This is a genomic window from Larkinella sp. C7, from assembly GCF_006149005.1.
GTDB lineage: Bacteria > Bacteroidota > Bacteroidia > Cytophagales > Spirosomataceae > Larkinella.
Genome location: NZ_VBSL01000019.1, coordinates 57672 through 102559 on the forward strand (window position 1 = coordinate 57672; position 44888 = coordinate 102559).

Sequence of the window (44888 nt, forward strand, 5' to 3'; positions counted from 1 at the left end):
TCATCTCTGTTAATCGGGTCTGTTTACTAATTTTATTGCTAGGAACACACACCATCGTAACGGCATCCTTTATCTGATTAGTATCACATGCCACAGTCGGCCAAGTTATTGCATTCTCCTTCCTTACAGCGAAAAATCTATGTCATTATCGTCGATGATGATGAAGATGATCGCCATTTTATTCATCGGGCGTTTCAAAATGTGGGGGCAAAACACCAGATTCTGCAATTTGAAGACGGGGAACAGTTGATGCACAGTTTGCTGGAAAGCGACGGTGCTGAAGAGAAAATTGCCCGATGCGGACTCATCATTCTGGATGTTAATATGCACCGGATGAGCGGAATCGAAGTATTGGAAGCGATCAAAACCAACGATTCGTTAAAGCATATTCCGACTGTGATGTTATCGACCTCCATCGAGGAAGATCTGGTGCAAAAAGCCTACAGTCTGGGCGCCAATGGGTATTTGCAAAAGCCCAATCTGATGGACGATTACAACCACCTGGTCATTAGCATGCAGGCCTGTTTTCTGGAAGTGCCCAGTGTTCGCTGGTCCAAGCTGCTCTGAGCTTCCGGTTATTGCAATTCGGTTGTCGGGTCCCAAAGCACTTTTCTGAATTCCACGACACGGTCGTCCTGTACCAGAACCCCTTCGGCCGCCAACAGATCCTGCATGGCGGTTGGGCTGCCAAAAAAATGTTTGCCGGACAAAACGCCGATGCGGTTGACAACGCGGTGGGCTGGCACATCGCGCCCGTGGGCCGCATTCATGGCCCAGCCCACCATGCGGGCTCCCGCGCGCAGGCTCAGGTATTGGGCAATGGCGCCGTAGGTCGTCACCCGCCCCGCCGGAACGAGCCGAACCACGTCGTAGACATCTTCAAAATAATCGCGGTGTTCCATACGCACCCGAATCAGGGCTACTTCTCTTCGATTTCCTTCACCAACTCGCCATACCAGGCCGGGCCGTACATGCGGATCAGGGGTTCTTTCAGAAACTTGTAGACCTCGACGCCCAGTTGTTCGCCAAAGTCACAGGCCGGGCTGCAAATGGGCCAGCGGTCGTAATTGAGGGCGTGAAAACTGTCGTATTTGGTAATCCGGATCGGGTACAGATGGCACGAAATGGGTTTCTTAAAATCCACTTTCCCGTCATTATACGCTTCCTCGATGCCGCATTTCAGAATACCGCGTTGGTCGTAATTAGCAAAAACACATTCGCGCCCTTCGATGGTGGTGGTAACAAAACCGCCATCCTCGTCGGATTCGTACAAACCGTGCTTTTCGATGGCGGCAACGCCTTCGGGCATCAGGTACGGTTTGACCAGCGGATAGATTTCGTCCAATACCGCCAGTTCCGATGTCTCCAGCGGTGCGCCCAGATCGCCTTCGACGCAGCAGGCACCCTTGCATTTGTCCAGGTTACAAACGAAAAACTTCTCGGCCACATCATCGCTGATGCAGGTATTGTCAATGAGTATCATGGATTTATCGGACGAGTCTTATTTCTTGATTATTTTCAACTGTTGCCCCACGTTGACTCCGCCACCCGATAGCTGGTTCCAGGTCTGGATTTGCTCAACCGTAACGCCGTATTGTTTCGAAATGCGGAACATGGTTTCCCCTTTCTGCACTGTGTGGTACACGATTTCTTCCGACACCTTCGCGTCGACCGTCGAACTGCCGGAGGCTGCGGGCTGGCTTTTGGATACGGCTCCGTCGCCTTTGATCAACAGCGATTGACCCACCGCCAGTTTGTCGTTCTGGGTCAGGTGGTTCCAGGCCAGGAGGTCATTGACCGAGATGTTGTAGAGCCGCGAAATGCTGTAATACGTTTGTCCCGGTTCTACCCGGTGCGCCATCGATCCGGCAGACCGCGTCGTCGTTGCGGGGGCCGAACTGGTGCGGGTCACTTTGGGCGATGATTCTTCCATCGGTTCGGTCGCGGGGCGTCTGGCACTGGCGGTTACGGGAGCGGATGTACTCGGTTTCCGCTCGGCCGGACGGCTAACCGGTGCTGACGTCGTGGTGCGGCTGGGAGCGGGTTCGCTGTCGAAGTCGGTCGAGCGTTCCGGGCGAACGATAACAACCCGTTGCGTCGAACCGGAATTCTGCGTGGTCACCGTCGGCGTGCTGGCGACTGTTGGCTCTGAAACCGGTGGTTTTACCACGGTATTTACAGCGTTCTCCTGATTTTCAACGGGTCGGCTGGTGGGTGCGTTGCTGGGCGTGGTGGTCGTTACGCGCGTATCCGGGACTGGCGAAGGGGTGGTTGCCGGAGCGTCCTTCGATTCGACCAGTTTTGGTGAATACAGTTTGCGTTCGGAGGCATTTCTGGGAATGGAATTCGCCGGGCGATCGGAAGGCGTCGACTGGCTCATCCGGTTTTCGCTCGGGCTGGATTGACTCGCGATTGGTCGGGAAGCGGGGGCTGGCGTGGTCGGTGTTTTGATGATTTCGACGGGTTTATTACCCGGACGGCGTTCGCGCAGCCACATGACCCGGCCCACCTGCAAACGGTCGGAGCGGTCGATGCGGTTGTAGCGCAGAAGTTTTTTCAGCCGGAGTCCGTACATCTGCGAAATGCTCCGCACGGTTTCGCCCACCTGCACCGTGTGGTGCGGAACAACCGCCTTCCGCATTTTCTTCGCCAGGTAATAGACTTCATTTTCAGTCACCGGGTCGCGGTCACTCATGTCGTTGTAACGCAGAAAACTCGATACGCTGACCCGGGCTTTGCGGGCCAGTGTCGAGGCATTGTCACCCGCCAGCGCCTGAATCCCCGGCAAGCCGTTGATTTCATACAACACCACATCCGGTTTGCCTTTCGAATAATTGACCTTGCGCAAAACCGGAAAACCGGTGTCGTATTTTGCTCTCGTCACTACTTCCGGGGCTTTGGTTTGCGCGACCAGCTTGGCTTGCTGGGCCTGACGCCGGAGTGCAGCCGCCTGATCGCCCGTGGCCGGAATGGCCAGAACGTATTCTTTATCGGACGGAATCTGGTCGCCCAGAATCCAGCGGTTGTATTTCCGGATTTCCGGTTCGCTGATGTTCAGATCTTGCGAAACCCGGGCCACGCTTTTTCCACTGCCATACGGATATTCGATCAGCGCCACGGAATTCGCCGTCTGAAAAGAAGGCAGAACGCTTTCGAAAGCCAGTTTGTGGGCGAAAAAACGAAGAATATAGCGGTCGGTTTTGCTGTCCAGCGTAACTTCCTGGGCGTAAGACCATTCCGCCGGCACGAGTTTGCTGATGCCGGTGGTGCCGAGGTAATACGAAAACAGGGACGATACCCAGTTGTTGTAAACCGTGTTGTTTCGTTTGAAATACCGGGCGGCTCCGCGCGTGGAGGCAACGATGCTTTTGCGCTCGTCTACTTCGTCATCGACGCGCATGCCGTGGTCGGTAGCGGTTTCTTTTTTGAATTGCCAGTAGCCAACGGCCGTCGAGGACGAAACCGCGTCGGGAACCAGCGAGCTTTCCTGAACGGCCAAATATTTCAGATCGACCGGTACTTCTTCTTCCGCCAGAATGGATTCGATCAGCGGAAAGTAGAGGACGACGCGGTCGAGTTTGGCATCCCAGTATTTTTTGTTGGATTGAACCAGAGAAGTAATGTCCTGTCGGATAATTCGGCGGGCACCGTCGTCAAAACGAACCGTCAGATCGGCGAAGCGGATGGATTCGGGAACGTCGGCAGGAACCTGAGCGATGCCGGAAAGAATAAGAAAAGGGGTAAAGAAAAGAAAAAAGGGGAGAGTCAAAAGTCTCTTTTTCATACGCTGTTATCGTTTGTAAATCATCATTAATCCGTCCCGTACGGGCAGCAAGACCTGCTCGACGCGCGAATCCTCACTCACTTTTCGGTTAAAATCAAGCACCGCCTGCGTGTCTTTGTCGGCCCGGCGTTCGGCAGCCGTGCGTCCCTTGCCGACGGGCCGGACGACCTTGCCACTCCACAGGACATTATCAGCTAAAATGATGCCACCCGGTCGCACCTTGTCGAAAACCAGGTCGTAATACAAACTATAATTTTCTTTGTCGGCATCGATAAAGACCAGATCGAACGGTCCTTCGAGGGCCGGGATCAGTTCGGGGGCGTGGCCCAGGCGGAGGTCGATCCGCGACCCCACCGGCGACTGATTCCAGTAGGCGCGCGCGAAGGATTCCAGTTCGTCGTCTTTTTCGATGGTCGTCAGCACGCCATCGTCGGCCAGCCCTTCGGCCAGACACAGGGCAGAATACCCCGTAAAGGTGCCAATTTCGAGAATTCGGCGGGGACGGAGCATCCGGGAAATCATGGCTAGAAACCGCCCCTGCAAGTGGCCGGAAAGCATCCGCGGATAGAGCATCCGGGCGCGGGTATTTCGATTTAGCTGGCGCAGTAACTCGCTTTCGGGCGAGGTGTGCGCTTCGGAATACGCTGAAATTTCAGGTGGCAAAAAATCCATGCCGGTTGACTGTGAGCCTGTTCGGCCCGGTTTACTTTAGGCGGTTGAAAACGAAACCCGGTGATCGTGTAAAAATACGACTATTCTGTTAACGGGAATGAGCCGTTCCTATTTTATCATGGCATCTTTATAGGAGCGAACGGGAAGTGCGGTCGTTACTCGTTTTCATCCGGCTCCGGCACAAAGGTGAGGTGGCTCAATTGGCTTTCGTCGAACATCTCGTTGGCCAGATCCTGCATCAAACCGGCATCGACTTCCCGGATTTCCTTGAAAATCTCCTCCAGCGAGTCCAGTTTGCCCGTGTCCAGAATGCTTTTTCCCATCGTGAGCATAAAACTCTGGTTGCTTTCTTCCGACATCGCCAACTGGCCCATCAACTGCTCTTTCGTGTTGTGCAATTGCAGTTTGGTGAGCGGTTTTTCGCGCAGGGCTTTCAGTTCGCGGGTGATAAGCGCGCTGCTGCGGTCGAGGTGTTTCTGGTCGGTTCCGAAGTAAATTCCCAGGAAACCGGTATCCAGAAAGGGCGTGTAGCTGGCTTCGATGGAATAGACCAGCCCGTATTTTTCGCGCAGGTTCATGTTCAGCCGGGAGTTCATGCCGGGTCCGCCGAGCAGATTGACCAGCATGAAAAACGGCAACCGGCGGGGATCGGCCAGTGCATACGACGGGCGGCCAATGGCGCACTGGGCCTGCGTGATGGGCCGTTCAACCGTCACCCGCTGCGGTTCGTAGCTTTCGGGGGCCAGCCGTTTCCGCTCTGAGGTGCGGTGCGGAATATCGATCAGGTATTTGGAAGCAATCTTTTTGACCTTGCTGAATGGCAGGTTGCTGACCGACGAAAAAACGACCCGTTCGGTGTCGAGATTGTCGACAATAAACGACTGGAGTTGATCCCGCGTAAAGGATTTGACGGTTTCGGGCGTGCCGAGGATGTTGCCGCCCAACGGGTGATTCTTGAAAACCACCTGGTCGAAATCGTCCTGGAGCGCATCTTCGGGCGAGTCGTAATACATCGCCATTTCTTCCAGAATCACACTCCGTTCTTTTTCGATTTGCTTTTCGGGAAACACCGAATGGAAGGCAATGTCGGCCAGCAGTTCTGTGGCTTTTTCGAAATGCAACCCCAAAACCGACGCGTGAAAGCAGACCTTTTCCTTGGTCGTGTAGGCATTCAACTCGCCCCCCACGGTTTCGAGCCGGTTGATGATGTGAAAGGATTTGCGTTTTTTGGTCCCCTTGAACGCCATGTGTTCCCAGAAGTGGGCCAGGCCCTCCTGTTGGGGCAATTCGTCGCGGCTGCCGATGTCGAGCATGATGCCGCAATGGGCAATTTGGGTATGCGGTACTTGTTTATGAACAATCCGGATTCCGTTCGGTAAGGTGTATACTTCGTAATCTTCCATTCTTTTCCAACCCTGTTGGGATGCCCAGGGTCTGATAATCAGCAATACCGGCGGTTGTTTGCTGCGCGTGCAGTTGCAGGTACAGAATTAAAAACTAAATTTAGTCAAAGAATAGTTCATCCCAATACAACTATGAAGACAATCTACCTGCTGTCGCTCGGTTTACTCGCTTTCAGTCATGGGTTGTTTGCGCAACGACTCAGCCCGCAGATCGGTCTGAATGGGGTGCCGTTATTCGATAAAACCGTAGAAGTGAATGCGACGGTGTTGAGAACGCCAGGGTATGAAATTTTCCTTCACGGCGGTTATTCTTTTCCGAAGTTTTATCAAACCAATCAGAATGAATCGTATGATCGATATTGGGAAGGAACAGCAGGCGGAGCATACCTGAAGCTTGGTGCCAGAGCGTATTGGAACGAAACCGGGAAGTTTCGCATTTATCTCGGTCCTCAGCTAACCGCTGGTTATCTTAGTCAGGCTGGAAAATCGACGACGGTTGTATATTGTGTTATGGCCCCATGCCCGCGATTGGAAAGAGAAGGAAAGAACAGGCAGAATTTTCTAAGCGGGGGAATTACTACTGGAATCACAACCAACCTTACTCCCCGTCTGGCCCTTGATTTGGGAATTCAGGCCAATACGTATGTCTTCGAAAAGCCGGATGTATTGAACAGCACGGTGTACGTGCCGGCGTTGGCAGAAAACCGTTGCAGGGTGTCGCGTCGATTCAATACACGCTAAAAGGCCGGTGAATGGCCCTATTTCTGGTGTATACGGTTTCAGGAATAACCCTTCTTTGGAATTTGATCGGTCATCCCTACGGAATTTTAGACCTATCTCGTTCTCTACCCCGGTTGAAACCGGGGGCTACAAGATGATTCATCCCTCCGGGATTATCGAATTTAAAAAAACGGAGGGATGAATCATCTTGTAGCGGTGGGTTTTAACCCGCTGGAAGAGGAATTGTCGAATTCAAACAAATCCCGGAGGGATGAATTATGTTGTAGCGGTGGGTTTTAACCCGCTGAAAAGGGATTATCAAACCCATAAAAATTCCGTAGGGATGGCCGATTTAATGTTTACACCGATCGAAGCCGCGCCGGTTTTACCGGCCGGAACCGGAGCACAAGCCCCGTGAAAAAGACGACCACGACTCCCAAAATCGAGAGAATGACCCACGGCATTTCATGCAGCGGTGGCGACAATTCGAGGGACTTAAAGACCCGGTATTTGAGCAATTCCTTGCGCAATGCACTCATGTCCGACACATCGAATGCCCGGTTGAAATGGATTTTGCGTCCGTTCCGGGTGCCATCGATCCGGATCGAGAGCGTTTTCTCGTCGTCGCTAATGCGCATTCGCAGCGAAGATTGGGCCATGGCGGTCGTGCTGATGGCTAGTAACAGGCTGATCAAAAGGAGTTTCATAGGATCTGTTGCTTGGTTTTATTCACTGCGTAAACTGTTTACTGGATTCCCCAGCGCGGCTTTGATGGTCTGAAAACTGACCGTCGCCAGCGCAATCAGAATGGCGGACAGGCTGACGCCGACAAACACCCAGAAGCTGATCTGAATGCGCTCCCGGTAATTGTCGAGCCAGGTATTCATCAGAAACCAGGCAATCGGAAGGGCAATCAGCAGGGCCACCAACACCAGCTTGACAAAGTCTCGCGAAAGCACCACGATGAGGTTTGGAATGCTGGCGCCCATCACTTTCCGGATGCCAATTTCTTTCGTTCGCTGTTCGATCACCATCATCGCCACGGCAAACAACCCCAGGCACGACAACAAAATGGCAATGCCAGCCGCCAGGCTACAGATTTTTGCCATCTGTTCTTCGTTCTGGTACCACGCGTCAACATTTTCATCCATGAACGTGCCGATAAATTCCGATTGCGGGGCTACTTCCTGCCAGACGGCTTTCAGCTTCTCCATCGAACCCGCCAGACTTTGCGGAGTGACGCGGATAAAAATGTAGTGGATGGTTTCCGAATGAGAAAGGTGCATCGTAATGGGGCGGTTTTCATCGGCCAGCGAATACAAATGGAAATCCGGAATGACGCCGATAATTTCCGATTTGGTGCCCGTCGTATCTTCATCGTCGCCCATAAACAGGCCCACCGGTTTGGGTTCGCCCAGCATTTTGGCCATGCTTTCGGTAATAATAATCCGGTTTACGGAATCTGTCGAATAGGAGCGGCTAAAGTCACGGCCAGCTACCGGTTTAATATTCAGCGTTTTGAGGTAATCGTAATCGACCAGCAGGATATCCGTAGCGACCTCTCTTCCCTTGTATTTAAATCCGGCGGAGGTGCGCGAGCTGACCCGATCGCGCCCGCGACCGATGTTGACGCTCGTGCCCGTTATGGCCAGTATCGCAGGATCGGTCGCCAGCTTGTTCCGCAACCGCCCGAGCACCTGCCGACCGTCTACCTGATTGCCGACCGGAATGCTGATGACCTGTTCTTTTTCAAAACCGAGAGGCCGGGTGCGCAGATGATCGACCTGCTGGGCGGCAATGATCGTGCAGCAGGCCAGCAAACACGACATCGCAAATTGGGTAACGATCAGCGAGTTGCGTAAAACACCCGGCCGTTTCATCGACAGTTTGCCTTTCAGCACTTCCACCGCGTTGAACTTCGCCATTTGCCAGGCCGGATAGCCACCGGCCACGAAGGTAACGAGAACAAATACGCCGAGAATCAGGCCCAGAAAACCGGGCTTGAGCATGTATTCCAGTTTCAGTCGGGCATCGAACGTGGCGTTGAACTGCGGCATCAGCAGGTAGGTGAGGAGGATCCCCACTAAAAAACCTACCAGACAAAGCAGGGTCGATTCACCCCAGATCTGGACAAAAAGCTGGTTTTTGAGCGCTCCCAGCGATTTCCGGACGCCAACTTCCCGGGCGCGGGTAAACGCCCGGGCGATGCTCAGGTTAATGAAATTGATGCAAGCAATCAGCAGGATAAAAGCGGCCATGCCCAGCAGCGTGTAAACAATGGCAATCGGGGCGCTTTTTCCGCCGGAGATTTCCCGGTCAAAATGCACCTTGGAAAGCTGCTGCAATCGGACGGCAAACAAATCACCCCGTTGATCGGGCTGGGCTTTTTTCTCTTTGAGGTCTTTCAGCGCACCGGAGAAGTATTTTTGGGCAAATGGTTTCAGGCGGCTTTCGAACGTAGCCTGATCGACCTGGGGCGGCAATTTTAGGTAAACCGTATAAAAATGGCCATTCCACTGTTCTTTGTTATTCTGATAGTTCGGCGCATTTTCGATTCGAACCAGGGCATCGTACTGAATCGACGAATTGTTGTAGGGGGCATCGCCGATGACGCCGGTGACGACATACTGCTTCTGATCGGCGTCGCGGCCCACCAGCACGGTTTTGCCAATCGGGTTTTCGGTGCCAAAAACCGCCGTCGCCATGTTCTCGCTGAGGACGATGCTGCTCAGGTCGCGAAGCGCGATTTCCCGGTTTCCTTTGAGGAGGGGAAATGAAAAGATTTTCAGAAAATCCTGGTCGGTGTGCAACAGCAACTTATCGAAATACTTGCCTTTCGCTTCTACCAGGCTTTTCCGGCCGCTCATAATCTGGGTTGCGGCTTCCAGTTCGGGATAGTCGGCTTTTAGAGCTGGCACAAAAGGCAACGGCATATGGGCACTGCGCGTCGCTTTTTCCGGATCATTCGAGAAAAGGTAGGTCCTGAAAATTCGGTCGCCATCCTGGTGGAAGGAGTCGTAAGTCAACTGTAGATAGGACGTCAGAAACAGAAAGACGCAGATGCAGAAGGCCACCGAAAGACCCACCACATTGATGGCCGCGTAACCTTTGCTTTTCCAGAGGTTGCGGAATGCGATTTTTAAATAATTTCGGAGCATGTCTGGTTGGAGAAAAAAAGGTTGACGTTCGTTATGTAACGGGTATCGGTGAGCGGTTTTTGAAACCGGATTGGCAGACGGTTTGATGAAATGGGCCGTTCGTCGTTTCAGGAAATACGGTCGGCAGAATTTGATCACTTCCAGCGCGTACAGCCGACGGGCTTTCCGGACGCCAAACTCGGCGACCTGATCGGCAAACTGCTCGTACAAGTCACCCAGCAGTTCTTCCTGCAAAGCGGGGGGGCACAATCCCTTCAGCAAACGGTCGGCCCAGGCGGGTGGTTGGGGCGTGTTCATACGTTCGACCAGGACGGGTTTGGAATGGATTCCCAAAGGTCGTTGCGTACCTGCCGCATCTCGCTCAAGGTTTGTTTGCCGGCTGCTGTGATGCCAAATAACCGCTTTCGGCGGCCACCCCGCGCGGCCGTGGCACCACCCAGTTCGGAGCTGACGAACCCTTTTTCCTCCAGGCGGTACAAGGCGATGTGAACACCGCTCAGGCTGATGACGCGATCCGTACGCTGCTTTAGTTCAGCCGCAATCGTCACGCCATACGCACTTCCGTCCAGCACCGCAACGGTGAGTAAAACCAGTTCTTCAAATTCGCCCAGATATGGTCTTCCCATGGTTTTTTGTATTTCCTTGTTATTTGCTAAACAAATGCCTTGCCAAATTGCCAGAAGGCCTTTCTGGTTGTAATAGAGCCGGTTTTGATTGCGGCCTGAAGGGGAATTTGTCCAAAAACGGACAGCGGATGTACACAAATGGACAGAATCCGATCTCCGGTTTTTGGAATCAGGGGTTTTTAATCTAATATTGAACTGCTTAACTTGACGAGAGGTAAAGGCCATCCTGAAATTTGTTAAATGAATCAACCGCCCCGGTTTCTCATTGTCCAAACCGCTTTCATTGGCGACGTGATTTTGGCCACGTCACTGGTGGAAAAACTCCATTTCCATTTCCCAGACGCCACCATCGATTTTTTGCTTCGGAAGGGAAACGAAGGGCTATTGAAAAATAACCCCCATCTGAATGACGTATTGATTTGGGATAAAAAGAACGGAAAATACCGGGACTTGCTGCGATTGATCCGGCTCATTCGCCCCCGTCGCTACGACAAGGTGATTAACCTGCAACGCTTCGGCGCAACGGGTTTGCTAACGGCACTGTCGGGGGCCGAAGAAACCGTTGGGTTTGAGAAAAATCCGTTTTCCCGCTTTTTTACTTATGGTATCGATCATCGGATTGCGCCTGATATTCACGAGATCAACCGCAATACGGAACTGGTTAGCTGGTTTACGAATCATGCCGCACTGAAACCCAAGTTGTATCCATCGACCGGCGATTTTGAGCGTGTAAAACCGTACCAGACTAAGCCGTACATTTGCCTGGCACCGACATCGGTCTGGTTTACGAAACAGTATCCGGAAGAAAAATGGATGGACTTTCTGCGGCAACTACCGCCATCGCTGACGGTGTATTTGCTGGGCGCTCCGTCGGACTCTGAAGCGGTGGAGCGGATTCGGCAGGGTGTCGGCAGCGAACGGGTGGTGAATCTTTCCGGAAAACTGTCGTTCCTGGAATCGGCGGCTTTGATGAAAGGGGCTTTGATGAATTACGTCAACGATTCGGCCCCTTTGCACCTGGCGTCGGCGGTGAATGCCCCAACAACGGCTATTTTCTGTTCCACCATTCCGCAATTCGGTTTTGGTCCGCTGGCCGACGATTCGCACCAGATCGAGATCGAGGAAATTCTCGACTGTCGTCCCTGCGGACTGCACGGGCGCAAAAAATGTCCGCTGGGCCATTTCCAGTGTGCCTACGGAATCCGGACGGAACAACTGATGCAACGACTCCCTGCGTAACGTCCGTTGAAACACATCCGCTTCGGCAACGGTTACCATCCTATTACACTTTTTCTATTGCTATGCTGAATGTAGGCGAGGTAGCGCGACTCATTTTCGAGCGTCTGGAAGGCTGGGCCAAAACCGCCGTTCTGTATGTGCCGAATCTGGCGGTGGCGTTGCTGGTCATTGTCGTTTTTAACTTCATATCCCGGTATTTCCGCAAGCTGGTGGTGCGGGCTTTCGACCGGTTTAGTGATAATCTGTCGCTCATCAACCTGACCGGAACCGTGGCCCAGTTGGTGGTCATGACGCTGGGTTTGTTCATCGCCCTGGACATTCTGGGGCTTGAAAAAACTGTGGCGTCGTTGCTGGCGGGGGCCGGTGTGCTGGCGCTGGCCATCGGTTTTGCGTTTCAGGACCTGACGGCCAACTTTATTTCGGGAACGATTATCGCCCTTCAGCGACCGATTGAAGTCGGCGACGTGGTGGAGACCAACGGGTTTCTGGGGAAAGTGGTTCGAATCAAACTGCGTTCGATTGTGCTGGACAATTCGGCGGGGCAAACCATCGAAATACCGAGCAAAGATATTTTTCAGAAACCCATTACCAATTTCTCCCGCACCGGCGAACGGCGGATCGAACTAACGGCGGGCGTTTCGCACCTCGATGATTTGAGCAAAGCCCAGCGGGTAGCGATCAGCGCCGTGAAAGCCCTGCCGTTTATCCGGAAAGACAAATCGGTTGAAATGCACTACAAGGGCGTTTCGCTGGAAATGATCCAGTTTCTGGTCTGGTTCTGGATCGATCCGACTAAGGTTGACGCCACCAAAGCGTTGAGCGAAGCCATTATGGCCGTCAAAAAAGCCTTCGGCGAAAATGAGGTGCTGATGCTTTTTCCGCCCCACACCTACGACCTGAAAAAACGCGCCAGTGAGCCTGCCGGGCCGTCGAATCAATAGGTTTCGTATTCGTACTGCTCCAGAAGGGTGGAGTTTTCGGCCAATAACCGTCTGACCGGCAGGTTATTGTTGTAAACGTAGCGATATTCACTAACCGTTGGTTTAGCCTGTGTCCCTGCTTCTACCTGATACGTCGAGGCCCGAATGCAGTTGTTTTTCGACCAGCTCATCTGATCGAAAATCGGGCATTCGGCCAGACAATACGGATTGGGTTTGTTGTCGTATTCATACACGATCCGGCGGGTGGTGGTGGTGGCGGCTGCGTTCCGTTGCAGGGGGGTGGTCGTCACGGTTTCTTCGACCAGATTGCCATTGGCATCGTAGCGGTATTGATTGGTGGTTAGCGTAACCGGTGAGCGCCCGGCCATTTCACCCCGGGGCGGATAGGTATACCGCTGGCGACCCACAATCTGACCGGTGGCGTTGTAGATCAGCGAGTCGGTAAAAAAGAGCGATTTTTCGGGTTTATCCAGCGAAAGACCCTTGCGAAGCAGGTAGCGTTCTTTCGAATTCAGGCGTCCTTCCTTGCTGTAGTTATACTGTTCCGAATAGCCGTAATTCCAGGGCGTTTCGGGCGTTTGGTACCGCATCGAATAGGTGGTCAGTTTGCCACCGGTGCCGTAACTGTGCTGAAACTGACTGAGTGGTGCCTGTTCGCGCGTGAGTTCTTCTTTACTGAGTTTACCGTCGGCATCGTAAAAAAACTGCCGGGTCGTGCCATCGGTGTAGGTGATTTTCTTGAGTCGATTTTGGGCAACGGCGGGTTGGATACTGGCGAATCCGACTACTAAACTGAGAAACAGGAAAGATATTAACGTTTTCTGCATAACGTTGGCATATGGATTGGGTTTATGAGTCGATTGCAAAAACTATGCCCGTAAAAAAAGCCACTCTAAAAAGGGCGGCTTTTACGGCGGAATGTGCCAAATTAATTTTTACGGTACTGCTCGATGATCTTGTAGAGCGCTTTCTGTTTTTCCAGTTCCGGAAAGAAATCGAACAACAGAACGTGCTGGTCGTAATTGAGCGTTAAAGCCGCTTCCAGACTGACGAGTGCTTCGCGATACATACCGGCATGAATGAGGTAAATCACGGCCCGGTAGTACAGATCCGCTTCCTGCGGCAATTCCTCGATGCCCATTTCAATGATTTCGTGCGCGCGGGTAAAGTCACCCTGGTCGAACAGCACGAGCGACCATTGCAGGTACACATCGACATTGGCCGGATCGGCTTCTACGGCTTTCTCAAATGCTTCGAGACTCGATATGCCATTGCCCAGTTTGTACTCGGTTTCGGCCAGTGCGAGCCAGTATTCGGCATTTTTCTCGTTCAGTTTCAGGGCTTTCCGCAAAAACGGAATGGATTCGTGCCATTTGCCCAATTCACTCAGGCAAACGCCGATGCCGTAATAGCCTTCGTCCCAAAGGCTATCGAGATGAACGGCGTCGCGGTAGCGCGTAATGGCTTCTCCGTAGCGGTTTTGTTTCTCCAGACTGGCACCCAGATAACAATACGTTTCGGGCGTGGCTTCCTCGTACTTCAGCGTACTGCGGTAGGCTTCCTCCGCCTTCACAAACTCGCCCAGGTTCATATACGTATTGCCGAGATTGAAATACGCCGACGCAAAATCTTCTTTGATAATCGTCGCGTAGTCATAGGCTTCGGCCGCGTCTTTATAACGGCTCAGTTTGCTGTAGGCAATGCCAATGTTATACCAGGCGTTGTGCGAGTAGGGGTCGCGGTCGATGAGCTGCTGGTAATAATCCAGACTATTTTCCAGTTCCCCGATCAGATCCAGGCAAAACGCCAGTTCGTAGAGGGAGTTTTCGTTGTTAATGTTGTGGTTGATCGATGTTTTATAATGCTCGATGGCCTGCTCGTATTTCCCCCAGTTCTGATAGGTTTGCCCAATCTGAAAATAGATGTCGTCTTTTTCGTCGGCGGTTTCCAGCAGATCGCTCAAAATCTCAACCGATTGTTCGAAATTCCCGGCGAGGTTGCTGATTGTTCCCTGCATGTATTGAATGTCCGGGTCGCTGGGATTATACAGGGCGGCTCGATCCAGCAGACCCAGGGCCTGCTCGTATTTTCCGTTTGTAGCCAGCAACTGGGCTTTATCCAGCATCAATTCCAGCGAGTAGGGGAAATTTCCGAGTCCGGCTTCGCAGGCTTTCATGGCCTTTTCGAGGTCGCCTTCTTCCATGTAGTGTTCGACCATCTGCTCGTAGACATCCAGATCGAAAAATTGGTTTTCGGAGCCGTCCAGCATACTCTCAAATCGCTGTATCGAGGCCTTTATTTCGCTTTCTCTTTCCTCAAACTCTTGCTCCATATTCACTTCGTACAGGGGTTACGTATATACTATACACCACTATTCAGCGTGGAAATGTAGTAGAAATATACAACTAATAATCTATTCCGCAACTATTCGCGCAAAAAAAGGAGGCAGTGGTTTTGGGCCGGTTTTCGCATGAATTGGTGATCAGTATTTTAGATCCGATTCACGGCCAATGGTCACTGCTTCTGCTTGAAAAACACAGAAATCCGGTGAATCGTTTCGTCGGTATTGCGGTAGCGGAAAGGGAGCCTTTTTTCGATCTTCCGGCCATCGTACTGGTAATTTCCCGATGCCGACCGGGCGGTTTCGCGGGTAATCAGCGGGGGCTTGCCCGTGATCCAGGAGCGGACGGCTTCGACGGGCCACAGCAACTGCGTGAGTTTGGGGGAAACGCGGTATTTCGTTCGTTTTTTGCCCATCGCATCCGCCATCTGGTCCAGAAATTCCTTGTACGACAGGCTTTTCGCGCTCAGGATAAACCGTTCGGCGGTGATGGGGCTGTGCATGAGCTGAAAAACCGCTTCGGCCACATCCCGCACATCGACCAGGTTGACAATCCCGGCGGGATAAAACGGTTTTTCATCATAGGCGTACTTGAAGAGCTGCGTGCTGCTGCGCGTCCAGTCGCCCTCGCCGAGCACCAGCGACGGGTTGACCATCACGGCGTCGAGTCCTTCGGCAATCCCGCGCCATACTTCCAGTTCGGCCCGGTATTTCGTTTGGCCGTAAAAGGAGTTTTGGGGCGATTCTTCCCAGCGTTGCTCTTCATCGATCACAATGGCAGCGTTGTCGTTCCCGCCTTTGATTGTCGGTCGACCGACGGCGGCTACCGAACTGACGTAGCCCAGTTTCCGGATGCCCTTCGCCAGGCACAGATTGACTACATTGGCGGTGCCTTCGACATTGACTTTGTCCATGCGGTCGCGGTCTTTCGGCGAATACGAAATCATGGCGGCTACGTGAACCACATCGACGGTGCCGCGGGTCTGCACGGTTTGGAGCGCGTCTTCCAGCGATGGGATATCCAGAATATCGCCTTCGAGCCAGGTGACGCGGTCCTGGACGTCGTTCAGTAAACTCAGATCACTGTTGGCACGCCGGAGAGCCGCCACGGTTCGGCCCGCATCGAGATACCGCCGGATGATGTGACTGCCGATGAGTCCGTTGGCGCCGGTGATGAGGGTGATATCAGGGAGTGAGGAAGTCATTCAGAAGGTTTTCAACCCAGTTCAGGAAATTATTCGTGCTTTCCATGGTGTTATTCAGATCCGCCCGGTGACGAGCATTTTTGTAAACATAACAACGTTTGCCGCCGATTTGCTAATTTCGCGCCAAAATTAGGTTTTCAAGTCTGCGATTTTACCAGAAGGAACTCGTTTTTGTTTCTGGAGTAAACCGTAAACGGAAAACCGTAAACCGAATACCATGTCACTCGAAAACCCGCAACGCTATACCGTCACGGCGGCTCTGATTTACGCCAACGGCCCGATTCACATCGGACACATCGCCGGTTGTTACCTGCCCGCCGATATTTATGTGCGGTATCTCCGCGCAACGGGCAAAGACGTGGCCTTCATCAGCGGCACCGACGAACACGGCGTTCCGATTACCATCCGCGCTCAGAAAGAAGGCATTACGCCCCAGCAGGTAGTCGATAAATATTACGTCCAGATCAAACGCGCTTTTGAAGATTTTGGCATTTCGTTCGACATGTACTCCCGGACGTCGAAACCGATTCACCACGAAACCTCGCGGGAGATTTTCCTGAATCTGTATCACAACGGGCATTTCACCGAAGAAGTCACGGAGCAGTACTTTGACGAAACCGCCAACCAGTTTCTGGCCGACCGCTACATCGTGGGCGTTTGCCCGGTTTGTGGCAACCCCAATGCATACGGTGATCAGTGCGAAAACTGCGGTTCGACCCTCAGTCCAACGGAATTGAAAGAACCGTTGCGCTCAATGCTGTCGGGGGCCAAACCGGTTTTGAAAGCCACCAAAAACTGGTATTTGCCGCTGGACCGGATGCAGCCACGCATCGAGGAATACGTCAACAGCCATCCAGAGTGGAAAACCAACGTGATGGGGCAGTGCCAGTCGTGGTTGAAAGAAGGACTGCGGCCCCGCGCCATGACCCGCGATCTCGATTGGGGCATTAAAGTGCCGTTGCCCGATACGGACGGCAAGGTGTTGTACGTCTGGTTCGACGCGCCAATCGGCTACATTTCGATGACCAAGGAGTGGGCTGAACAACAGGGCCGCGACTGGGAATTGTACTGGCGTGACAAGGATACGAAGCTTGTTCACTTTATCGGAAAGGACAATATCGTGTTCCACTGCATTATTTTCCCGGCAATGCTGATGCACGAGGGAAGCTATATTCTGGCCGACAATGTGCCTGCCAACGAGTTTATGAACCTGGAGGGCGACAAGATTTCGACCTCGCGGAACTGGGCGGTCTGGTTGCATGAATACCTGGACGAACTGCCGGGCAAACAGGATGTGCTGCGCTACGTGCTGGCGGCCAACGGCCCCGAAACGAAAGACAGCGAGTTTACCTGGAAAGATTTTCAGACCCGTAACAACAGCGAACTGGTCGGCATCTTTGGCAACTTTGTGAACCGGGCGGTGGTGCTGACGCAGAAGTTTTGCGACGGGAAAGTGCCGACCAAAGGCGATCTGAACGAAACTGATCAGGCGGTTTTAAACGAACTCGCCCAGTTTCCGGACCGCATCGGTCAGGCCATCGAGCAATACCGTTTTCGCGAAGCGCTCACGTATCTGATGGATCTGGCGCGGCTGGGAAACAAGTATCTGGCGGAGACGGAGCCGTGGAGAGTGGCCAAAACCGACTTGCCGCGCGTCAACACCATTCTGAACATTGCCTTGCAGATTTCGGCCAGTCTCAGCATCGTTTGCGAACCGTTTCTGCCGTTTACCGCCGAAAAATTACGAAAACTGCTGAATACCGATCAGATTTCGGCCGAGGATGCCGTTGGATCGGCTTTTCACTGGATCAATGCGGGAAAACCGGATTTGCTGCCCCACGGCCATGCTTTGGGCGAAGCAGTTTTGCTGTTTGAGAAACTGGAAGATGAGGTAATTGCCCAACAAATCACTAAACTGCACGAATCCAAACGCATGAACGAACTGGCCACCAAAACCATTCCGGAAGCCAAACCGGCGATTCAATACGATGATTTTGCCAAGATGGACATCCGCATCGGAACCATCCTGGAAGCCGAGCGTGTACCGAAAAGTGATAAACTCCTGAAACTGAAAGTGGAGGATGGTACCGGCCCGCGCCAGATTCTGAGTGGTATTGCCAAACATTTTGCCCCCGAAGACCTCATCGGCAAGCAGGTAACCTTTCTGGCTAACCTCGCTCCCCGAAAAATGATGGGACTTGAATCACAGGGAATGATCCTGATGGCCGAAGACCGCGATGGCAGCCTGTCGCTGATCGGGCCGGATAAAGCGGTTTGGAACGGGGGAACCGTGTCCTGAAGAAGAGTATCTGAACCGCTCAGGCGGTTCAGATCGCTATAAAAAAGATAAAGCCTCCCGATCATTGCGAGAGGCTTTATACTGACTATTCCTAAACCCTTAACCTTTTCTTCTTGAATGACTTAGCTGTTTCCTTCTGTCTTTTAAATCATACCGTCCGGCAGCTTTATACTCTAACTACACTTAAGACGCAACAATAATTCAGAAGTAACGCAACAAAATCTTTTTATTTCAAATTAACTTAGAAATTCCTGATTTTGTTCAATTGTTCTCCCGTTGAAGAACAATGCAAATATCGCAATAAATTTTAAGAGTACAAATTTTATTTTTTAATAATAGTAGTGGTAATGGGTGGTATGGTATTGATTTGTAATACGTTATAGCGCCATTTCTATGCTGTTTAACCGCTATATTGAAACAATATACTCCAAATCGCACAATTTAGCCAAAGGAAATTTTTATTTCAGAAATTGCAAAAATCTTTAAATAGTTCTATTTTTGGTTGAAAAAATTCATCGTGTGCTGTAGCCCGGAAGTACAAAAACTAAGCACGGCCTCACCAGCCCGGTCGAGGTGGTCTGGCAATTCCGCCAGCTCTTCCGGTGGAAACGTTCCCAAAACAAAGTCCACCTGCCGCCCTTTCGAAAAATCGTTGCCAATCCCGAACCGAAGCCGGGCATATTCCTGCGTACCCAGCACTTCATCGATGCTGCGCAGTCCGTTATGACCACCCGCCGAACCTTTCGGCTTCAGTCGCAGCTTGCCGAACGGCAAATCTTTGTCGTCGGTAATAACCAACAGATTTTCAGTGGGTATGCTGAATTGTTTCAGGTATGAACTGACCGCCCGACCACTCAGATTCATGTAGGTCGTGGGTTTGATGAGGTGGATAATTTTCCCCTTGTAACGCCATTCGGCGGTGTAGGCCAGGCGGTTGGTGGAAAAACTAAAACCGTGTTGAGCCGCCAGCCGATCCAACACCATAAAACCGGCGTTATGACGGGTCAGCATATATTCCGGGCCGATGTTGCCCAGCCCGGCGATGAGAAATTTCATAGAAAACCGTTTTTGAGGGGTTCATCAATTGAATCCGGTTGCAAAGTTCGCAGAAACCTTTCAACAAAAAACACCTGCGGAAAAACCGAAAACTGAAAACCGACTACTATCTTTCGTTCATGAACCAAAAACGCCTTATCCTCGCCAGTCCGTTGCTGGAGATTGTTATCAGCCGGTTGTGTCAGGAACTGATTGAAAACCACCAGGATTTTGCCGAAACGGTGGTGCTGGGCATGCAGCCGCGCGGCATTTATTTTGCCGAACGGATTGCGCGTGAACTGAGCCGGACGTTAGAGAAAGAAATACCACTGGGCTACCTGGATGCGACTTTTTACCGCGACGATTTTCGCCGGCGCGAGTCACCCTTGCGTCCCAATACAACGCATGTGCCATTTCTGATTGAAAATAAGAAGGTCATTCTGGTCGATGACGTGATTTCGACGGGGCGAATGGTGCGGGCTGCACTCGACGCGATGACGGCTTTCGGACGGCCCCGAACGATTGAACTGCTGGTGCTGATCGATCGGCGGTACAACCGCGATTTGCCCATCAAACCCGACTACATCGGCAAGCGCGTCAACACGCTGGAATCGCAGCGGGTGCTGGTGGAATGGACGGAGCAGGGGGCCGAAACCGACCGGATCTGGCTGATGGAGTAAACGGATAAGCTGAGCTTTGAGACTTTAAACGCGATAATTATGCTGGTTAAAATCCTGATTGGGCTGGTGGCGGTGCTCCATCTCTACATCCTCTGGCTTGAAATGTTCGCCTGGACCACCCGGGGACCGAAAGTATTCAGAAATTTCCCGGCTCATTTATTTCCTGCAACCAAGGCCCTGGCGGCCAATCAGGGCTTGTACAACGGTTTTCTGGCTGCGGGTTTGGTTTGGTCACTACTGATCAGTGACCCGGTATGGCACGCCAACGTGGCCCTCTTTTTTCTGTCCTGCGTGGCCGTCGCCGGGCTCTACGGAACCCTGACGGCGGATAAAAAAATCTTCTTCACCCAGGCTCTGCCGGCCTTGATTACGATCGGGCTGTTGCTGGTTCAATACGACTGGTGAAGCTGGAGCCACTGACGACACAACGATGAACGAACGTACCACCCCCACGCTAAACGACTGGCTGGGAGGCACCGACCGACTGGAACAACTGACGACGCTCTTCTATCAGAAAGTTTTGAAGGACGAACTGCTCGAACCCGTCTTCCGGCACATGTCGCCCGAACACGCCAGCCATGTCGCCCATTTTATTGGCGAAGTTTTTGGCGGACCGAAACACTACACGGAAACTGACGGCGGAAGCCACGCCAGCATGGTAGCGCATCACCTCGGTAAGCAGCTCGACGAGCCCAAACGGCGTCGGTGGATGAGCCTGCTGCTCGAAAGCGCGGATGAAATTGGCCTGCCCGACGACCCGGAGTTTCGTTCTGCCCTGCTGGGGTATCTGGAATGGGGAAGCCGGATTGCGGTGTTGAATTCGACAGCGACCGACAACCCTGTTCAGGCCAATGCGCCGATGCCGACCTGGGGCTGGGGTGAAACCGGTGGCCCGTATGTCCCGGAGTAAGGGTCAGGCATAGATGACAAAACCGCCCGCCGGAACAGTGAGCCGGATGGCGCGCCCATTGCGAACCTCCACCCGGGTCGTTGACTGAATCTGGGCGGGAAGGGTCGAATACAGGCACGTTAACAACGTTCCGGGCCGGTGGAGCTCATGGTCGATGGTTACCCAGGCGGTTTGCTCGTTGTCCGGGTCGGTATTGATGGCACAGACGATTTCCTGCCGGTTGAAAAGCCGCGACCAGGGCACAACGGAGCGCATTGGATCGCCAAGCAGGGTAGGAAGCCCGAAATGAATACCGTCGCCGGAAATAGGCCGCAGGTATTGCCGCCCTCGTCGCAACGCCAGGTACTGTTTTCGAAGCGCCAGAATCCGGGCGATGGCTTGGAACGTGGGTTGGTCTTCCCGAAAAAAATGACGCTGGCGGCTCCGGAAAGCCCCAAAATTCCCGCCAAACAGGGCTTCCCGAATGGAATGAACATCACCCTGCCCGTCGAAACCCTGTTCCGTGCCGTAATAAAGACACGGGATTCCCAGCGTGGTGGCCAGGATTCCCACAGCGGCCAGGAGTTGCCGGCTGGCCCCCGGATCGGCGCAGAACCGGGTTTTATTGTTGCCAATGGAATTGGAATCGTCGAAACCAGTCACAAACCGGTTTCGAAACCAGGTGTGTGACCCTTTGCCGATCGCTTCGGAATGGCGAAAAAGATTAAAGTAATCGGTGGGGTTCCGGTATCCTTTCACCACGGAGGTCAATTTTTCGGGTAGATGGTCGATGCCCGAAGCCGCATCCAGCCCGATTTGTTCCAACGTCGCGCAGACCTGCTGCCGCTCGCCGGTCAGTTCGCTGATCAGGTAAAAATTCTCTTTGCCGATGCCGGCGGCAAACTCTTTCAGAACGCCGGTGAAATACCGGATTGCGCCGGGGGCCAGGAGATAAGCCGGGTCGATCCGGTAGCCGTCGAGGTCGGCGTAGGCCATCCAGAACTTATACACCTCACAAAGTGCTTTCAAAGCCGGGGCCGGGTGGTAGTCGGCCACGGAACCGTGGCCGTGGTGGATGTTTTTCAGCGACGCTACATCGCCTTCGATGCATTCGGAAGCGGTGGCCGACTCCCGAATGGCCCCTTTTTGCGAAAAGGTCGATGGCTCCTGAAAATCGGCGGGCCAGACGGCGCCGTCGGGCCAGGCATCCGGCCGTTTGGTAAGGTCGATGGGTTTAAACGGCAATGACGGATTGCCATACTGGTCGCGGTAGCCCATCACCGGATGGGGCATGTCCCCTTGGTGGTAGTTTGGTTGCCCGGACTGGTAGACAAACACATCGCCCGTGTGGTTGAGGATAATATCCAGGATGACGTATAGACCATACGTGTGGGCCGTTGCCACCACTTCGCGGAGCGCTTCGGGCGTGCCAAACCGGGGTTCGACAGCCAGAAAATTCTGAATACCATCTCCCGTATACGTTTCCTGGGCATGGGCCTGTTTCAGAACCGGACTGATCCGGACGACGGTAACCCCCAGTCGTTTCAGATAGCCCATCTTGCTTTGTAACCCTTTCAACGTTCCGCCGGCAAAACGACGCCCTGCCGCCCGCCACTTTGCTGCTTCTGACGCGGTTTGTACGGCATTTTCTGCATCGGAAGGGGTGAAAACCGGGGTCGTGCCGGAATGAACGATTTCGCCCGCATTCGACAGAAAGCCCTGTTCATGCCCATCCGAAAACCGATCCAGCAGCAGAAAATAGAGCACCTGGTCTTCCCAGGCTCCGGGCGATGGGTGGAAAGTCCGGTTGGTCAGGGCTTCAAAATTGATCTCGTTAATCTGTCGGTACTGTGGCATGGTTTTTAGGAAACCTTTAAACGCTACGGATTGGGTGGGTCCGGTTCACACCGATTCATGGCTGAAAATAGTCGTTTTTTTGCTCATGTGGGCCTAAAAATCGATGCACATTAGTCGAACGATCATTCTACAATACCGGAACATTCCTTGTAGCATTTACCCTTTCTGAAATCGCCACGCGCTGGTTGCGGAGGAGGTTAAAAGTCGTCCTGCCAATTCGTTTAGCGGCCATATTTATCGGTAATTATAGCGTTATAAAATTTGCTGGTTTCACGATTTTGCGTGGCGGCTAATGAATGAAAAACCGTTCTCTAGATTTTTTTTAATAAAATAGTTGGCTTGCAAATATCTGGAATTCAAGTATTTGTACCAAACAATAACAAAAAATTCCATTGGCACCGCTTTTGCATTATTCTTCTCGCTAGCAAATCGAGTACTAATTATCAGACAAAAGGATTCGTAAATCCATACCTATGTCCATAGTTTAATGGCAAAGGATGGCCTGTATGAAGTGTAAGAGAAGAAAACGGGGTATTTAGGCAAATACCCTTTTGTTGGATCACAAAACTGCTCAACGGTACTTATGATTTCAAATCTACCTGTACGCATTTGGCGTTCTCGTTTCCCTGTCCCATTTCCGAAGCATGTTCTTAAAATAGCAGTGCTTCTTGTTGCATCTTTTCAGTTTGCCATGGCTCGCCCGGCGGACACTCCGCCCCCTCATGCTGCGAAAAATGCCCGGTTTGCTCCGCCTGTGATCGATAGTCAGCGTTACCTCGGTCTGACGATTTTTAATTTTGAGACGGATGCCCGCATCGACGATGAACGCATCGAACACTCGGCCGCTACGGGCTGTAATGCCGTTGAAATCACCATCAACTGGGACCGGGTTTATCCTACGGTCGAAAGCAGCGCGAGCTGGGATGTGATCGATTCTCACATCCAGACGGCCCAACGGCTGGGTCTGAAGATTGCGCTGCGGGTCCATGTCGGTCGTGATGCCGTACGGCTTGGCGGCTTCTGGGGGCTTCATGAAACCATGCAGGCGGCCGACAGCTCCCGGAACCTGACCAAGGGAATCATCCAGTTTTCGTTTTCACACAAACCAACCGTCGACCGGGCCAACGCGTTTGTGCTGGAAGCGGCCAACCGCTACCATTACCTCCAGGAACAGGGCCAGCTTCTGTTTTTCTCAGTGGTGTCTTCGCCCGCGCTGGAGGCTGAATATTCGCCGGTTTACGATCCCCCGTCGGGCAACAAATACGTGGTTCCCTACGATTACAGCCTATCGGAACTGGAAGCATTTCGCCAGTATCTGCAGGCTCGCTACAGTTTGGCCCAGCTCAACCAACGCTGGGGAACCGACTTCAGTGAGTGGAGCCGCGTGCGGCCATTGCCCCACGTTCCTTCGAACCCGTATGCGTCGCACACCGGTGTTCGGGGCGAAGACTGGTATGTGTTTCGGCACCGCCAGTTGAAAGGGTTTATCGACAAGATCAACAGCACCGTCAAGGGGGTCGATCCGGGCATCGTTGTTGTCAACCAGCACGGGTGCGTCTGGGACCGGCTCTCGGGCTTGCGGGCGTCGCTTGCCTTCAAAAACCTGGGCCAGTCGGTCGATGGTCTGAAGTTCAACGACGGGCCGGATTACAATCACCGGTTTTCGATGGATGTGGTTCGGACGAATCTCCGGCCGGGGGCGTTTATGATCAACGCCGTAGACGGGATGTTCCACACGTCGGTATCGACCGAGAAATATTACGAGCAAATTTCCCAGTGTTTTGAACACGGTGCCAAAATGCTGACACTGGCCAACTTTGGCGGCACAAATGCCCGGCAAAAACTGACGGATCTGATTACGATGGTGGTCAACAACGGATTGTTGAACCAGCCGGTTACCCAGGTTCAAACCGTCGGGGCAGCCATTGGCTATAAGCTGTCCGATATTTTAAAGAACCATGTGATTGCCCAGGAGCGCTGGGGGCAGCGGTATGCACAGAACGGAAACAAACCGGTACGGATTGAACTGGATGAAGATTTGCTTCGAAATGAAGCCCCGGTTATCAATAGCCTGCCCATTTTGAGCCAGCCCCTGGCCGACCAGTTGGCTACCGTGGGTCAACCCTTTAGCTATTCGATTGGGCAGGTTTTTACCGATACGGATGGTTCGATTGTGAGTGTCGCAGCGAGCGGGTTGCCGCAAGGCATCCAGTGGGTGAGTACAACGGGTGAATTTACCGGTACACCCACGCGGGTCGAATCGGCCATGGTGACGCTGACGGCCCGTGACAATCTGGGAGCCCTGGTCACCGGCAGCTTCCGCATGACGGTGACCGATCCCGGTGGAACCAACCAGGCTCCGGTTGCTCCGGTTGTCGCTGCCCCCCTGGGCGAAGTCGGGAAATCCTTTTCGTACGGGCTGCCACCGTTTACCGATCCCGAATCGCAACCCCTGATTCACCGCCTTGCGGGTACGGTGCCAGGATTGACCTACTCCGCAGAAACGAACACGCTGAGTGGCACACCAACCACAGTGGGCGTGTTTTCGCTGACCTATACGGCTGCCGATCCCTCCGAAGTGGTCTCTTCGGTTCCGTTGCAGGTTACCATCCGGGAAACCGCTCCGGTGGTGAAACGGACCGGGAATTTTGAAGGGTATCTCGACAAATACAACTGTGAGGGCGACATCTGGGGCTGGGTCTGGGATCGGAATCTGCCCAATACGCCCATGCCGGTGGAAGTACTCGACGGTCTGAATGTGATCGGCACCTTTACCGCCAATGTCAACCGGCCGGACCTGGTGGCGGCCAAAAAAGGCAACGGTCTGCACGGGTACCAGTTCCTGATCCCGGCCAGCGTCAAGGACGACAAACCGCACGTCATCAGCATGAGGATCGAAAATTCGGATTATTATCTGAAGGGCTCGCCGATCACGCTGAACTGTCCGTCCAGTACGGCCCAGGTAGCAGAACCGGGCAATACGCCCCCCACGGCGGTTCCAATTCCCATCCTCTATGCGTCGGTCAATGTTCCTTTTTCGTATACGATTCCGGAATTTACGGACGATGAGAACCAGACGCTCGTTTATGCCATGTCCGGTGGTGTAGTTGGATTGACCTACAACCAGGCAAACCGTACATTGAATGGCACACCTACCCAGGCCGGTACATTTACGGCCAGTTTGATTGTATCGGATGGTCAGGGCGGGTATACGCCCTCGCTGGTCACGGTGGTGGTTGCAACGGCTCCCCAAAACCGCCCGCCGGTGGTGAGCCAGACCATTCCGGATCAAACGGCCCGCGTGGGAGAGCCTTTCGCCTTTACCCTGGCCAGCGGTATTTTTACCGATCCCGATAACAACCTGAGCACTACGCAGGTGAGTGGCTTACCCGATGGACTGACCTACAATGCAGGAAGCCGCCTAATCAGCGGGACGCCAACCGCCGAGGGAGTGGCAACGGTGACGGTGAAGGCGACGGATGCATTGAGTGCAACGGCCACTACATCCTTCAGGATTACGGTCAATGCTGCACCCAAACCGGCCCCCATCCCCAATCTGCCACCGGCCATTGTTCAGGCCCCGGTCGACCAGACGGTTACCGTTGGACAATCGTACATTTTTCAGATTCCGCTTGAAACGTTTGGCGATTCCGACGGAACCATCACCAGCATGGCCGTCAGCGGCTTGCCCGCCAGCCTGAGTTACAACCAGAGTAACCGAACCATTACCGGAACCCTGACGGAGCCCGAAACCGCAACGATTAGTGTGACGGCCACCGATGATGATGGTGAAACGGCAACGGTGGCATTCAAATTGGTGGTTGTGGCGTCGCCCTCACCGCCGGATAATCAGGCACCGCAGGTCAGCAGCCTGATTCCGAATCAAACCGCTACCGTCGGGCAGCTTTTCAGCTATACCATCGGGGCCGGGGTCTTTACGGATTCAGACGGCAGCATTTCGAAAGTGGAAATCGTGAACGGTTTGCCCAACGGGCTGACGTATACGCCCGCTACGCGGGTGATCAGCGGAACGCCTACGGCTCCCGTGACAACCACGGTGACGGTGAAGGCCACCGACAATCAGGAAGGCTTCGTGACCACCACCTTCCAGCTAACGGTGAACCCCGCTCCGGTTCCGGAAAATATTTCCCCCGTGGTGGCACAGTCCATTCCGGATCAGACCGGAACGGCCGGTCAGGCGTTTAGCTATACCATCGGAGCCGGCGTCTTTACAGATTCCGATGGCAGCATTTCGAAAGTGGACATTGTGAGCGGTTTGCCCAACGGGCTGACGTATACGCCCGCTACGCGGGTGATCAGCGGAATACCCACGGCACCCTCCACCACGACGGTGACGGTAACGGCGACGGATAACCGGGAAGGCTCCGTGACGACGACCTTCCGGCTCACGGTGAACGAGGCTCCTGCCAATCAATTGCCCGTTCTGGTGCGTGAACTTCCCAGCCAAACAGCAACAATCAGCATTGCCTATTCCTATACGCTTGGCAAGTCGCATTTTTCGGATCCGGATGGCAGCATCACGTCGGTCGAGGTGACCAATTTGCCGAAAGGGCTTTCGTACAACGCTGCCACCGGTGTCATCAGCGGTGTTCCCACAACGGCACAAACCGTTACAGTGACCGTAAAGGCCATCGACAACAAGGCCGGTTCTGCGATCGTCACCTACAGCATGACGGTAAAAGAAAACATCGTCATAAAGCTTTACAAAGCCGGAAAAGGGCCCGAACCGCAGAACTTCATTCAGGAGTTGAACCACGAAACGGTTTTGATGGCGAATACGCTGCCGGCGATGATCAACATCTTTTTCGAAATTGAGACGAAGGTATTGAGTGTGAAATTTGAATTGAGCGGTCCTAAAAACGTCAATTTTCAGGAAAATTTCGCACCCTGGGCGCTGGTGGGCGATAACGGCGGAATTCCGCCCCTGGTTGGTATTTACATGCTGAAAGTGACGGGTTACAAAAACCCCAATGTTCAGGGCAACCAGCTCGTCACGCGGCTGATTACATTCTACGTGAGGAATGTTTCCGGTAAGCGGGAAAACGCCGAAATTTCGGGGGCGAACCCCATGCCCAACGCCGAATCGGCCGTCTGGGGCGTTTATCCCAATCCGTTCCGCGATCAGATCACGGTAAACCTGCCGCTGGAATCCCAGGAACAGATCGTACCGCTGGCACCCTATCGTTTTTCAATCGTTTCGCCGACGGGACAGCAACTCCCGGTTTCGGACCAGGACACGCGGATTGAACCGGGCAAAGCTACCCTCAACGTGCAATCGAACAGCTTGCCGGGCGGAATGTATCTGCTCCAGATTCAGCGGGGCGAAGGACTGCTCCGTACGCTGAAAGTACTCAAGGAGTAAGTCTCCTGAGACAATCAATTTAATAACCTGGACTAACAGAAAAGCCTGCTTCCCCTGGAGGCAGGCTTTCTATATAAGAAGGGCTTTGTATTTCGTTGTAGAAAAACCGGTGGAACCGAAAGGGATAATTAAATGTAAAACGCTGTATGTAAACGTAAAAAATGCCGGGCCACTTTTACCGGTAGTCTTCCTTTGCAGGCAACCCACGACCACTTCGAAATGCGCTTTGTGTTGGAATGCGGTTTGGTTCTGAAAAATAGGAAAATATATTTACGTATTTCTGTATTTGCCTGGTTTGTAACCGTATTTGATGCTTTCTAGCTTTTAAATTTACTACCGAATAATAAATTTGATAAGTATTATTACTTAATTTATTTACGGATTATTACCTTTGAACTGTCTTACCGTAACTGTACTTTTAATGAACACGCTCAAGAACGCATCCTACCTGACGACTTCAAACCGGTCACGCACTCAATTGCAGTCCTGTAGTTTTACGAACCTGCCGCAAGCCATCGGGTGTGCGAACCAGTTTTTTATGGAAGGTTTGAACGCCCAGATTGTTGCCCGCGACAATACGTCATTTCTAGTGGTTTCGCCCGAAATTGCCCGCCAAATGTTTACAAAAGGGTTTCGTTTGCTGTATGGAAACTAATACCTTGCAAATAGATTTTTAATAGTGAGAATATCAGGTTATTTGAAAGAAAAAACCAGTCAATTGACTGGTTTTTTTCTTAACTACTCTATCCATGTTACTATCTTTTGCGCTTTACAGGCCCGGTTTTCGCTCAGGATTGCACAGTGATTTGATGCTGTAGTTCCACGCGCCGTTCGGCCCCCAGGGTTAGATAGGCTCTGAAAACGCAGGTAGCCTGTTTCTGATACAAGCCCGCCGAATACCACCCCAGCAAGTCCGGCTGCTGCTGGCCGTTGACGACCTCGACCTGCAAAACCGGATCGATATGCAGCACCACCAGCCGCTTCGTTTGGGGGTGCGAAAGGATAAAATGATTGCGGCCTTTGGCCCGGAACCGGATGGCCGGATGAACGTGAAAAAGAACCTCAACCGTACGAGTCCCGGCCCGACGGCTTTCGACCTGGTCGTCGATCAGCAGGCGATTGTTTCGTTTATCGAACTCCATCCGGCGCTGGTGTGAACACCCGAGCCGGTCATACCCGTTGTGGGAGGCAATGACTTCGTCCGAAAAGTCACTGATTTCGGCTTTGTGAGTCGTGATGACGTACGGATTCAGCCACCGCAGATCATCGTCCAGAAATGCCTGATTTTCGCAGTCGATACAAACCGTGTTGTGGGCACGGGTACTGACAAAATACCGGCGCCAATCCGAAGTTGAATATTGCACATACGTGCCGGAATCGACGAAAAAAGGCTGTCCATCGACGTGTATGACAAACGACAGCGCATCCGCATGACCGTGGGGGGGCAAGGCCGAAGAATCCAGCGAAGCTGCGTTGAAATGGACGTAAATTTCGCCGGTACCGGCCTCCTGTTTACGGAGGATGTAATGGCCTTCTGCCGGGTAAAACTGGCTCCCCAGGCTCGTTTTCCGGGGCGGAACAGCCTTGAATTTCGGAAGACCCTCGTCGCCAAAAAGCAGGCGGTTTTTCAGATCGAAACCGTGCGATCGTTCTTTGGAAAGCGGATCACCAAACAGAATGGCTGAAGCCGAGAGCAGCGACCGGAAATTGCCGGTCGGCGTCGGGTTATCCAGATACCACAGATACCCGCTGCCCTCATCGCCGTAGGCAGGAACGTGGCCCTGTTCGTCGGGCAACTGGGCCATATACGAAAACAGGTTCTCCAGTTGATGGGCGTAGCGTGCGGAAAACGGATTCCCGGTGCGTAAACCGGTCAGGTAGGGGAGGAGAAACAAATCCGTAATGAAAGAAATGGAACCGGCGGTCCCTTTTGGATTGATCCCGTTGGCTCCCTGCTGGCGCTGCATTTCCTGTTCCAGACCACCTTGGGCGAACGAATGCCAGGCGAGCGATTCCGGAAACTTCCACAACGAACTGGCGACAAACAAACCCGCATAGCCAGCAATGAGCTGGTGCCCGGCAGTCGAAGGAAACGGAAGATTGTTGCGGCTATACAGGCAGTGCTGGTAAATGATCGGGAGCCAGACCGATTCGACAAAACGCTGAAAAACCGGGTCGGTTTTTGCCAGAACAGACGCATCCAGAATATTCCAGCAGATAAACCAGTTAATCAGCCGGATATTCACTTCCTGATTGCTGTACCAGTTGACGCCAAGCAGATAGGGGTTTGCCTTCACCCACGACGAAATGAGGGTGATAAGCCGGCTTAATTCCCGCGGGTCGGCCGTGAGCTGGTAACGCAGCGCCAGCGCCGGCAGAAAAAGGAACCGGTTGACTTCCCAGACGTATTCGACATTTCCAAAAGCCGCGTTTTGAATGTTGATTTCCTTCGTGTAAGTGAGCGGAAACCGTTTGTTGGTACTCAGGTCGAGGTGCCAGTCGATCGGATAGCGATAGTCGAGCGTCTGTTCAAAAATCTTCTGTTCGTGTAAAAAGGGAAACGCCGGAACATTACCGGAAGAGAGGCCGAATATACGCTCCGGCCAGGTTGCCAGGAAAACGTTTGCTTTCCATCCAACCTGTTGCCTGTCAGCTTGTTTCTGGAAATACTGGCGCAGCCGGAAGCCCACTTCTGCGGTCGATAAAGATCGCAGCCGGTAATAAAACCAGTGATACCGATTCAGCATTTTTACGTTACACGTTGAGTACGAATCACAATAAGCCCGTTGCAAACCAACTCTGCGCAAGGTGGAGGAGCTGGGCGTGCCGAAGCGATGCAGGGGCCTGAAAGCCATCGGCAACAGGCCCGGTGGTGCTTCTAAACGCCCTCCCGGGCTGTCAGACAGCAACACACCAGGCCATGCCTGTCTTTCATGTTTAGCGTTGAGTAAATGGCAGTATGGGGGTCGACGACCGCTTACCGGGCATTCTCATTCGTTTCCCGACAGGCAGTATCGGCCTGTTTTCAGGAAACCAGCAGGTTGAAGAATTTTGCCAGTGTGACAATGGATTTGACTCTCCGACGGCTGACCGAAAGGCGGGTTTCGTCTGATAATTCAACCCAGCTATTGTGCATATCGTGCAAATCCATCTGAATAATATGCTCCGGATTGACCAGATGTGACCGCGAAATACGCCAGAAGGAAGGATGGTATTCCTGTTGTTCCTTCAGCGTATAACTAGAAACAAAACCGTTCTGTTTGTTGAGAAAAATACGGCTATAGTTGCTCCAGCCTTCAAAAAAGAGGATTTGTTTGGCAGAGATCGTGACAGCTCTCCCTCTGCGGTCTCTAACTTTGATACTGGTACGTGCGGTATTCATGGAAAAGTAACGATGAGTGCATAGCTTTCTTAAACGTTAGCAAACACTATGCCATTATGTTACTATTTTCCATTTTTGGTCACAATTGTTGTCTGTTAATTAGCGTGTGTTGCCACCGCTTGATTCAACTTAGGGCTTTCGACCGGCTCGTAATAGCCCACCAGCAGATTTTAAAATCCAGCCAAAGCGAGTGTTGACGAGCATACCAGCGGTCGTAGCGAAAGGCGTATGGCAGTTGAATCAGTCCCGGCGTCGCAGCAGTATCCAGGCGGGTTTGAACCAGGCCGGTCAGGCCGGGACGCATCGTCTGGCGTTCGCGATAACCGGGTACCGTCCAGTATTGAGCATCGTATTGAAGCGTGTGGGGGCGGGGGCCAACCAAACTCATATCGCCGAGCAGCACATTGAAAAAAATCGGTACTTCTTCCAGACGGCTGCTCCGCAGAAACCGGCCCACGGGCGTGACGTCGGCTTGCTGCTGGTGGGTAGCGTGGTATTTTTTTCGGGGATGATAAACCGTTGTCCGAAATTTAAGACACCGAAACGGGCGTCCGTTCCGGCCGGTGCGGAGTTGGGCAAAAATAACCGGCCCCGGTGAGGTCAGGCTGATGGCCAGCGCAATCAGGGGAACAAGCCAGATGAGCACGAGAGCGGTAAGCAGACCGGTAAGGAAAAGGTCAAATAAGCGCTTTCCAACCCGCGCATAAACCCTGGGGGTGTCCTTTCGCGTACCGGCAGCACGGGAAGGAAGGGAATAAACCCTGGATACAAGACTAATCATACACGTTGAGAGTAAAATGAATCCATATTAAATAAGTACAGTTTATGCGTTTTTCTGAAATCGCCGGTTGTTTCCCGATGACGAGGGTTATTCAGTTGTATTTAACCAACATAATTCGTTGATTATTTGAGAATTTTCAGACAGCTACAGCGTCTTTCAGTGCAGAGATAGGACAAAATGAAGACTAAATTGGCTTGAAATATTTTCTTTTAAAGAAGTATCGGGTTAAAAACTTCTGACAGCCAACTTTGGTATAAGTATTTATCAGACAATAATAACCCTCAAAAATTCTCCAGACAACTAATCACTTTGAAAAGTGATTGAGTGGTCTTTCTTCGTTTTATTATTTTCTAATCGCATTGTGACCAACTCCCGTACCGACCGGAAAGGACGATGGCGGGACGCGCTCGATGGGTCATCCCGTATCAACTGCCGGTGGTTACTTAGCTGATACTTAGTAATTATTTATGCTGTTTCCAGTATTTGGAGGTTGTGAAAAAGGTAATTATTTCTGCTTTAGGTAGTTTCTAAAAAATTAAAATTCGATTAAAATTAGCGTCCAATAAAATTTTTACTGTTTGTTAAATATTGATTAACTTATTGTAATTCAAGCAAATAAATGTATTTATTTGCTCCTTCAAATGCATGCAAAAATTATTTTATTTACTTTTTTTGTGATTTGGTTACTCAACATGTCTGATAAAGTATTTACTTTGCATTAAGTAAAAGTACTTAGTACTATTCTCTGTCTGATATTGTGAAAGCATCCTCTACTCTTGCAAAGCTATTTTTTGCATTAGCGACCATTTCTGCGGCAGCACAAACCCCGGCAACCATGTCGGGGTTTGTCTGGGAAATGGGCAATCGCAAGCCTCTTTCCGGCGTTCACGTTTATTGGGCCGGCCACCAGACGGGGACGGTTACCGATGCCGCCGGTTTTTATACCTTGTCCGTTCCGGCCAAAGATAGCCTGACACTAATTTTTTCATTTGTGGGTTCCGAAACAATCACCCGCACCCTTCTTCCAAACGCTAAGCAGACACTTGACATATACCTGACGCCCGGGCAAACCCTGACCGAAGTGTTGGTTAAAAGTCAGTTGGCCCGGCCAAAAGACAGCGACAATGCCCAACTCAGCCGCATCGAAGTTCCGATGGCCCAGCTCCAAAAAATACCGGCTTTGCTGGGCGAAAAAGATGTACTGAAAGTGATCCAGCTTTTGCCGGGTGTTCAGAAAGGATCGGAAGGAAACGCGGGCGTTTATGTCCGGGGCGGTGGGCCAGATCAGAATCTGATCATGGTCGACGAAGCGGTGGTCTACAATCCCAGCCACCTGCTCGGCTTTTTCTCGGTATTCAACGGCGACGCCCTGAAGGGAGTCGAACTGACGAAAGGCGGTTTTCCGGCGCGGTACGGCGGTCGGCTGTCGTCGGTCATCGAAATGGGCATGAAAGAAGGCGATAAGAACAACCTGCATGGTACGGGCAGCATCGGTCTGATTGCTTCCCGCTTAACGCTCGAAGGCCCGTTGCAGAAAGGCAAAGCGTCATTTCTGGTGTCGGCGCGGCAGTGTTATTTGGGATTGCTGACGCAGGCACTCTCGCCGGGCCCGGAATCCGGCCTTCCGACCCGCTCCGGTTTCTACGATTACAACGCCAAAATTTCGTTCGACCTGGGCCCGCGCGACCGCGTTTATCTGAGTGGTTACACGGGAGCCGATCAGTTCACCAGCCAGCGGATTTATAACGACCGCACACTTGAATCCGGGCTTGGCTGGGGCAATTCAACGGGTACCCTGCGCTGGAGCCACCGGTTTTCCAATCGCGTATCGGGTCATACAGCGCTGGTTTTCAGTCAGTACAAAATGCGGGTTTCCAACGAAGAAACGGCCACGATTGCCAACCAGGCCGGGGCGGTTTTCCGGCTGGAATATCTGTCGGGCATCCGGGATTTTACGCTGAAACACGACCTCGATGTCTATGCCGGGTCGACGCATCAACTGCGGTTTGGTTTTCAGGCAACGTCTCACCGGTTTACGCCCAGCGCGGTGGTTTCGGCCAAGCTGGAAACCGGCTCACCGTCGATGCGGGCCGATCAGGCCATCGAGGTGATTGAATCCGGAGTTTATGCCGAAGATTTCTGGCAACCAACAAACCGCTGGCGCATCAATGCCGGGTTGCGGCTGAGTTATTTCTGGCACAAAGATGCGCAGTATGTCCGGCCGGAGCCCCGCCTGTCGGTGGCCTACAAACTGCCAGCCGACTGGACGCTGAAAGGAGCCTATGCGATGATGAACCAGTATGTACACATGCTGTCGAGTTCGGGTGCCGGTCTGCCCACCGACCTGTGGGTCCCCACCACCGACCGGGTGAAACCGCAACAGTCTGAACAACTGGCCATTGGGGTTGTGAAAGATTTCAACGCCGACATTGCGCTCACCGTCGAGGGCTATCACAAAACGATGACCAACAACATCAGCTACAAGGAGGGTGCCAGTTTTCTGCTGACCAACACCACGGCCACGGGAGCACCCGCCCGCTGGGAGGATAATGTGACGGCGGGGAAAGGCTGGTCGTATGGGGGCGAGGTGATGCTCCAGAAAAAAACCGGTCGCTTATCCGGGTGGCTGGGCTACACGCTGTCGTGGACGCAATGGCAGTTTGCGGATCTGAACGGCGGCCGGAAATTCTTTCCGCGCTACGACCGTCGGCACGACTTCTCGGTGGTTGGCGTATATGAGCTCCGTCAGCGGTGGACGGTATCGGGAACGTGGGTATACGGAACCGGGCAGGCCCTGACGGTTCCGCTGTCGCGGTACGCCGTGAGTGCCAATAACCCGGATCATTCCAACCCCACCGCCAGCCCGTTTATCGACACCCGAAACGTGAAAGATTACGGCGAAAAGAACAGTTTCCGGGCCGAAGCCTTCCACCGGATGGACCTCAGCCTGCAATACCATACCAGGAGAAAATCGCGCGAAAGTATTTGGGAATTAAGTGTTTACAATGCCTATAACCGGCGAAATCCTTTTTATTATTCGCTGGAAGGGAAAGTGGAAATCGACAATAAACCGTCGAAGTCGGTGCTCTATCGGTATTCGCTCTTTCCGGTCGTTCCCACGGTCAGTTACACGTTCAAGTTTTAAACCGAGTATTGAATACAATCCCGTACAGCGAATGCAATGGCGCATTTCTGTACGATCATCAATGTGCAGTGGGTGTAATGGAGCACCCCTGTACCCCTGATTATCAAGTACAGTGGGTGTAATGGAGCACTCCTGTGCGGTTTTTAAAGTGCAACTGGTGCAATGGAGCACCGTTGTGCGGGTTCTGAAGTACAAGGAGTGCAATGGAGTACTCCTTGTGCGGTTTTAGTGAATAACTCTCTGTCTTACCCACTTATTACCATGAAACGGATATACGTTGTATCTCTGCTTGTTATGCTATTGGCCACCAGTTGCCAGAATATGCGTCAGGAAATTGAGCCCGAAGGGTTAACGCAAGTCGCTAAAAAGCTGGTCCTGATTGGATTCATTTCTCCGCAGGACACGGTTTTAGCCATCAAGGTGAACAGTACCCGCCCCGTCGCTGACCCCAATTACACGACAAATTACGGCGTGGTCCGGGATGCCAAAGTAACGCTCACGGCCGGTAGCCGGTCGATTCAACTCACGTATAACGGCAAGAACGATTATTACCAGGCTGATCCGAAAAAATTTCCGATTCGGGCGGGCGAGACGTATCAGCTCACGGCGCAAACCCCCGACGGCCTGAGTGCCTCCGGTGTCTGTACGATTCCGCAGGCCCTGCGCCTGCAACAGGTCCGGCTCGATTCGTCGGAGGACGCCAGCCGTCAGAAAGAATATTTTGTCCGGTATTATTGGCAGGATGCGCCGTCCGTAACCAACTATTACCAGACTATTGGGGTCTTTGCCTATGCGAAGTCGTGCCCTACCTGCAAAGCGGAAGCAGGCACGAAACCCAAGGCTGAAACCACGCCGGTTCTGTTTGAATCGCTGGGAACCGTCAACACGCTGTTGTCGGACGGTGCCAGAGATGGTAAAATGCTGGAATCGTACCGGGGGCTTCTGAACCAGAGTCCCACGACAACCCAGACTGTGTCTGATAAAATGACGTTCGTTAACCTGTATGACAAGGCCACCGTGAAGGCGAGCTTACTCCATGTGGATGAGGCTTATTACAAGTATCACCAGGCCCTGGAACTGCAAAAAAAATCGGATGGAAACCCGTTTGCGGAGCCGGTTTTATTGCCCAATACCATCACGGGTGGCCTGGGTTGCTTCGCCGGTTACAACCAATCGACGATAATGGCAACCTTTAAATAATATTTTTTCCAGGGATAGTAATTTTTATCAAGTTTTATTGCGTACAAATACTCAATTTTTGTTACTATTGTATACTTCTTTGAAAGATGCCCCAATCAACCATGAAAGACTATATCGTTGTCCATTATGATGGCAACAGCACGAATCTTACCTACACCGATACGGAAGAAGACGCCCGCGCTTATCTTGCTGCGCTGATTACTACTAATCAGGTACGTAAAGATGATACTTTGTCCATCGTTCGGGTCTGTGACGACTATCTGGTCTATTTCAAACGTCGGAATAATACACTCAAAACCGTTCTGGGAAAAAAGGCGCAGACTTCGGTAAGCTGGAGCGAGTTCTGGCTGGGGCCAACCCAGGAATTACTTACAAAGCTGTATAAAAAATTAGCCAATTTAGGCGTTGCTTCCGGGGGGCGGTAGGGCATCTCTTCCTCACCGTTCTTCCGGCCGGTACACCGAAACTATAGGTTTTCCTGTACCCAAAATGTAGGTCTTTGCGGATTGAATGGGGGAGCCCAGAACGAGACCTTTGTTACGGTCAATCCATCTAACAAAGGCTCTCATGCACGCTGTTTCTACCCCCGCTCCTCAACCGGTTCGTACCGCCGAATCCGATCCCCAAAATGACGGTTTTTTTGCGGTACTCTACGACATTATCCGGAATCACCCGCTGCTCTTCACGGCGTTTTTCATGATTCCTTTTCTGGCATTACTGATTTCACTGGGTTTGAAATGGTACTATGTCTTTCACGATACGACGCATTACTTGTCTGATTTTCAAATCGATCCCGTAACCGGAACGTGGACGGATGCCCGGGCGTATTTCAATCCGGGTCTCGACAAATACATCCGTGAACTCGACATTGCCGGTTTGCTCGGTGGGATTGTCGGGATTTTCATCGGTTTGTACGTCACGGTTACGACGGAGAAAGCCAACCGCCTGAAGGAACGGCTGAATCAGCAGGAAATGGAGCACATCAAAACCCAGACCAATCTGCTGGTGCAGGCTACGCAGTCGCTCAACACACTGATGATCGACGTGAGCGGCAAAGTCAACGAAAAGGTGTTGCTGATGGAAGGCTCCGACGAGGTGCTGAAAGGCATTGGCCGGGTGGTCGAATCGGCACAGTCGCAGGGCAATGATCTGCTCGTTCTGTCCAATACTGCCCGGGTCGAAGGCATTGCGCCGTTTCGGATGGATTACGTCGCCAAACACGCCGACCTGAAACCGCACGAACTCCGGAATGCGACCCAGTTCGACTACGCCCGCAAAGCCGAAGGGCTGCAACGCGACTGCACGGACGTGGAAAACAAGCTGAAAGGAGCCGCCATCTACCTCCAGAATATGGGCAGCGACGCCCATGTCGAGTTCGTGACCCTCAACGACCAGAACGAAGGAGCGAGTCACGCCTTTCTGAAATACCTCGGCAAAGTTATCAACGAGCATGTTCTGGTAGAAACCTACCGCCCCGGCAGCAACGCCCTGTTGAGCCAAACCGACAGCGTTCCGCATCACAACCGGTTTTTAATTCCGTCGTCGGCAACCGAACCGACCGATCCCAAAGCGCTGCTGGTGAATCAATTGTATGCCGAACACACCCAGGCGATTCGGGAAATGCAGGAACTGGGTATCCGGATTACGAAGGCCAACAAGACGCTGCCCGTTCAATTGTTCATCAGCGCCCCCCGCGAAAACAAACCGGGAATCTACCGGGGTCTGTGCGTCTGTATTCTCGGCAGCGGTTCCAGCACGAGCGGCCGGGCCACCAAATTGACGGCTTTTTTGACCGAAGATCCGCACATCGTGGCCTCGATGACCGAGCTTTTCTACGACTACCAGACCGACGGTAAACTGAACACCCAGGAATTTATCCGCCAGATGATCTGATGAATACGTTCCTGTTGATCCGAAAATTGTGGCCCTTCGTCCGGAGCTACCGGGGAAGTCTGGCCCTGGCCCTGCTGCTGACGACCATCGGTGCCTTGCTCGCCCAGGTGACGCCCCTGGTGATGGAACACACGGTCAATACTGTCCAGAAATTATTGAAACAACCCATTGACAAACAGGAAGTAAGCTGGGTGGTCGGAACGCTGGTCGTGATTCTGCTGGCCAAGGAAGTCCTGAGCTTATTGGTACAACTGGGGCAGAAGTTTCTGAGCGACCGCATCCGGTTTCGCATGGCCGCCGATCTCTACGATTACACCATCCAGCGGATTGTTTCATACCACCTGTCCTTTTTTGCGTTGGGCCAAAACCAGACCGGAAAGCTCGAAAAACGCATCGACAAGGGCATCGAGAGCCTGACAAAAACCGTCAAAAACCTGTTTGTGGACATTGTGCCGATGCTGGCCAATGCCGCTTTTGCGCTGATTCTGATTTATAACAAAAATGTCGGGGTGGGCGTTGTCGCCACCCTTGTGCTGCCGGTTTATGCCTACATCAGCCGCGAACAGACCAATCGCCAGAAGCAGATTCGCCGGAATATTCAGGAAATCCGGGAAAACAAGGCCAATGCGCTGTTTGGTCTGCTCGAATCCATTTTTGTTGTTAAATCCTTCGTGCGGGAAGGCTACGAACAGGGCCGCCAGCACGACCTGAACCACCGGCTGGCCGAGAACGAAATCCGCCACCACCGCACCAATTACCTCTTCGATGGCCTGAAAAGCGTTGCCGAGCAGGTAGGAATCGTGCTGGTTTTTGTCGTAACGATCTATTTTGTCCTGAACCGCCAGATGTCCGTTGGTGCCATTTTGCTGCACATCATGCTGTTCAACAACGTGTCGGCGCCGGTTCGGCACCTGCACCGCATCTACGACGAGTACACCGAGGCCCTGGTGTATGCCGAAGGTTTTTTCGATATGATCGAGAACAACACCTACATGCTCCAGCGCGGTTCGCTGAAATCACCCATCTGGAAGGGGCATTTTGCCCTGCAAAACGTGGATTTTGTCTATCCCAACGGCAAACAGGCGTTGCGGAACATTACGCTCGAACTGCAACCCGGCAAGGTGACGGCCCTGGTGGGTTTGTCGGGGGCCGGGAAAAGCTCGGCACTGAATCTGCTGGCCGGTTTTTATGACCCGACGCGGGGCCGCGTGCTGCTCGACGGGCAACTGTTATCGGACTACGACAGCGAGTTTGTTCGGGAGAATGTCGGGCTGGTATTGCAGAAAAACCACATTTTTGCCGGTACCGTCGAAGAAAACATCCGCTATGGCAAGCTCGACACGCCTTTTGAGGCTGTGGTGGAAGCCGCCCGCCAGGCCAGTCTACACGATCAGGTGTTGCAGTTGCCGCAGGGTTACCAGACCGAAGCCCGCGCCCTGTCGGGTGGTCAGCAGCAGCGGATTGCGATTGCGCGGCTTTTCCTGAAAAACCCGCCGGTGCTGCTGCTCGACGAACCCACCGCCAGCCTCGATGCCATTACGACCGAACAGATCAAGGACAGCCTCGATGCGATCAAGCAGAACCGGACGGTTTTGATCATTTCGCACAACATCAGCCAGATCATGGACGCCGACCAGATTTATGTCATGCAGGAAGGAGAAATTGTGGGGCAGGGAACCCACGAATCGCTCTACCGCGACGGTGGTTTGTACCGCGACATCATTGATTCCAACGCCCGCTCGATGAACCTGACCCGTTTGGCGGCCACGGTTCTGGGGTAAGAAAAACCGCATGTGAGCCATGAACCAACCAATACGAGGATACACGCTGACCCAGTGGGTGGGTTCGGGCGGGATGGGCGAGGTGTACCAGGCCTACCACACCGCGACGCAGCGAACGGTGGCCATCAAGCTATTGAGCCGGATGGAGCAGGCCGAACGGTTTCGGAACGAAGCCGCCGTACAGGCCTCGCTGCGGCATCCGCACATTGCGCTCGTGTACGAGTTTTTTGTGGAAAATGGCCTTTCCTGCCTGGTGCTGGAATACATCGAAGGGCCGACCATCGAGCAGCATATTCGAAAAAACGGGCCTTTTCCCGAAGAAACCGCCTGGAAACTGCTGGCCCAGATTGCCTCGGCGCTGGAATATCTGCACAGCCGCGACATCGTTCACCGGGACCTGAAAGCGGGAAATATCAAAATTGCCCGACCCGGAAAAGCCAAATTGCTGGATTTTGGACTGGCGCGGGCGGCTACTTCACCGAAGCTGACGCACGAAGGCCACCTGATCGGTACGGCGTCTTCGATGGCCCCCGAGCAGTTTTCCGGCCGGAGCAGTTCCGCGTCCGACTGCTGGGCGCTGGGGGTTTTGCTGTACGAAATGCTGACGGGGCAGCCCCCGTTTGGTGGAAACACGCAAAGTGAAATTGGCCGGCGGATTCAGAAAGGCGATTACCTCGCTCCCCACAAGCTGAATCCCGGGCTGTCGAAGGCCAGTGAGCGGCTGATCGACCGGCTGTTGACGGTGTCGCCCGACCGCCGGATGACTGCCCGGCAGGTGCTGGAGGCCCTGCATCACCCGGCTTTGCTGAACGCTCCCGACTGGCTGGGGCCGGTCCGGAAGTGGTGGGATCGGGTGAAGCCTTGAATTGGTGGCGGAAATCGTGTAGTTTTAAACGGCTAACCCGTTTGCTCCATGGCTGTCCGATTTCTACCTGTCTTCTTTTTTCTATTCGTATTCTCCGGAGCCTTCGCGCAAAAACCGTCCGGGTCAACCTTTAAAGTGATTCCGTTGGGGGTGAAAGGCGGTATCGACGAAAGCAATCTTTCGGCTTATCTGCTGGCACCACAGGGAACGGAGGCATACATCTGCCTGGATGCCGGAACGCTTCATGCCGGGATTGAGAAAGCGGTTCAGAATCAGGTGTTTAAAGTTAGCTCCGAAACCGTTCTGAAAGAGTACATCAAAGCCTACCTGGTCAGCCACGCCCATCTGGATCATTTGTCGGGCCTGATCATCAACTCGACGGAAGACGCCCGGAAGCCGATTTATGCAATGGCGGCTTGCCTTGACATCCTCAAAAAAAATTATTTCAACTGGAAAAGCTGGCCCAATCTGGCCAACGAGGGGGATCAGCCGGCGTTGAGCAAATACCGGTATACGGTTCTTTCGCCGGAGAGGGAAATTCCCATCGAAGCGACGGGCATGAGCGTGCGAACTTTTCCGTTGAGTCACGGAAATTCGTACCAGAGTGCGGCTTTTCTGATCCGAAACGGCGAAGATTATATGCTGTACCTGGGCGATACCGGCCCGGATTTAATTGAAAAATCAACGCATCTGTCGCAACTCTGGCAGGCGGTTTCCCCGCTGGTTCAATCGAAAAAGCTAAAGGGGCTATTGATCGAAGTTTCGTATCCGAACGAGCAACCGGATAACCAGTTGTATGGGCATTTAACACCCAACTGGCTGATGCACGAACTGACGGCTTTGAGCAAATTGACCGGTGCAGCAGCCCTGGACGGATTGCCGGTTGTGATTACACACATCAAACCGGCGGGAACCAACGAAGCCGTGATTAAAAAACAACTTCGGGAAAATAATACGCTGAAATTAAAACTGATTTTTCCTGAGCAGGGATTGCTTCTCGAATTTTAACATTTCTATTTACCCATGTTTCCATTCTGGTCAACGATTTTATTCGCCTTGCTGATGGTAGCGGGTTTCCTGCTGCTCTTCAAAAGCATTGGCAAATTGATTCGCGTTTATACAGCCGGAACGAAAATTGAAGACTCGGCGCTGGTGCCAGATTTTGAGTTTCCGTTAAAACAGCCCGGCGCGTACGAAATCGCGGTCAAACGCCCTTCGTTAACCGGTATAATTCCGACGGATATTCCGTTTGAAATGTCCGATTTAATGACGGGAAAAACCGTGGCTGTGCATGCATTTGTCAACCTGCTCGGGCAGCGGAAAGATGGGTCCGGCAGCCGGATTATTCCCATTGCTGAATTTACTATTGAGCAGGAAGGTCGTTTTAAGTTGATAAATCCGCAAACTGGTCGGTTTAAAGAGAGAGATTCCCTGATTGTGATGCCCAAAACCGGTAGTCAGGGGTTTCTGATGATTTTTGCGGTTTTATTTTCGGCCATCCTCTTCATTGGCGGGCTGGTGCTGTTTATTCTGTCGCTGGTGAAGCCTTAAAAACCATATGCCTGCCTAATAGAATTGTAGTGATCGGTTGGGTAATTTTATGAAATTATTCAAGAAGGGTTTGATTATCAGTTTGTATTGTTTCACTAATTCCACGGCAATTCTGACCATCCGGCCTTTATAACCTAACCGGAAAGGGAATAAAAATTCCTGATTAATTTTAATCAAAAACCGTATTTATTTGTAAGAATACCACGTATTTTTGCTCTTCACTCGTAGTTTCATTCCACACACTTCCAGTCAGAATTCCTGTAACACTTCCATCTCTAACAGACAATGAAAGAAGCGCGCAGGTTGGTTCAGGCGAAAGCCGAAGGCCTTCCTGTAGTGGTACATGGTGTAGTTTTTAGTCACGCTAAACGAGATATAATCCTCAGAATCAGAACGGGAGAAGTGAGCCGGAGAGAACAGGCATCCATCAAATCCGCGTGTCCATCTACATCCTGCCGATAACAGCGATTATGTCCTGTTTTCCTTAGTAGAAATACCCAAAAGTAGGTATTGTTAGCCTGTATGGTATGGCTAATTTTACCTTGTTTACCAAAACGCGAATTAGGTAATATAGAGGTATGGCCTGGCCAGAAGCGGCCTTCGGTCGCGGGCGGTTTTTATTTTCAAATTTTTTTCAAAAAAGGTGATAACCTGAGTCCGGTCACGGACATGGATGGGTACAAAATCAAATTCTATATGCGATCGATCGTCTTGTTTTGCATTTGTCTTGTCAGCCTGACAACGCTTCAGGCTCAAACTCAACCCACTTTCCATGTCATCATGATTGGGGCTACCGAAGATAAAACCCTGGCCCGGGCCTGCCAACTGGATCTTCTTCGCTTCCATGAGCAGTTTAGTAAAATTGCCGAAAGCATTGGCTACGCCTATAAACCGGACTTGCTGGTGAAAGAGAATTTCAGCAACGCTGCCATCCGGAAATCGATCCTAGGATTGACCTGTGGCGCGGAGGATATTGTCGTTTTTTATTACACCGGGCACGGTTTCAACCTGACGAAATATGCCGGAAATTTTCCGATCATGGCGATCGATACGACCGGCGACGGCAACTTTCCCCTCATGCTCATGCATGAGGAATTGATGAAAAAGAAGCCCCGGTTTTGCCTCACCATCGGCGATTGCTGCAACAAAGTGATTGATGAGAACGTCCCCCAGGACCGCTCAATGGTGAAAGGTACGGCCTGTAATCCGGCTATTTTTCGCCAGTTATTCCTGCAGCAGCGGGGGGGCGTCATTGTCGCCAGCAGCAAACGGGGGCAGGTTTCGGGAGCCGCTCCGGGAGGGAGTTTTTATACCTGGTCGCTCCTGCAATCGATCGATTATGCCTGCCACTACAACGAACGGGTGACCTGGGAGCAATTGCTCGACGATACCCAAACCCGGATGTGGAGCATTCAGGCAGCCCGCCAGGCCAAACAGGAGTCGATCTTCACGGTTGGATTGGCCAGTGACTCCACCGCGACGGGGCCAGACAGCCAGGTGGCAGTGGCTCCGGCCAATCCGACAGCCACACCATCGTCAGCTTCGGTCGATTCCAACGCAGTTGCTCCCGCCCAGCCAGCGATGGTTGCCACGAACGGCGGCCCTGCAGCTCCACAGCCCGCGGCTCCGGTATCGGCTCAACGACCGGATTTCAGCGACGTAAACGGTTTTCTGAACACGCTGGCGGATGAGTCGCTCACGTATGCCGTCCGCACCTCGAAGCAGACCCAGGCCGGGCAGTATTTTGTTCACAATGCCCGGGTAAAAGTATACGTCAACGCGACCCAGGTGGCACTAATACCGCTGGATCAGTTGATGAGCCGCTATTCGACGCTGGCAAAAAGCATCCGGCAGGTCAACATCGTGGAGCGGCTTTCCAAACTGGATCCATCGGGCCGGTTTTACACCGAAGTCGCCGTTCAGGAGATCTGGAATCAGTAAATGAATGGTACGGTGCTGATTGATAAAACTTGACAGAATAACCCCATCCCTATGAAATTCTTTTCTCTGCCTGTCTTGCTGAGTCTGATGCTGACCGGAGTCCAATCGGTATCGGGG

Annotated in this window: 35 protein-coding genes; 19 read left to right on the forward strand and 16 right to left on the reverse strand. The window is 52.5% G+C overall.

Features of this window, described 5'->3' with window-relative positions; all coding sequences use genetic code 11:
- Positions 1-87 precede the first annotated feature (87 nt).
- On the forward strand, positions 88-567 hold the full coding sequence (locus FH871_RS28255) for a response regulator (protein ID WP_138994778.1): 480 nt from the start codon (positions 88-90) through the stop codon (positions 565-567).
- Positions 568-575: 8 nt separating this feature from the next.
- On the opposite strand, the gene FH871_RS28260 is transcribed toward FH871_RS28255, so the two are convergent.
- From FH871_RS28260 to FH871_RS28280, 5 genes are all read right to left on the reverse strand, one after another.
- Entirely contained in the window at positions 576-902 is a 327-nt protein-coding gene (locus FH871_RS28260) for an MGMT family protein (protein WP_138994779.1), read from the reverse strand.
- Between the two features lie 17 nt (positions 903-919).
- The gene (locus FH871_RS28265) at positions 920-1483 is read right to left on the reverse strand and encodes a DUF3109 family protein (protein ID WP_138994780.1); all 564 of its coding nucleotides are present in this window, start codon (positions 1481-1483) and stop codon (positions 920-922) included.
- Positions 1484-1501: 18 nt separating this feature from the next.
- Positions 1502-3784 carry a LysM peptidoglycan-binding domain-containing protein gene (locus FH871_RS28270; protein ID WP_138994781.1) on the reverse strand — a complete coding sequence of 761 codons (2283 nt, stop codon included), beginning with the start codon at positions 3782-3784 and terminating at the stop codon, positions 1502-1504.
- Positions 3785-3790: 6 nt separating this feature from the next.
- Positions 3791-4456 (reverse strand): O-methyltransferase, encoded by a 666-nt coding sequence (locus FH871_RS28275; RefSeq protein WP_138994782.1) that lies wholly within the window; start codon positions 4454-4456, stop codon positions 3791-3793.
- 155 nt (positions 4457-4611) lie between these two features.
- The gene (locus FH871_RS28280; RefSeq protein WP_138994783.1) at positions 4612-5859 is read right to left on the reverse strand and encodes a pitrilysin family protein; all 1248 of its coding nucleotides are present in this window, start codon (positions 5857-5859) and stop codon (positions 4612-4614) included.
- Between the two features lie 132 nt (positions 5860-5991).
- On the opposite strand from FH871_RS28280, the gene FH871_RS28285 reads away from it, so the two are divergent.
- On the forward strand, positions 5992-6600 hold the full coding sequence (locus FH871_RS28285; protein ID WP_138994784.1) for a hypothetical protein: 609 nt from the start codon (positions 5992-5994) through the stop codon (positions 6598-6600).
- A 338-nt stretch (positions 6601-6938) separates the two neighbouring features.
- Here the strand turns inward: FH871_RS28285 and FH871_RS28290 are convergent, their stop codons facing one another.
- From FH871_RS28290 to FH871_RS28300, 3 genes are read right to left on the reverse strand one after another with little or no spacing between them, the layout of a single operon-like run.
- A complete protein-coding gene (locus tag FH871_RS28290; protein WP_138994785.1) occupies positions 6939-7286 on the reverse strand; it encodes a hypothetical protein in 348 nt (115 codons plus the stop codon).
- Positions 7287-7304: 18 nt separating this feature from the next.
- Entirely contained in the window at positions 7305-10034 is a 2730-nt protein-coding gene (locus FH871_RS28295) for an ABC transporter permease (protein ID WP_229317671.1), read from the reverse strand.
- Positions 10031-10363, reverse strand: a complete 333-nt coding sequence (locus tag FH871_RS28300) for a PadR family transcriptional regulator (RefSeq protein ID WP_114409889.1) — start codon at positions 10361-10363, stop codon at positions 10031-10033. Before FH871_RS28300 ends, FH871_RS28295 begins: the two co-directional genes overlap by 4 nt.
- Before the next feature lie 240 nt (positions 10364-10603).
- On the opposite strand from FH871_RS28300, the gene FH871_RS28305 reads away from it, so the two are divergent.
- Both FH871_RS28305 and FH871_RS28310 read left to right on the forward strand, forming a co-directional pair.
- On the forward strand, positions 10604-11602 hold the full coding sequence (locus tag FH871_RS28305) for a glycosyltransferase family 9 protein (protein WP_138994786.1): 999 nt from the start codon (positions 10604-10606) through the stop codon (positions 11600-11602).
- Between the two features lie 62 nt (positions 11603-11664).
- Positions 11665-12543, forward strand: a complete 879-nt coding sequence (locus FH871_RS28310) for a mechanosensitive ion channel family protein (protein WP_138994787.1) — start codon at positions 11665-11667, stop codon at positions 12541-12543.
- On the opposite strand, the gene FH871_RS28315 is transcribed toward FH871_RS28310, so the two are convergent.
- The 3 genes from FH871_RS28315 to FH871_RS28325 all read right to left on the reverse strand — a co-directional run bounded on the left by FH871_RS28315 (position 12537) and on the right by FH871_RS28325 (position 16089).
- Positions 12537-13370, reverse strand: a complete 834-nt coding sequence (locus FH871_RS28315; RefSeq protein ID WP_138994788.1) for a hypothetical protein — start codon at positions 13368-13370, stop codon at positions 12537-12539. The two genes, FH871_RS28310 and FH871_RS28315, sit on opposite strands and share 7 nt — an antisense overlap.
- A gap of 101 nt (positions 13371-13471) precedes the next feature.
- Positions 13472-14875 (reverse strand): tetratricopeptide repeat protein, encoded by a 1404-nt coding sequence (locus tag FH871_RS28320; RefSeq protein WP_138994789.1) that lies wholly within the window; start codon positions 14873-14875, stop codon positions 13472-13474.
- A 182-nt stretch (positions 14876-15057) separates the two neighbouring features.
- The gene (locus FH871_RS28325) at positions 15058-16089 is read right to left on the reverse strand and encodes an SDR family NAD(P)-dependent oxidoreductase (RefSeq protein WP_138994790.1); all 1032 of its coding nucleotides are present in this window, start codon (positions 16087-16089) and stop codon (positions 15058-15060) included.
- A gap of 217 nt (positions 16090-16306) precedes the next feature.
- On the opposite strand from FH871_RS28325, the gene metG reads away from it, so the two are divergent.
- Positions 16307-18388 carry a methionine--tRNA ligase gene (metG, locus tag FH871_RS28330; RefSeq protein WP_138994791.1) on the forward strand — a complete coding sequence of 694 codons (2082 nt, stop codon included), beginning with the start codon at positions 16307-16309 and terminating at the stop codon, positions 18386-18388.
- Between the two features lie 492 nt (positions 18389-18880).
- Here metG and pth read toward each other — a convergent pair whose 3' ends face one another.
- Positions 18881-19444, reverse strand: coding sequence for an aminoacyl-tRNA hydrolase (gene pth / locus FH871_RS28335; RefSeq protein ID WP_138994792.1), 564 nt, complete (start codon positions 19442-19444; stop codon positions 18881-18883).
- A 119-nt stretch (positions 19445-19563) separates the two neighbouring features.
- Here pth and pyrR point away from each other — a divergent pair, with 119 nt between their 5' ends.
- The 3 genes from pyrR to FH871_RS28350 are packed head-to-tail and all read left to right on the forward strand — an operon-like array spanning position 19564 to position 21013.
- Positions 19564-20103 (forward strand): bifunctional pyr operon transcriptional regulator/uracil phosphoribosyltransferase PyrR, encoded by a 540-nt coding sequence (gene pyrR, locus FH871_RS28340; RefSeq protein WP_138994793.1) that lies wholly within the window; start codon positions 19564-19566, stop codon positions 20101-20103.
- Positions 20104-20136: 33 nt separating this feature from the next.
- Entirely contained in the window at positions 20137-20508 is a 372-nt protein-coding gene (locus tag FH871_RS28345; protein ID WP_138994794.1) for a DUF1304 domain-containing protein, read from the forward strand.
- Between the two features lie 25 nt (positions 20509-20533).
- Positions 20534-21013 (forward strand): group II truncated hemoglobin, encoded by a 480-nt coding sequence (locus tag FH871_RS28350; RefSeq protein ID WP_138994795.1) that lies wholly within the window; start codon positions 20534-20536, stop codon positions 21011-21013.
- A gap of 3 nt (positions 21014-21016) precedes the next feature.
- Here the strand turns inward: FH871_RS28350 and FH871_RS28355 are convergent, their stop codons facing one another.
- The gene (locus tag FH871_RS28355; protein WP_138994796.1) at positions 21017-22849 is read right to left on the reverse strand and encodes an alpha-amylase family glycosyl hydrolase; all 1833 of its coding nucleotides are present in this window, start codon (positions 22847-22849) and stop codon (positions 21017-21019) included.
- A 691-nt stretch (positions 22850-23540) separates the two neighbouring features.
- On the opposite strand from FH871_RS28355, the gene FH871_RS28360 reads away from it, so the two are divergent.
- Both FH871_RS28360 and FH871_RS28365 read left to right on the forward strand, forming a co-directional pair.
- Positions 23541-28232, forward strand: a complete 4692-nt coding sequence (locus FH871_RS28360; RefSeq protein WP_171062983.1) for a putative Ig domain-containing protein — start codon at positions 23541-23543, stop codon at positions 28230-28232.
- Positions 28233-28653: 421 nt separating this feature from the next.
- Complete coding sequence (locus FH871_RS28365) at positions 28654-28887, forward strand: hypothetical protein (protein ID WP_138994798.1); 234 nt, start codon at positions 28654-28656, stop codon at positions 28885-28887.
- Positions 28888-29020: 133 nt separating this feature from the next.
- On the opposite strand, the gene FH871_RS28370 is transcribed toward FH871_RS28365, so the two are convergent.
- From FH871_RS28370 to FH871_RS28380, 3 genes are all read right to left on the reverse strand, one after another.
- Entirely contained in the window at positions 29021-30979 is a 1959-nt protein-coding gene (locus tag FH871_RS28370) for an alginate lyase family protein (RefSeq protein ID WP_171062984.1), read from the reverse strand.
- A 278-nt stretch (positions 30980-31257) separates the two neighbouring features.
- Positions 31258-31614, reverse strand: coding sequence for a LytTR family DNA-binding domain-containing protein (locus FH871_RS28375; RefSeq protein ID WP_114408088.1), 357 nt, complete (start codon positions 31612-31614; stop codon positions 31258-31260).
- A 124-nt stretch (positions 31615-31738) separates the two neighbouring features.
- Positions 31739-32395 carry a sugar transferase gene (locus FH871_RS28380; protein WP_138994800.1) on the reverse strand — a complete coding sequence of 219 codons (657 nt, stop codon included), beginning with the start codon at positions 32393-32395 and terminating at the stop codon, positions 31739-31741.
- An 835-nt stretch (positions 32396-33230) separates the two neighbouring features.
- Between FH871_RS28380 and FH871_RS28385 the strand changes: the two genes are divergently transcribed.
- The 9 genes from FH871_RS28385 to FH871_RS28425 all read left to right on the forward strand — a co-directional run bounded on the left by FH871_RS28385 (position 33231) and on the right by FH871_RS28425 (position 44771).
- Positions 33231-35540, forward strand: a complete 2310-nt coding sequence (locus tag FH871_RS28385) for a TonB-dependent receptor (protein ID WP_138994801.1) — start codon at positions 33231-33233, stop codon at positions 35538-35540.
- Between the two features lie 261 nt (positions 35541-35801).
- Positions 35802-36740, forward strand: a complete 939-nt coding sequence (locus tag FH871_RS28390) for a DUF4249 domain-containing protein (protein WP_171062985.1) — start codon at positions 35802-35804, stop codon at positions 36738-36740.
- Between the two features lie 101 nt (positions 36741-36841).
- Complete coding sequence (locus FH871_RS28395; RefSeq protein ID WP_114408084.1) at positions 36842-37165, forward strand: hypothetical protein; 324 nt, start codon at positions 36842-36844, stop codon at positions 37163-37165.
- 142 nt (positions 37166-37307) lie between these two features.
- Positions 37308-38633: a hypothetical protein gene (locus FH871_RS28400; protein ID WP_138994803.1), complete on the forward strand. Its 1326-nt coding sequence runs from the start codon at positions 37308-37310 to the stop codon at positions 38631-38633.
- The gene (locus FH871_RS28405; protein WP_138994804.1) at positions 38633-40414 is read left to right on the forward strand and encodes an ABC transporter ATP-binding protein; all 1782 of its coding nucleotides are present in this window, start codon (positions 38633-38635) and stop codon (positions 40412-40414) included. The genes FH871_RS28400 and FH871_RS28405 overlap by 1 nt, the downstream gene beginning before the upstream one ends.
- Before the next feature lie 19 nt (positions 40415-40433).
- Positions 40434-41279, forward strand: a complete 846-nt coding sequence (locus tag FH871_RS28410) for a serine/threonine-protein kinase (protein WP_138994805.1) — start codon at positions 40434-40436, stop codon at positions 41277-41279.
- A gap of 48 nt (positions 41280-41327) precedes the next feature.
- Entirely contained in the window at positions 41328-42287 is a 960-nt protein-coding gene (locus tag FH871_RS28415; RefSeq protein ID WP_138994806.1) for an MBL fold metallo-hydrolase, read from the forward strand.
- A gap of 15 nt (positions 42288-42302) precedes the next feature.
- Positions 42303-42830 carry a hypothetical protein gene (locus FH871_RS28420; protein ID WP_138994807.1) on the forward strand — a complete coding sequence of 176 codons (528 nt, stop codon included), beginning with the start codon at positions 42303-42305 and terminating at the stop codon, positions 42828-42830.
- A gap of 696 nt (positions 42831-43526) precedes the next feature.
- Positions 43527-44771, forward strand: coding sequence for a caspase family protein (locus FH871_RS28425; protein WP_171062986.1), 1245 nt, complete (start codon positions 43527-43529; stop codon positions 44769-44771).
- The last annotated feature ends 117 nt before the right edge of the window (positions 44772-44888 follow it).

Coding starts and splice junctions, on each gene's coding strand:
- FH871_RS28255 (WP_138994778.1), top strand. CDS start 88: ATGCCACAGTCGGCCAAGTTATTGCATTCTCCTTCCTTACAGCGAAAA.
- FH871_RS28260 (WP_138994779.1), bottom strand. CDS start 902: ATGGAACACCGCGATTATTTTGAAGATGTCTACGACGTGGTTCGGCTC.
- FH871_RS28265 (WP_138994780.1), bottom strand. CDS start 1,483: ATGATACTCATTGACAATACCTGCATCAGCGATGATGTGGCCGAGAAG.
- FH871_RS28270 (WP_138994781.1), bottom strand. CDS start 3,784: ATGAAAAAGAGACTTTTGACTCTCCCCTTTTTTCTTTTCTTTACCCCT.
- FH871_RS28275 (WP_138994782.1), bottom strand. CDS start 4,456: ATGGATTTTTTGCCACCTGAAATTTCAGCGTATTCCGAAGCGCACACC.
- FH871_RS28280 (WP_138994783.1), bottom strand. CDS start 5,859: ATGGAAGATTACGAAGTATACACCTTACCGAACGGAATCCGGATTGTT.
- FH871_RS28285 (WP_138994784.1), top strand. CDS start 5,992: ATGAAGACAATCTACCTGCTGTCGCTCGGTTTACTCGCTTTCAGTCAT.
- FH871_RS28290 (WP_138994785.1), bottom strand. CDS start 7,286: ATGAAACTCCTTTTGATCAGCCTGTTACTAGCCATCAGCACGACCGCC.
- FH871_RS28295 (WP_229317671.1), bottom strand. CDS start 10,034: ATGAACACGCCCCAACCACCCGCCTGGGCCGACCGTTTGCTGAAGGGA.
- FH871_RS28300 (WP_114409889.1), bottom strand. CDS start 10,363: ATGGGAAGACCATATCTGGGCGAATTTGAAGAACTGGTTTTACTCACC.
- FH871_RS28305 (WP_138994786.1), top strand. CDS start 10,604: ATGAATCAACCGCCCCGGTTTCTCATTGTCCAAACCGCTTTCATTGGC.
- FH871_RS28310 (WP_138994787.1), top strand. CDS start 11,665: ATGCTGAATGTAGGCGAGGTAGCGCGACTCATTTTCGAGCGTCTGGAA.
- FH871_RS28315 (WP_138994788.1), bottom strand. CDS start 13,370: ATGCAGAAAACGTTAATATCTTTCCTGTTTCTCAGTTTAGTAGTCGGA.
- FH871_RS28320 (WP_138994789.1), bottom strand. CDS start 14,875: ATGGAGCAAGAGTTTGAGGAAAGAGAAAGCGAAATAAAGGCCTCGATA.
- FH871_RS28325 (WP_138994790.1), bottom strand. CDS start 16,089: ATGACTTCCTCACTCCCTGATATCACCCTCATCACCGGCGCCAACGGA.
- metG (WP_138994791.1), top strand. CDS start 16,307: ATGTCACTCGAAAACCCGCAACGCTATACCGTCACGGCGGCTCTGATT.
- pth (WP_138994792.1), bottom strand. CDS start 19,444: ATGAAATTTCTCATCGCCGGGCTGGGCAACATCGGCCCGGAATATATG.
- pyrR (WP_138994793.1), top strand. CDS start 19,564: ATGAACCAAAAACGCCTTATCCTCGCCAGTCCGTTGCTGGAGATTGTT.
- FH871_RS28350 (WP_138994795.1), top strand. CDS start 20,534: ATGAACGAACGTACCACCCCCACGCTAAACGACTGGCTGGGAGGCACC.
- FH871_RS28355 (WP_138994796.1), bottom strand. CDS start 22,849: ATGCCACAGTACCGACAGATTAACGAGATCAATTTTGAAGCCCTGACC.
- FH871_RS28360 (WP_171062983.1), top strand. CDS start 23,541: ATGGCTCGCCCGGCGGACACTCCGCCCCCTCATGCTGCGAAAAATGCC.
- FH871_RS28365 (WP_138994798.1), top strand. CDS start 28,654: ATGAACACGCTCAAGAACGCATCCTACCTGACGACTTCAAACCGGTCA.
- FH871_RS28370 (WP_171062984.1), bottom strand. CDS start 30,979: ATGCTGAATCGGTATCACTGGTTTTATTACCGGCTGCGATCTTTATCG.
- FH871_RS28375 (WP_114408088.1), bottom strand. CDS start 31,614: ATGAATACCGCACGTACCAGTATCAAAGTTAGAGACCGCAGAGGGAGA.
- FH871_RS28380 (WP_138994800.1), bottom strand. CDS start 32,395: ATGATTAGTCTTGTATCCAGGGTTTATTCCCTTCCTTCCCGTGCTGCC.
- FH871_RS28385 (WP_138994801.1), top strand. CDS start 33,231: ATGTCGGGGTTTGTCTGGGAAATGGGCAATCGCAAGCCTCTTTCCGGC.
- FH871_RS28390 (WP_171062985.1), top strand. CDS start 35,802: ATGAAACGGATATACGTTGTATCTCTGCTTGTTATGCTATTGGCCACC.
- FH871_RS28395 (WP_114408084.1), top strand. CDS start 36,842: ATGAAAGACTATATCGTTGTCCATTATGATGGCAACAGCACGAATCTT.
- FH871_RS28400 (WP_138994803.1), top strand. CDS start 37,308: ATGCACGCTGTTTCTACCCCCGCTCCTCAACCGGTTCGTACCGCCGAA.
- FH871_RS28405 (WP_138994804.1), top strand. CDS start 38,633: ATGAATACGTTCCTGTTGATCCGAAAATTGTGGCCCTTCGTCCGGAGC.
- FH871_RS28410 (WP_138994805.1), top strand. CDS start 40,434: ATGAACCAACCAATACGAGGATACACGCTGACCCAGTGGGTGGGTTCG.
- FH871_RS28415 (WP_138994806.1), top strand. CDS start 41,328: ATGGCTGTCCGATTTCTACCTGTCTTCTTTTTTCTATTCGTATTCTCC.
- FH871_RS28420 (WP_138994807.1), top strand. CDS start 42,303: ATGTTTCCATTCTGGTCAACGATTTTATTCGCCTTGCTGATGGTAGCG.
- FH871_RS28425 (WP_171062986.1), top strand. CDS start 43,527: ATGCGATCGATCGTCTTGTTTTGCATTTGTCTTGTCAGCCTGACAACG.